This is a genomic window from Metabacillus indicus (assembly GCF_046603695.1).
Classification (GTDB): Bacteria; Bacillota; Bacilli; order Bacillales; family Bacillaceae; genus Bacillus_P; species Bacillus_P indicus.
Genome location: NZ_CP176757.1, coordinates 3,201,391 through 3,258,094 on the forward strand (window position 1 = coordinate 3,201,391; position 56,704 = coordinate 3,258,094).

58 protein-coding genes (2 of these 58 running past the window's edge) are annotated in these 56,704 nt (G+C 44.8%); 16 read left to right on the plus strand and 42 right to left on the minus strand.

Translation table 11 applies throughout. The features are described 5' to 3' along the window. On the minus strand, positions 1-173 hold the 5' end (the start) of the coding sequence (locus tag ACK1LH_RS16400; RefSeq protein ID WP_029278851.1) for an alpha/beta hydrolase family protein. The gene continues 610 nt to the left of window position 1, outside the view; only the first 173 of its 783 coding nucleotides appear in the window; its start codon is at positions 171-173; its stop codon lies beyond the left edge, outside the window. Between the two features lie 134 nt (positions 174-307). Between ACK1LH_RS16400 and ACK1LH_RS16405 the strand changes: the two genes are divergently transcribed. The 4 genes from ACK1LH_RS16405 to ACK1LH_RS16420 all read left to right on the plus strand — a co-directional run bounded on the left by ACK1LH_RS16405 (position 308) and on the right by ACK1LH_RS16420 (position 4,379). Beyond that, complete coding sequence (locus tag ACK1LH_RS16405; RefSeq protein WP_029278849.1) at positions 308-1,294, plus strand: ABC transporter substrate-binding protein; 987 nt, start codon at positions 308-310, stop codon at positions 1,292-1,294. Between the two features lie 12 nt (positions 1,295-1,306). Continuing rightward, entirely contained in the window at positions 1,307-2,080 is a 774-nt protein-coding gene (locus tag ACK1LH_RS16410) for an ABC transporter ATP-binding protein (RefSeq protein WP_029278847.1), read from the plus strand. Further along, positions 2,067-2,873 carry an ABC transporter permease gene (locus ACK1LH_RS16415; RefSeq protein ID WP_029278846.1) on the plus strand — a complete coding sequence of 269 codons (807 nt, stop codon included), beginning with the start codon at positions 2,067-2,069 and terminating at the stop codon, positions 2,871-2,873. The genes ACK1LH_RS16410 and ACK1LH_RS16415 overlap by 14 nt, the downstream gene beginning before the upstream one ends. 543 nt (positions 2,874-3,416) lie before the next feature. Further along, on the plus strand, positions 3,417-4,379 hold the full coding sequence (locus ACK1LH_RS16420; protein WP_029278844.1) for a S8 family peptidase: 963 nt from the start codon (positions 3,417-3,419) through the stop codon (positions 4,377-4,379). Between the two features lie 33 nt (positions 4,380-4,412). On the opposite strand, the gene ACK1LH_RS16425 is transcribed toward ACK1LH_RS16420, so the two are convergent. The 5 genes from ACK1LH_RS16425 to ACK1LH_RS16445 form a co-directional block, all read right to left on the minus strand. Then, positions 4,413-4,964, minus strand: a complete 552-nt coding sequence (locus ACK1LH_RS16425; protein WP_029278842.1) for a hypothetical protein — start codon at positions 4,962-4,964, stop codon at positions 4,413-4,415. Positions 4,965-5,067: 103 nt separating this feature from the next. Next, a complete protein-coding gene (gene ytkD / locus ACK1LH_RS16430) occupies positions 5,068-5,538 on the minus strand; it encodes an RNA deprotection pyrophosphohydrolase (protein ID WP_029278840.1) in 471 nt (156 codons plus the stop codon). Between the two features lie 65 nt (positions 5,539-5,603). Next, positions 5,604-5,936, minus strand: a complete 333-nt coding sequence (locus tag ACK1LH_RS16435) for a hydrolase (protein WP_282033153.1) — start codon at positions 5,934-5,936, stop codon at positions 5,604-5,606. A 68-nt stretch (positions 5,937-6,004) separates the two neighbouring features. Next, positions 6,005-6,409, minus strand: coding sequence for a phage holin family protein (locus tag ACK1LH_RS16440; RefSeq protein WP_282033155.1), 405 nt, complete (start codon positions 6,407-6,409; stop codon positions 6,005-6,007). 112 nt (positions 6,410-6,521) lie between these two features. Then, positions 6,522-6,962, minus strand: coding sequence for a Dps family protein (locus ACK1LH_RS16445; protein WP_029278834.1), 441 nt, complete (start codon positions 6,960-6,962; stop codon positions 6,522-6,524). 106 nt (positions 6,963-7,068) lie between these two features. Between ACK1LH_RS16445 and ytzI the strand changes: the two genes are divergently transcribed. Beyond that, positions 7,069-7,233 (plus strand): YtzI protein, encoded by a 165-nt coding sequence (gene ytzI / locus ACK1LH_RS16450; protein WP_282033156.1) that lies wholly within the window; start codon positions 7,069-7,071, stop codon positions 7,231-7,233. Positions 7,234-7,483: 250 nt separating this feature from the next. Beyond that, a complete protein-coding gene (locus tag ACK1LH_RS16455) occupies positions 7,484-8,836 on the plus strand; it encodes a S8 family serine peptidase (protein ID WP_282033157.1) in 1,353 nt (450 codons plus the stop codon). Between the two features lie 31 nt (positions 8,837-8,867). Here the strand turns inward: ACK1LH_RS16455 and ACK1LH_RS16460 are convergent, their stop codons facing one another. Both ACK1LH_RS16460 and ACK1LH_RS16465 read right to left on the minus strand, forming a co-directional pair. Further along, positions 8,868-9,845, minus strand: coding sequence for a TIGR03943 family putative permease subunit (locus ACK1LH_RS16460; protein WP_029566184.1), 978 nt, complete (start codon positions 9,843-9,845; stop codon positions 8,868-8,870). Positions 9,846-9,857: 12 nt separating this feature from the next. Further along, the gene (locus ACK1LH_RS16465) at positions 9,858-10,865 is read right to left on the minus strand and encodes a permease (protein WP_029278828.1); all 1,008 of its coding nucleotides are present in this window, start codon (positions 10,863-10,865) and stop codon (positions 9,858-9,860) included. Positions 10,866-11,020: 155 nt separating this feature from the next. On the opposite strand from ACK1LH_RS16465, the gene ACK1LH_RS16470 reads away from it, so the two are divergent. Both ACK1LH_RS16470 and folE2 read left to right on the plus strand, forming a co-directional pair. After that, positions 11,021-12,178 carry an FAD-dependent oxidoreductase gene (locus tag ACK1LH_RS16470; RefSeq protein WP_029566185.1) on the plus strand — a complete coding sequence of 386 codons (1,158 nt, stop codon included), beginning with the start codon at positions 11,021-11,023 and terminating at the stop codon, positions 12,176-12,178. Positions 12,179-12,262: 84 nt separating this feature from the next. After that, positions 12,263-13,165 carry a GTP cyclohydrolase FolE2 gene (gene folE2, locus ACK1LH_RS16475; protein ID WP_203288502.1) on the plus strand — a complete coding sequence of 301 codons (903 nt, stop codon included), beginning with the start codon at positions 12,263-12,265 and terminating at the stop codon, positions 13,163-13,165. A 92-nt stretch (positions 13,166-13,257) separates the two neighbouring features. Here folE2 and ACK1LH_RS16480 read toward each other — a convergent pair whose 3' ends face one another. The 17 genes from ACK1LH_RS16480 to ACK1LH_RS16560 all read right to left on the minus strand — a co-directional run bounded on the left by ACK1LH_RS16480 (position 13,258) and on the right by ACK1LH_RS16560 (position 29,210). Then, positions 13,258-15,039, minus strand: coding sequence for an acyltransferase family protein (locus ACK1LH_RS16480; protein WP_203288504.1), 1,782 nt, complete (start codon positions 15,037-15,039; stop codon positions 13,258-13,260). Between the two features lie 382 nt (positions 15,040-15,421). Beyond that, positions 15,422-16,267, minus strand: coding sequence for a DUF817 domain-containing protein (locus ACK1LH_RS16485; protein WP_174435444.1), 846 nt, complete (start codon positions 16,265-16,267; stop codon positions 15,422-15,424). After that, positions 16,257-16,475: a helix-turn-helix domain-containing protein gene (locus ACK1LH_RS16490; protein WP_029566189.1), complete on the minus strand. Its 219-nt coding sequence runs from the start codon at positions 16,473-16,475 to the stop codon at positions 16,257-16,259. The genes ACK1LH_RS16485 and ACK1LH_RS16490 overlap by 11 nt, the downstream gene beginning before the upstream one ends. 10 nt (positions 16,476-16,485) lie before the next feature. Next, positions 16,486-16,968, minus strand: coding sequence for a DUF2975 domain-containing protein (locus tag ACK1LH_RS16495; protein ID WP_029566190.1), 483 nt, complete (start codon positions 16,966-16,968; stop codon positions 16,486-16,488). Positions 16,969-17,155: 187 nt separating this feature from the next. Next, complete coding sequence (gene rpsN, locus ACK1LH_RS16500) at positions 17,156-17,425, minus strand: 30S ribosomal protein S14 (protein ID WP_029278812.1); 270 nt, start codon at positions 17,423-17,425, stop codon at positions 17,156-17,158. Between the two features lie 65 nt (positions 17,426-17,490). Continuing rightward, positions 17,491-17,838 carry a hypothetical protein gene (locus ACK1LH_RS16505; protein WP_029278810.1) on the minus strand — a complete coding sequence of 116 codons (348 nt, stop codon included), beginning with the start codon at positions 17,836-17,838 and terminating at the stop codon, positions 17,491-17,493. A gap of 143 nt (positions 17,839-17,981) precedes the next feature. Then, positions 17,982-19,283, minus strand: coding sequence for an aldehyde dehydrogenase (locus tag ACK1LH_RS16510; RefSeq protein ID WP_029566191.1), 1,302 nt, complete (start codon positions 19,281-19,283; stop codon positions 17,982-17,984). A gap of 217 nt (positions 19,284-19,500) precedes the next feature. Beyond that, complete coding sequence (gene purU / locus ACK1LH_RS16515) at positions 19,501-20,394, minus strand: formyltetrahydrofolate deformylase (RefSeq protein ID WP_029278806.1); 894 nt, start codon at positions 20,392-20,394, stop codon at positions 19,501-19,503. A 51-nt stretch (positions 20,395-20,445) separates the two neighbouring features. Further along, positions 20,446-21,204, minus strand: a complete 759-nt coding sequence (locus tag ACK1LH_RS16520) for an ABC transporter ATP-binding protein (protein ID WP_029566192.1) — start codon at positions 21,202-21,204, stop codon at positions 20,446-20,448. Further along, positions 21,161-22,186: an ABC transporter ATP-binding protein gene (locus ACK1LH_RS16525; RefSeq protein WP_051827342.1), complete on the minus strand. Its 1,026-nt coding sequence runs from the start codon at positions 22,184-22,186 to the stop codon at positions 21,161-21,163. Before ACK1LH_RS16525 ends, ACK1LH_RS16520 begins: the two co-directional genes overlap by 44 nt. Positions 22,187-22,206: 20 nt before the next feature. Beyond that, positions 22,207-22,998, minus strand: coding sequence for a nickel transporter permease (gene nikC, locus ACK1LH_RS16530; RefSeq protein ID WP_411335112.1), 792 nt, complete (start codon positions 22,996-22,998; stop codon positions 22,207-22,209). Positions 22,999-23,063: 65 nt separating this feature from the next. Further along, positions 23,064-24,008, minus strand: a complete 945-nt coding sequence (nikB, locus tag ACK1LH_RS16535; protein WP_029278801.1) for a nickel ABC transporter permease — start codon at positions 24,006-24,008, stop codon at positions 23,064-23,066. 1 nt (position 24,009) lies between these two features. After that, positions 24,010-25,569 carry a nickel ABC transporter substrate-binding protein gene (gene nikA / locus ACK1LH_RS16540; RefSeq protein WP_411333651.1) on the minus strand — a complete coding sequence of 520 codons (1,560 nt, stop codon included), beginning with the start codon at positions 25,567-25,569 and terminating at the stop codon, positions 24,010-24,012. An 81-nt stretch (positions 25,570-25,650) separates the two neighbouring features. After that, positions 25,651-26,538, minus strand: a complete 888-nt coding sequence (locus tag ACK1LH_RS16545) for a DMT family transporter (RefSeq protein ID WP_051865469.1) — start codon at positions 26,536-26,538, stop codon at positions 25,651-25,653. Continuing rightward, complete coding sequence (locus tag ACK1LH_RS16550; protein WP_051865471.1) at positions 26,532-27,794, minus strand: opine metallophore biosynthesis dehydrogenase; 1,263 nt, start codon at positions 27,792-27,794, stop codon at positions 26,532-26,534. Before ACK1LH_RS16550 ends, ACK1LH_RS16545 begins: the two co-directional genes overlap by 7 nt. Further along, a complete protein-coding gene (locus ACK1LH_RS16555) occupies positions 27,791-28,612 on the minus strand; it encodes a nicotianamine synthase family protein (RefSeq protein ID WP_411333653.1) in 822 nt (273 codons plus the stop codon). The genes ACK1LH_RS16550 and ACK1LH_RS16555 overlap by 4 nt, the downstream gene beginning before the upstream one ends. A 124-nt stretch (positions 28,613-28,736) precedes the next feature. Next, a complete protein-coding gene (locus ACK1LH_RS16560; protein WP_203288535.1) occupies positions 28,737-29,210 on the minus strand; it encodes an S-ribosylhomocysteine lyase in 474 nt (157 codons plus the stop codon). 140 nt (positions 29,211-29,350) lie between these two features. On the opposite strand from ACK1LH_RS16560, the gene yidD reads away from it, so the two are divergent. After that, positions 29,351-29,581, plus strand: coding sequence for a membrane protein insertion efficiency factor YidD (yidD, locus tag ACK1LH_RS16565; RefSeq protein ID WP_029278789.1), 231 nt, complete (start codon positions 29,351-29,353; stop codon positions 29,579-29,581). Here the strand turns inward: yidD and ACK1LH_RS16570 are convergent. Next, positions 29,569-30,132, minus strand: coding sequence for a beta-class carbonic anhydrase (locus ACK1LH_RS16570; protein ID WP_029278787.1), 564 nt, complete (start codon positions 30,130-30,132; stop codon positions 29,569-29,571). The genes yidD and ACK1LH_RS16570 overlap by 13 nt on opposite strands. A 148-nt stretch (positions 30,133-30,280) precedes the next feature. Here ACK1LH_RS16570 and ACK1LH_RS16575 point away from each other — a divergent pair, with 148 nt between their 5' ends. Both ACK1LH_RS16575 and ACK1LH_RS16580 read left to right on the plus strand, forming a co-directional pair. Further along, entirely contained in the window at positions 30,281-31,456 is a 1,176-nt protein-coding gene (locus ACK1LH_RS16575; protein WP_029278784.1) for a GTP-binding protein, read from the plus strand. A 121-nt stretch (positions 31,457-31,577) separates the two neighbouring features. Next, positions 31,578-32,645, plus strand: coding sequence for a metal ABC transporter solute-binding protein, Zn/Mn family (locus ACK1LH_RS16580; RefSeq protein ID WP_411333655.1), 1,068 nt, complete (start codon positions 31,578-31,580; stop codon positions 32,643-32,645). Between the two features lie 27 nt (positions 32,646-32,672). Here the strand turns inward: ACK1LH_RS16580 and ACK1LH_RS16585 are convergent, their stop codons facing one another. Then, the gene (locus ACK1LH_RS16585) at positions 32,673-33,593 is read right to left on the minus strand and encodes a CobW family GTP-binding protein (protein ID WP_203288549.1); all 921 of its coding nucleotides are present in this window, start codon (positions 33,591-33,593) and stop codon (positions 32,673-32,675) included. Between the two features lie 74 nt (positions 33,594-33,667). Further along, positions 33,668-33,910, minus strand: coding sequence for a type B 50S ribosomal protein L31 (locus tag ACK1LH_RS16590; protein ID WP_029566204.1), 243 nt, complete (start codon positions 33,908-33,910; stop codon positions 33,668-33,670). A gap of 170 nt (positions 33,911-34,080) precedes the next feature. On the opposite strand from ACK1LH_RS16590, the gene ACK1LH_RS16595 reads away from it, so the two are divergent. The 3 genes from ACK1LH_RS16595 to ACK1LH_RS16605 all read left to right on the plus strand — a co-directional run bounded on the left by ACK1LH_RS16595 (position 34,081) and on the right by ACK1LH_RS16605 (position 36,779). Then, a complete protein-coding gene (locus tag ACK1LH_RS16595) occupies positions 34,081-35,427 on the plus strand; it encodes a cytochrome ubiquinol oxidase subunit I (protein ID WP_282033167.1) in 1,347 nt (448 codons plus the stop codon). 27 nt (positions 35,428-35,454) lie between these two features. Further along, positions 35,455-36,498: a cytochrome d ubiquinol oxidase subunit II gene (locus tag ACK1LH_RS16600; protein ID WP_029278776.1), complete on the plus strand. Its 1,044-nt coding sequence runs from the start codon at positions 35,455-35,457 to the stop codon at positions 36,496-36,498. 122 nt (positions 36,499-36,620) lie between these two features. Beyond that, the gene (locus ACK1LH_RS16605) at positions 36,621-36,779 is read left to right on the plus strand and encodes a DUF1540 domain-containing protein (RefSeq protein ID WP_081414206.1); all 159 of its coding nucleotides are present in this window, start codon (positions 36,621-36,623) and stop codon (positions 36,777-36,779) included. 66 nt (positions 36,780-36,845) lie between these two features. Here ACK1LH_RS16605 and ACK1LH_RS16610 read toward each other — a convergent pair whose 3' ends face one another. The 10 genes from ACK1LH_RS16610 to ACK1LH_RS16655 form a co-directional block, all read right to left on the minus strand. Further along, positions 36,846-37,730, minus strand: a complete 885-nt coding sequence (locus ACK1LH_RS16610; protein ID WP_029278774.1) for a metal ABC transporter permease — start codon at positions 37,728-37,730, stop codon at positions 36,846-36,848. Beyond that, complete coding sequence (locus ACK1LH_RS16615) at positions 37,727-39,043, minus strand: metal ABC transporter permease (RefSeq protein WP_029278772.1); 1,317 nt, start codon at positions 39,041-39,043, stop codon at positions 37,727-37,729. The genes ACK1LH_RS16610 and ACK1LH_RS16615 overlap by 4 nt, the downstream gene beginning before the upstream one ends. A 6-nt stretch (positions 39,044-39,049) precedes the next feature. After that, complete coding sequence (locus ACK1LH_RS16620; protein WP_029278770.1) at positions 39,050-39,808, minus strand: metal ABC transporter ATP-binding protein; 759 nt, start codon at positions 39,806-39,808, stop codon at positions 39,050-39,052. Between the two features lie 14 nt (positions 39,809-39,822). Beyond that, complete coding sequence (locus ACK1LH_RS16625; RefSeq protein ID WP_029278768.1) at positions 39,823-40,749, minus strand: metal ABC transporter solute-binding protein, Zn/Mn family; 927 nt, start codon at positions 40,747-40,749, stop codon at positions 39,823-39,825. Positions 40,750-41,139: 390 nt separating this feature from the next. Further along, positions 41,140-42,249 (minus strand): o-succinylbenzoate synthase, encoded by a 1,110-nt coding sequence (menC, locus tag ACK1LH_RS16630; protein WP_411335113.1) that lies wholly within the window; start codon positions 42,247-42,249, stop codon positions 41,140-41,142. Next, complete coding sequence (locus ACK1LH_RS16635; RefSeq protein ID WP_411335114.1) at positions 42,242-43,684, minus strand: o-succinylbenzoate--CoA ligase; 1,443 nt, start codon at positions 43,682-43,684, stop codon at positions 42,242-42,244. Before ACK1LH_RS16635 ends, menC begins: the two co-directional genes overlap by 8 nt. A gap of 88 nt (positions 43,685-43,772) precedes the next feature. Further along, complete coding sequence (gene menB / locus ACK1LH_RS16640) at positions 43,773-44,591, minus strand: 1,4-dihydroxy-2-naphthoyl-CoA synthase (protein ID WP_029278762.1); 819 nt, start codon at positions 44,589-44,591, stop codon at positions 43,773-43,775. A gap of 26 nt (positions 44,592-44,617) precedes the next feature. Next, on the minus strand, positions 44,618-45,421 hold the full coding sequence (menH, locus tag ACK1LH_RS16645) for a 2-succinyl-6-hydroxy-2,4-cyclohexadiene-1-carboxylate synthase (RefSeq protein WP_411333659.1): 804 nt from the start codon (positions 45,419-45,421) through the stop codon (positions 44,618-44,620). Beyond that, positions 45,418-47,169 carry a 2-succinyl-5-enolpyruvyl-6-hydroxy-3-cyclohexene-1-carboxylic-acid synthase gene (gene menD, locus ACK1LH_RS16650; RefSeq protein ID WP_411333661.1) on the minus strand — a complete coding sequence of 584 codons (1,752 nt, stop codon included), beginning with the start codon at positions 47,167-47,169 and terminating at the stop codon, positions 45,418-45,420. The genes menH and menD overlap by 4 nt, the downstream gene beginning before the upstream one ends. Next, positions 47,156-48,577, minus strand: coding sequence for an isochorismate synthase MenF (locus ACK1LH_RS16655; RefSeq protein ID WP_411333662.1), 1,422 nt, complete (start codon positions 48,575-48,577; stop codon positions 47,156-47,158). The genes menD and ACK1LH_RS16655 overlap by 14 nt, the downstream gene beginning before the upstream one ends. A 298-nt stretch (positions 48,578-48,875) precedes the next feature. Between ACK1LH_RS16655 and ACK1LH_RS16660 the strand changes: the two genes are divergently transcribed. Together ACK1LH_RS16660 and ACK1LH_RS16665 are read left to right on the plus strand one after the other, a co-directional pair. Then, a complete protein-coding gene (locus ACK1LH_RS16660; RefSeq protein WP_282033176.1) occupies positions 48,876-49,811 on the plus strand; it encodes a 1,4-dihydroxy-2-naphthoate polyprenyltransferase in 936 nt (311 codons plus the stop codon). Positions 49,812-49,962: 151 nt separating this feature from the next. Next, positions 49,963-50,706, plus strand: a complete 744-nt coding sequence (locus tag ACK1LH_RS16665) for a TraR/DksA C4-type zinc finger protein (RefSeq protein ID WP_203290368.1) — start codon at positions 49,963-49,965, stop codon at positions 50,704-50,706. A 69-nt stretch (positions 50,707-50,775) separates the two neighbouring features. Here the strand turns inward: ACK1LH_RS16665 and ACK1LH_RS16670 are convergent, their stop codons facing one another. The 4 genes from ACK1LH_RS16670 to ACK1LH_RS16685 all read right to left on the minus strand — a co-directional run. Then, the gene (locus ACK1LH_RS16670; RefSeq protein WP_029278752.1) at positions 50,776-53,181 is read right to left on the minus strand and encodes a glycogen/starch/alpha-glucan phosphorylase; all 2,406 of its coding nucleotides are present in this window, start codon (positions 53,179-53,181) and stop codon (positions 50,776-50,778) included. Next, positions 53,171-54,622, minus strand: coding sequence for a glycogen synthase GlgA (glgA, locus tag ACK1LH_RS16675; protein ID WP_029278750.1), 1,452 nt, complete (start codon positions 54,620-54,622; stop codon positions 53,171-53,173). The genes ACK1LH_RS16670 and glgA overlap by 11 nt, the downstream gene beginning before the upstream one ends. Continuing rightward, positions 54,619-55,647 (minus strand): sugar phosphate nucleotidyltransferase, encoded by a 1,029-nt coding sequence (locus ACK1LH_RS16680; protein WP_282033178.1) that lies wholly within the window; start codon positions 55,645-55,647, stop codon positions 54,619-54,621. Before ACK1LH_RS16680 ends, glgA begins: the two co-directional genes overlap by 4 nt. 82 nt (positions 55,648-55,729) lie before the next feature. Continuing rightward, on the minus strand, positions 55,730-56,704 hold the 3' portion of the coding sequence (locus tag ACK1LH_RS16685) for a glucose-1-phosphate adenylyltransferase (RefSeq protein WP_087946352.1). Its footprint extends 171 nt past the window's final position; 975 of the gene's 1,146 nt are visible here — the last part of the coding sequence; its start codon lies beyond the right edge, outside the window; the stop codon is at positions 55,730-55,732.

A 56,704-nucleotide genomic window follows, 5' to 3' on the forward strand; every position in this document is an offset into this window, starting at 1 on the left:
TTCTTAATGCCGCCGCGCAAATACAGAAAACCGTCATATACTCCCTCTTGCACAGGTTCTGCGAGCAGTCCCTTCACCTTCAGGCCTTCAGACAAATAGGTGACGATTTCCAGTCTGACAGCGGGATTGGGAGACGGCATCACCTGGCGTTCAACAATAGATCCGTTTTCCATCTTCCCTTCACCTCACAAAACGATAATAGGCATTCACACATTTTCGCTGAATTCATACACTATTTCAGGCGTTACAATACTGAAAACTTATTTTACCTATTTTTAATGGTGTCTGTCACCAAGGAGGATTATGTATGAAAAAAAAGCTGATTGGCTTTTGTCTGCTTGCTCTGCTCGTCTTTACAATGAGCGCGTGCAATCAAAGCAAGCCGGAAAAAATCAGACTCGCTGAAGTCACCCATTCCATTTTCTATGCTCCTCTTTATGCAGCGATGTCTGAAGGGTTTTTTGAAGAAGAAGGTCTTGATGTCGAACTGACAACTACGTGGGGCGGTGACAAGACGATGACGGCCCTGCTCTCAGATGGAGCTGATATCGCGCTAGTCGGCTCTGAAACATCCATTTATGTTTCAGCACAGGGCTCAAAGGATCCTGTGATCAACTTCGCACAGCTCACTCAGACAGACGGAACCTTCCTTGTTTCACGCGAGAAAATAGACAATTTCAGCTGGGACCAGCTGAAAGGCACAACATTCCTCGGCCAGCGTAAAGGCGGCATGCCGCAGATGGTTGGCGAATTTGTCCTGAAGCAGCAGGGAATTGATCCTAAGGCGGATCTGGAACTGATTCAGAATATTGATTTTGCTAATATTCCGAGCGCATTTGCATCAGGCACAGGCGATTTCGTCCAGCTCTTTGAACCGACTGCAAGTATTTTTGAAAAAGAAGGTACAGGGCATATTGTGGCATCCTTCGGCGAGGAATCCGGCAAAGTCCCATATACGACCTTTATGGCAAAGCAAAGCTTCCTGAAAGACGATAAAGAAGCGGCTGAAAAATTCACAAAAGCGATTTATAAAGCGCAGCAATGGGTGGAAGAAAATAACGCGGAAACAATCGCAAAATCCATTGCCCCTCAATTTAAAGATACAGAACTCGACCTGATCACGACGGTGGTCGAACGCTATAAAGCTCAAGGATCATTTGCCACAGACCCGATCCTTGATGAAGCAGAGTGGACGAATCTTCAGGACATCATGGAAGAAGCCGGCGAACTCCCTGCGCGGATTAATCACGCCGAGCTTGTTAATACAAAGTTTGCTGAAGATGCCGCAAAGTAAGGAGGTTTCAGCATGTCTTTCTTAACGGTCCAGCATATCCATCACATCTACTTCACTAAAGAATCCGCAACTCTTGCATTAGAGAACATTGACCTTGAAATTAAAGAAGGAGAATTCATTTCTTTCCTAGGCCCGAGCGGCTGCGGCAAAACCACGCTGCTGTCCATCATAGCAGGACTGATTTCTCCGACAAAAGGCAAGGTGCTGATGGAAGGAAAACCTGTTGACCGGTTCTCCTCATCCATCGGCTATATGCTTCAGCAGGATTATCTTTTTCCCTGGAAGACCATTGAAGAGAATATTCTTCTCGGATTAAAAATTGGAGGAAAGCTCACACCGGAGGCAAGGATGAGAGGGCTTTCCCTCCTTGCTGAAATGGGACTCGAAAATGTGGAGAAAAGCTACCCTCGTCAGCTTTCAGGCGGGATGAGGCAGAGGGCGGCACTTGTCAGAACGCTTACAACCGATCCCAAGCTTCTGATGCTCGACGAACCATTCTCGGCTCTCGATTATCAGACAAAGCTTAAATTAGAAGACCTTGTATGGAGCACACTGAAAGATTACGGGAAGACTGCCCTGCTTGTTACCCATGATATCGGGGAAGCCATCGCCATGAGCGACCGCATCTTTCTTCTCTCGTCAAAGCCCGGAAGAGTGGCCAAAACATTTATCATACCCGAAGAACTGAAGAAGCTTGAGCCATTTCAGGCAAGGCAGCACCCTTCCTTCAATGATCTCTTTCAGCACATATGGAAGGAGCTGGACCTTCTCGATGAAAAAGGATGAACTGCAGCAGCTGCATCTCTCGTATTTAAAAGGGCTGAAAAAAGAGAAGAACTGGATAAGATTTTACCAGCTTCTAATATTCGTTTCTTTCTTTTCACTATGGGAGCTTGCGGGAAAAAGAGAATGGATTGATCCTCTTCTCTTCAGCTACCCGTCGAAGATCTGGAGCTTGTTTTTAGAAAAAACAGCAGATGGCTCGCTTGCCGCGAACTTGAGCGTCACTTTGTTTGAAACCGTGCTCGGCTTTATCCTCGGCACACTTGCGGGCACCGTACTTGCCGCCATTCTCTGGTGGTCAAAACGATTGTCGAATATCCTTGATCCCTACCTTGTCATCTTAAACGCAATGCCTAAAGTTGCACTTGGACCCATCCTGATCGTAGCACTCGGTCCCGGCTACTTTTCCATCATTGCTATGGGGGCCATCATCTCCATCATTATTACAACCATCGTTGTCTACACCGCATTCAGGGAAATTGATGCCAACTACCTGAAGGTCCTGCAGACATTCGGCGCGAAAAAATGGCAGATGTTCAAGGAAGCCGTTCTTCCCTCTTCCTTCCCAACCATTATCTCGACGTTAAAAGTCAACGTCGGCTTATCCTGGGTAGGTGTCATCGTCGGAGAATTTCTCGTATCCGCAAAAGGACTCGGCTACATGATCATTTACGGCTTTCAGGTCTTTAACTTTACCCTCGTTCTCCTCTCTCTCATCATCATCGCGTGCTTTGCCACGATCATGTATCAGGCGGTGGAGCTGCTTGAGAGAAGGCTTGTGAAAGACAGAGAATAAATGCAGCTGCGCGGGCAGCTGTATTTTTTGTATTTGCGCTGGTGAGATAGTGTTTTTTTCCGGGTTTGATTTTTTTGGTGCCCTCTATTTTGTGCTGGTTGATTTATAGGGCATCATTTTACCTTTTTGGTGCCCTCTATTTTGCGCCGGCTGATTTATAGGGTTCCATTTTACCTTTTTGGTGCCCTCTATTTTGTGCCGGCTGATTTATAAGGTTCCATTTTACCTTTTTAGTACCCACTATTTTGCGCCGGCTGATTTATAGGGCACTATTTTACCTTTTTGGTGCCCTCTACTTTGCGCCGGCTAAATTATAGTGCACCATTTTCGCTTTTGAATTCCCTCTATTCTGCGCCAGCCGATTTATAGGGTACCATCCTCGCTTTACCCCCCGCAGCCCCAATCCTGACTCCTATTTTCCTTCTAGTCTATTTGGCATTTGCAAGTGTTATTGGAAAATGATAGAATTTAACAGAAAGTTCTGATTACTCTCTGCTCTTTTGCCGGTTACTAGTTTGCGAGAAACAATTAGGAGGGGTTCTTATGGAAAAATCTGTTCGATTAATCCCGTACCAAGTTGAAGACCAGCTCGTAGATATTCAGCAGATTCCGGAAGGCGTAAATCTGATTCAGGCCCCGTCGATTTGGAGCAAGGGGTTTAAAGGAAAAGACGTAGTCGTTGCAGTGATTGATACCGGATGCGATGCCCAGCATCCCGATCTTGAGGGCAGAGTGATCGGCGGACGCAATTTTACCGATGATGACAACGGCGATCCCGAAAACTTCACTGACTACAACGGACATGGAACTCATGTTGCCGGAACAATTGCGGCGGTTAACCCTGATTCGGGCGTTGTCGGCGTTGCACCTGAGGCTAAATTGCTTATTCTGAAAGCTTTGGGCGGCGAGGAAGGGTCAGGCGCTTATGAATGGATAATCAGCGCAATCGAATATGCCATTTCAGAAAAAGCTGACATCATCTCCATGTCTCTTGGAGGGCCATCTGATGTACCTGAGCTCCATGAAGTGGTTCAAAAAGCTGTACAAAATCAGATTTTAGTTGTCTGTGCAGCAGGCAATGAGGGAGACGGCAACAGCAAAACGTCCGAATTCTCCTATCCCGGCTGCTACAATGAAGTCATCTCAGTAGGAGCTGTAAGCCTGCAGAGAAAGTCATCCTACTTTACAAATTCCAACAATGAAATAGATGCCGTTGCACCCGGTGAAAAAATTGTCTCGACAGTCCCCGGCGGCAAATATGCCATTTTCAGCGGCACATCCATGGCGGCACCTCATGTGTCAGGAGCTCTGGCACTGCTGAAGCCTCTCTCTGAAAGCGAGTTTGAACGAAAAATGTCAGAGCCGGAAATTTATGCCCAGCTCATGAAACGGACTATCCCTCTTGGGTTCCCAAAAAGCCTGGAAGGCAACGGGCTCATATATCTGAGCGCACCAGACCTTCTTGCTGATTACTTAAAAAAAGAAGATCTTGCAATCGGCGTATAAAGCTAAAACAAGGCTCCCTCTAATGGGGAAGCCTTATTTGTCATTTATTCCTTTGTAAGGCACTCCATGCATTTTCGCAGCCGCATAAAAATTCGAATGATCGCTGTTGAACCGTTTGTCTCTTAAAAACACAAGTTCATTTCCATCCTTAAAAAACAGCTTCACTTGCCAATTGACAGCTTGATCTTCCGAATCTTCCGTAATAATTTCCTTTACGTCCGACCATTTGTAGCTTGTTTCTGCAAATGTCCATGCATCGCTGTATATGATTTCGTCATAGGTTACGACTTTATAATGATCCGTTCCAAGACCCAGTCCGATCAGTCCGAGTACAGCAATAGGCAGCGCCGCTTTCCAGAGCTTCTTCTGGTTCAGGTACATTAAAAAACAGGCAAGGGCCAGCACCGCGATTGAGATGCCATACATATAAAGCACAAGTCTCGGTGTTTGGATAATGGCTGTATTCGGGGTATGAAAAAGAACATTATGCACCGTCTGGGGAACGATTAATATCACAAAAAAGCTTGAAACGGCAAGCAGCAAAGCAATGGCAATCCATATGTATCTTGGTTCACTGTGGGTCATATCCATTCTCCTTTCGTGACACACTCCCTTTATATTACTATATTTTCCAAGAGCAAAAGGGTTTTTTTTCAAAAAAATTCCCGGCTCCTTCTGAACCGGGATGTTACATAAAGCGCTCTAATATTCGTTCCATGCTTTTCAGCAGGACGTCGTCTTTCATGATAAAACTGAATCTGCGGTTTCTTCCAATGTCTGTCGGCAGTGTTTCAAAAAGAATGGGGCCTTCTGTTTCAAGGTAGTCAGCTTGCGGGATGATTTCGTCGATTTCTGCATAATAAATGTTTTTAATGATTGTCTTTTCTTTTCCGAGCACTTTATATTGCCCGACGTAATGCAGCTTTGAGACACTTGCTCCCGTTTCTTCTTTTACCTCTCTTAGAGCGGCATCTGAGGGGTTTTCGCCCTTTTCAACTTTACCTCCGGGAAATTCATAGCCGCGGTCCCTGTGGATTGTGAGCAGCCAGCGGTTTCCATATCGGCAAATCACCCAGACGTGTTTCGGTTTTTCTGAAAATGGATGTTCTTCAAACGATAAATGCACTTCATTGTGATAATAATCTTTAAATCGAAACATTTCCAATCCCTCAATTTCTATGTGTCCATAAAAATCTTATCACAATGAATGAAATTGTATAAGACCTATTGTTGTTCTTCAATCTTTTTTAATATCCCCTGAGACTTGATATGTTCCTTTGCCTCTTCGTCTCCGAGTTCATAAATCATTTCAAAAATCTTAATGTTGGTCTGGTCAATTGCATCGTTCTGCCTGTCATAATGATATTCAAGATACGGCACATGCGCCCTGAAAAAACCCTGCCAGTCAGAAGAATACACCTGGTCAAAATATTCTCTGAGCGACGTAATTTCTTCTTCTGTCGCTTCTATTTTATAGTCCCACGGCGCTTGCGTGCTGAGTCTTGATATTTCACCGTTTGCTACCGTTACATAATAAGTTTGTTTTGTATCAGGCATTTGTTAAAGCCACCCCTTTACTTGTCCATTTTTTATTTTTTTCCCAACAGCGGACAATTTATTCGGGGCTACCTTTTAAGCAGCTGTTCAATAAACTCAAGAATCCGTATAAGAAACTGCGGTACAGGAAGCTTAACGTAATGGGCATTGCGAAGAATTCTGAGAGCTTCAAATACGATATAGAAGCAGATCGTGCCGTCCCGGAGGAGATAGCTTGTGTTAAGAATCAGATCAACGAGGTTGGCGACAGCAACGACTGCTATAATAATGACTTTTGCCCCAAATCTGGATGCTGCGTTCTTCAGAAGGTTTCCATTGCTGTTCATGACATCTGCAAGCATGAAGGTGATCAGTTCCAAGGCCATCAGCGCAAGCAGAATCAGAAAAATTTCATGCAGTTCTCCAATAATAAAAGTCAAAACCGAAAAGTAGACAGAAGTCAGCATAAGCAGGCCCATTTCTGGACGAGACATCTTCTATGCCATCCTTTCATGAAAAGTAAAATCGTTATATCATATGCTGCGCTCGCATTCTTGCTCTAGCAGATATCCTATCAAACAAAAAAAAGACTGCCATCCGGCAGCCTTATTTTCCCAAGAATGATTTCAGCATCCAGTTATGCTTTTCAAGACTCTGATGAATTGCAAGGAGCATATCTCCTGTCGTTTCATCTCCTACCTCATCGGCAAGTTCCATGCCTTCTTTCAGCTCTTCCGCCACTTTTGTGAAATCATTGAAAGTGGACTGAACCATCTGTTCTGCGGTCTCCTTGCCTTCTGCTTCGCTGATTGTCGACAGCTCCAGACATTCTCTGAGCGTTGCAACCGGCGCTCCCTCAAGTGCAAGCAGACGCTCTGCAAGTTCGTCGATGTGGACGTGTGCTTCATTGTAGAGCTCTTCAAATTTTTCATGAAGGGTGAAGAAGTTCTGGCCCTTTACATACCAGTGATAGTTATGTAATTTTTCATAAAGGACAGTCCAGTTTGCCACTTGTTTGTTGACGGTTTGAATTAGTTTTTCAGACATATGAATCTCCTCCTTAAATCTATTCTTACGTTACCCAGAATCACAAAAAATAAAACAAAAAAGACATGAAAATCTGATACAATGTGGAGATACAGGGGGGACCAGCATGTATGTAATCTTTGCGATATGCATTCTTATTATTCTAATTGTTCTTCTTTTGAGTGTACTCACAACATCTAAGGCATATAAATATGAGCACACGATTGATCCTCTTCAAAAAGAGGAAAAACCACCAGAAAAAAAGCATATTACTGACGGTAAAGACGCCTGATATACAAAGGCGTCTTTTTGTGTACTTAGAACTATACTTTCGACACTTTTTTTAATCCGCTTGTATTATCACTCTTTTGAAGGAGGGAAAAATACAATCTTACTATCTAATTATTGTAAGATATTATCATTTCTCCTACCAAAAGATAGATAGCGCACCAAAAATCTGTCGAAACCACTCGAACAATAAAGAAAAACGATCTAGTTTTTATACTATAATGAAAATTAAGAAAATAAAGGGGGATACATACATGACATTGAAAAAAGGATTTATGGCAGGAGTGTTAAGTACTGCACTTTGTGCTTCTGCAGTATTTGGAGGGGCTGCTGCGACAGGTTCTGCACAGGCTCCGGAAAAAAGCTATCTGGTCGTTTTCAAAAATGAAAACACACTTCCATCCGGCTATCAGGAGCTGATTGAAAAAGCAGGTGGGAAAGTAAGCGACAAGCTTGAAAAGGTAGGTGCCGTAGAGGTTTCTTCTGCGAATCCGGACTTTTTGACAGCCATTAAAAAATCCTCCAGCGTGCAGGATGCAGGTGTCCAAAAGAAGCTTTACCCGGAATCACCGGCTGTTGAAGCAGCGTTTACACCTGAAGCAAATGCACAAGTAGCAGATTTATATCAATCCCTGCAATGGGACATTAAACAAGTAACCAACAATGGCGAATCATGGACACTTCCAGGCGGAACGGGAAAATCCGTCGACGGCAATGATATTGTAGTTGGGGTCATCGACACAGGCATTGATTACAACCACCCGGATTTAAAAGATAACTATGCGTACGGGAAATCGTTCGTGCCGGGCATTAGTGATGCAATGGACGAAAACAGCCACGGTACACATGTTGCCGGATCAATTGCAGCAAAAGGACGTACGATGGGTGTCGGTCCTGACTTGAAAGTAGCCGCTTACCGTGTATTCGGTCCAACAGGAGGAGCTGAAACAGCCCATATCGCAGAAGCACTTATGACGGCTGCAGATGACAATGTGGATGTAGTTAATATGTCTCTTGGCGGTTATGACTGGTTCCAAAATCCAGAATATGCAACAAAAGATACGGTAGCAGACGTAAGACTTTTCAACAGAGCGATTCAATACGCAATCAAAAAGGGTGTAACGGTTGTTGGCTCTGCAGGTAACAATGCTGTCGACATCAGCAGTCCTGGAAAGCTTTCCGGCGATGACAACGGCGCAACTCACAGAAGTCCGAGCAGCCAGAGCATGATTCGCGTTTCTGCAGGCGGTCAGCTTAAAAACCTTGCTTTTTACTCGAATTACGGCGTTGGCAAAATTGATGTGATCGCTCCCGGCGGTGATTTAGGACCGAATTATGATCCAGCTACAGGCGCAGGAAGAGACAATACGTATCTGTGCTTAGCTACTATTCCGGGCGGAGGATATGGATACAAAGCAGGCACATCCATGGCTGCGCCAAAAGCCGCAGCACTTGCTGGAGTCATTATCGCGCAGCATGGAAAGGACAAGCTTTCTCCTTCCCAAGTAAAACACATCGTTCAATCTTCTTCTGTAGATCTTTTCAAAAATGGATATGACGGCGCGGCAGGGCACGGTTTAATCAATGCCGTTAATGCTTTAAAATAAGCACAAAAAAGCGGGGCAGCTGCCCCGCTTTTTAATATTCTTCATAGACATATGGTTCTTTCGGCTGCTCGATCTTCTTGATTGACTGAATTTCGACACTAGGCAGCGTCCAGTCTTTAAACTTCACACTCTTTATTTTGCCGCTTACTTTTACCCATTCATCCTGTTCGTATGTGTCCCCGTCTTCGATCGAAGCGAGAGTCCCATACACAGAAGCATCCGCCACACAGCATGACAAGCCAAATCTCGCGACAACAAACTGGTCTTCTTCAAATCCCTCTTCTCTGTAGACAAATCCGAGCATTTCCACTTCTTTGCCTTCAAACTTCTGAGGGTTTTTATCTAATATATTGGTCATGGCGATATAGTTTTTTTCTGTCAGGACGATTTTGTCCATTTTAAGCATGTCTGCTTCCAGTTCTTCGTAATACCCTTCAGGCGGCGCCTGGATCTGGAATCCGTCCGGATGCTCAAGAGGTGCGTCCGGACTTGATGCAGGAGACTGCGTTTTTTCCTCTACGCGTTCCTCAAGCTGCTTCATATACTCATCCGGATCCTGCAAGTACAGATCAGCAAGGTCTTTATCCATCTGAGCGTCTTCTTCTGATCCGGCCTGCTGCTCCTGAGACTGGGCCAGACCGTTTTTAAAGCCGCGCTTTGCAGCAATTGAGCTGTCAAGAACGGTGTCAGGAAAAACAAACCCTGTTACAACCGGAAAAATAAAAAATGAATAGATAACAAGCGACTGAATCGGCGAACTTTTTCCTGAATGATCAAAACCGCAGTTGCAGTAAAGCTCTTCTGTTTTTTTGCTGCCGCTTCTCCAGATTTGAACAACACCGAGAACTAAAAACGTGACAACAGCAAAATAGATAAACGGAAGCATCCGGGGGGCAATGAAATTCCGGATGTCACCAGTGACGATGAGTTTAAAAAGAAGCATCGTAAAGCCCATCAGGATAATGCCGCGCAAATATAAGTGAAAACGGTAATCTCTTTCCTTTTCCATTGGTTTTCCTCCTTACAGGATTACCTGCTGGTAAACCAGCACGGATAGATAAACAGCTGCTGTTACAATGGCAATAAAGGCAAAAACAAATTTTGCTCTGAAGAAAGCGAACAGCATGATTGTATTTTTCAAATCGATCATTGGTCCATAAACCAGAAATGCAAGCAGGGAGCCTGCAGTAAATGTTCCGCCGAAAGAGGCAGCCACAAACGCATCTGCTTCCGAACAGAGCGAAAGAATGTAGGCAAATGCCATCATAATTGCTGGAGACAGGAATTCACTTGAACCAAGATCCGTCAGCAGGGAGCGGTCAAGGAACGTCTGGAAGACACTTGCGATGAACGCACCCAGAATGAGGTATTTCCCCATTTCAAAAAACTCATCGCTTGCATGGAACAGTGTTTCTTTCCATTTGCTGACCCCTTTGACTGGTTCAGAAGATACAGTTCTTCCAACAAGCTCCTCTCTCGTCCATTTCAGCTGATCTCGGTTTTTAAAAATCAAATAGACCGCGAGTCCGACTAAGATGGCGACGATAAAAGCAAGTCCCATGCGTCCGTACACAATTTCTTTTGATGACTGAAAGGCATAGTATGTAGACGCGAAGACGACAGGATTTAGTATCGGAGCAGAAACCAGGAATACAATTCCGATATGAAGCGGCATGCCTTTTTTTATTAACCGTCTCACAATCGGAACGATGGCACACTCGCAGACAGGAAAAATAATGCCCAGCAGTGCTGCAGGAAACAGGGCAATGACAGCATTTTTAGGAAGGTATTTTTGAATCATCTCTTCCGATACAAATGACTGAATTAAAGCAGAAACGAAAACCCCAAGCAGGATAAAGGGAATGGCTTCAAGCACTATGCTCAGGAAAATCGTGTTTAAGTTTAAGAACGATTTAGGTGCATCAATCTGGAAGCTTCCGAAATCTATGAATATAAAAAGATAAATAAACAACCCTATTAATGCAAGAGCAAGAGACTCCTTCACAATAGAAAACGCCGGTTTTTTCATCTCTAATCTCCAATCCTATTATTTCTCCTAGCATTATAGCATACGGGGCCAGTCCATAAATTATGCAATTTCATGACAAATCCCCCCTATTGTAAAATTCGTTGGAATTAGGTAAACTAATTAAATCGTAACAATTACGTTTTAGGAGTGGAATTATGTACGAATGGATCATTATCGGAGGCGGAGTCCAGGGAATGACAATGGCTTCTTTTCTTCTGCAAAGCAAGAAAACGGAGGCGGAAAAATTGAAGGTGATTGATCCCCACTCCAAGCCTCTTGAAAACTGGAGAAACTGTACTGAAGCGATATCTATGCCATTTTTGCGGTCTCCTTCTGTTCACCATATTGAGATGAATCCCTTTGGACTTGAGCGCTTTTCCAAACAGCAGGGACATCACGGTTTCTACGGCAGGTTTAAAAGACCTTCGCTGGAATTATTTAAAACACACTGCGATCACATATACCGGGAATTGAATCTTGAAAACTGCTGGATTCAGGGCCGTACAAAAACACTTAATAAAACAGGTGAACATTGGAAGGTTACCCTTGCAGACGGGAAAACGCTGATTTCTGAAAATGTGGTCCTGGCCATTGGAATTGGAGAACAGCCCCATTGGCCTGAATGGGCTGAAGCAGCGAAGAAGAATTTTGACCATATCTATCATGTTTTCGATAAGAATCTGAATCTTGGTAATCTGCCCGGTCCTGTTGTAGTCATCGGCGGCGGCATGACGGCAGCCCACTTATCTAATAAGCTTGCAGGGCTTTACCCGGGAGAAGTGACGATGCTGAAGCGCCATCCATTCAGAGTTAAACTCTTCGATAGTGATCCCGGATGGCTCGGACCGAAAAAGCAGCGTACATTCAGAATGAACGCTGACTACACAAGCAGACGCAATCACATAAAGTCAGCAAGGCACCGCGGCTCCATTACCAGGGATCTGCAAATAAAGCTCCATCATTTAAAAAAACGCGGCATGCTGGAATGGAAGGACTTTGAAGTTGAACAGGCGGAAGCAGAGGGGAAGACTCTAACCCTCAACGGAAAAGACGGCAGTCTCATTCAGGCGGGATCAGTCATTCTGGCAACCGGATTTATGCCTTCATTACCCGGAAAAGAGTGGATAAACCCCTTAATAGAACGTGAGAAATTAACATGCGCCGACTGCGGATATCCAATTGTAAATGAGCATCTGCAGTGGGACCGGGGACTGTATGTAACAGGTGCCCTCGCAGAACTGCAGGTAGGTCCAATTGCACGTAACATATCAGGTGCCCGGCAGGCTGCAGAACTGATTTTATCCGGCCTTTAACCACTATTGAGCATTTTTCATTGCCGTAATCTTTCATTGTACAGTATACTCTCTAGTATTGAGGCACTCGAGAGGAGATCATCTATGAAAAGAGAATTACAGTTACCGCCCAAAAAAGAGAGACACAGACTATTTGGGTCAGTAGAACCCGGCTTGAAAACAAAACCTGTTGAAAAGGACAAAATGCCGGATCTGCAAAATTCAAAAAAAGACTTTTTATTTCATATAAATGCTGTCGGCATCAGCAATGTAAAATATCCCGTTGTGATCCAATCTTCGCTGTCACCTGAACAGCAAACAACAGTGGCTGCATTTAAAATGACGTCATCCATCTCATATGAAGCAAAAGGAACCAACATGAGTCGTTTCACAGAACAGCTTGAGAAATACCGCTTAAACGGCGGTTTCACCATGTCCATCAATGAACTCTATGACTTTACGAAAGAGCTGGCTGAACGATTGAAACAAAAGGATGCTGAAATTGACGTGACCTTCCCATGGTTTTACGAGCGTAAAGGACCAAGCTCGGAACTTGCCGGCTTAAACCATGCCACTGCCGGCATGAAAATCCGCTATGAAGAAGGCAAAGGCTTCACAGCCAGTGCAAAGCTTACATGTGCAGTGACAACACTCTGCCCGTGCTCGAAGGAAATCAGTGAGTACAGCGCCCATAATCAGCGCGGATTTATCACAATGGAAGTAGAATTTGCAGAAGGCTATAACGAAGAGCGTGACTGGAAAGAGGCGCTTCTCGCTGCAGCTGAAACAAACGCAAGTGCCATGATCCACCCGGTCCTTAAACGTCCGGATGAAAAAATGGTCACAGAAACAGCGTATGAAAATCCCCGCTTCGTGGAAGACATGGTCCGCCTCGTTGCAGCAGACCTTTACGAGTTTGACTTTGTTTCAGCATTCCGCGTCGAATGCCGGAACGAAGAATCCATTCATCTGCATGATGCCATTGCAGAATTGTCGTACCGGAAATAAATATGCAGCTTGAGATGCCTGATAATGGGCATCTCTTTTTTATGCACATAAAAAAGGCTGTTCATCCGCAGTCGAATGAACAGCCTTCTCTTCTATTTTTCTTTATTGATTGATTCAGAGATCAGATCTGTCAAAGCCTCCGCACCTGTTTTCCCGAGATGCACTCCGTCATCTCCAAAATATTCAGGATGATCAATGGATTCTGAATACCAGTCAATCAGTGTAACATTTTCGTTTTGCTCCGCTTTTTCCTCAAGTAAACGGTTGACACTGCTTTCCCATTCTTTCGGCACCCGGGTGTTCACCAGATAGACGTCGGCTTCTGAGAATGAATCGAGCAGTTCCTGCAGCTGGTTCTCCGGGAAGTATCCGTTGGTTCCGAGATGAATGACAACCGCTTTATTCTGCTCATTGTATTCATCATATTCAGGAGCAAGGCTGACCGCCTGGCGCATCTGCCTGCCAATCTCAGCATCTATCGTAATGCCAGGATACTCTTCTTGAAGATTTGAAGCTATATCAATCATAACAGAATCACCTATGGCGAGGACTTCCTTATCAGATGGGTCCTCTGCCTTCGGCTCCTCTTTTTCTGAAGAATCGTCATTCTGTGATTTCTCCTGCTTATCACTGATTTTGACCTGCTTAGGAGAAGAGTGCATTTCTTTTTTCTCCCCTTCAACAATCCCAAGTGCTCCAGCGGCAAAGAAAACAAATAGAACAGAAACGACAAGTGACGCGGCTTTCCTTGATAGAGAAAAGTCTGTCCAGGTCAGCTTGATAAATCCCCTGAAGCCCTCTCTTCTTACAGGTACTTCTATCAGCCGGTATGAAAGCTCTGCGATGACCAGGATCAGCAGAAGCTGCAGCCCGACTCTCCAGTAAACCGGATTTCCGATTTCATGGACGGGCGTGCCAAGCACAATGACAGGGTAATGCCACAGGTAAATGCCGTATGACCGCGTCCCGATCCAGCGCAGGGGTTTAAAAGAGAGAATCTTCCCCAAATAGCTGACAGGATGACTGACGGCTCCAATCAGAACGGCTGCGTTAAGACAGATTAAAAACATTCCGCCTCTGTACAAAAACGGCTGATATTCAGTGACAAAATGAAAGCAGGCAAGGAGAATTCCAAAAGCGGCGAAACTGATGACATTCAGAGACACCTTATGTCCAATTGGCACCCTGCCTGAAGACAAACGCTTCATTGGCCATACAAGAGCCAGGACACAGCCTGCAAGAAGCTCAAATGCCCTCGTATCGGTTCCATAATAGACGCGGCTCGGATCTGTTCCGTCCTGAAAGAGAACAGCCATCAGAACCGCTGAGCAAACAGCTAAACCCGCTATGGCAGCCGCCAGTTTCAGCCGCTTTTTAAAGACAAACAGACCGGCTGCAAGCAAGATTGGCCAAATGATATAAAACTGTTCTTCTATGGCAAGCGACCACAGGTTTTTAAAAGGTGACGGCGATCCAAATTGATCAAAGTAAGAAAGATCATTAAAAATGTACCACCAGTTGCTGACGTAGAACAGGGACGAAACGGCATCACCGCGAAGCGTGCCCATAAGCTCTCTGTCAAAAAACATCACCCATACAAACGTTGCCGTAATCATAACGAAAGCGGCAGGAAGCAGCCGTCTTAACCTTCCTGTCCAAAATGCAGCAAAGTTCAGCTGCAGCGTCTCTCCTTTTTCCGGGAGGATCATAGATGTAATTAAATAACCTGATAAAACAAAGAAAACATCAACCCCCAAAAATCCTCCCTTTGCAAAACCAAGATGAAAATGATAGGCAATGACCGTCATGACGGCAATTGCCCGAAGTCCATCCAGTGCAGGGATGTAGCGGCGGTTATCCGTTTGGCGAAACATGATTAACTCCTCCAATATTCTGCTGAAACCTCTAGTTGTTTCTTATTCTATGTATCATTTATTTTCATTCAGATGCTCTCTGATTGTTCGCTTCTGTGAATCTGACTTCTATCCTCCCTTTTCCACTGCAAGAAGTTATTTCATATTTTAATTGTTCCATTTTAACAGAAGGAAATTTAAACAATCAATGATCTTTACGCAACGAATAACGTTTTTTAATCATACTGACACAAATCGGGTGAAAGGATCTATGAAATGACGTTTTTTTACAGGAAAACAGCACCTGTCCTTTAAGGATAAGTGCTGTTTTAAGCATTTGGTTTAATTTAATCGCAACAAAAAGGATGCCTGCTTCATCTGAGCAGACACCCCTCTCTTCTCATTATGATGCATGACTCTTTACTTTTCCGCTGGAATCTCCCTTGATCTGCTTCAGCACGGCCACAATCAGAAAGCTGACGATCACAAGCAGCAGCCATGAACTGACCTTTCCTAAATGAACAAGGCTCCATGCTTCCGTTTGATTGGGATACTTCCAGGCTCCAAAATAGGTGGCAATATTCTCGGCAATCCAAATGAAAAAGCCGATCAGCACAAAGGATAGAGCAAGCGGCATGCGGTACCGGGATCCGTTCACCTCATAAGAAACCCAGGACTGCCAGAAAACTAGAATGACCAGTCCGGAGAGCCACCACCTAACGTCAATCCAGAAGTGGTGAGTGAAAAAATTCAAATAGATGGCAGCTGCAAGCGGCACGACTGCCCAAAGCGAGGGCCATTTTATCAGCTCCACTTCAAGGCGCCTCCAAGCCTGGCATAAGTAGCTCGCTACACTTGCGTACATAAATCCGCTGTACAGCGGAACGCCAAAAACCTTGGAATACCCTTCCTCAGGGTATGACCAGGAGCCCATATGCACCTTGAAAAGTTCAAGGGCAAGCCCGATGATATGAAACAGGGTAATGACTTTCAGTTCATCCTTTGTTTCAAGCCCTGACCTCAGCATCAGCCACTGCATGAGAAGACAAATCAAAAGCAGCCAGTCGTACCTTGGAAGAAACGGAAGAGGGATAACCTGTGTCAATGCAAGGGAAGCAAAGATGACAACAGGAAACAAACAGGACAGAGCCTGCTGCCATCCAAAATGAAAGAGCTGTACGATTGCTCTTGAGATGAAGGCTCCAAGCGGATTTTCCCGCGGTTGAACTGCCTCCTGCTTACTCGCCATCTTCATCACTCCGGTATTCCAGGATATCTCCCGGCTGACAGTCGAGCGCCTTGCAGATTCCCTCCAAAGTGGAGAGCCTTACAGCTTTTGCCTTGCCATTTTTTAAAATCGAAAGGTTTGCCATTGTAATGCCTACTCTTTCCGAAAGTTCAGTTACGCTCATTTTTCTTCTGGCCAGCATGACATCAATATTTATAATTATCGCCATATTATTCACCTCAGACCGTTAAATCATTTTCTGATTTGATATCAATCGCTTCTTTTAACAGCTTCTGCAGGACAGCAGCAAAGACCGCAACTACAAAGGATGCAAAGATCATGACCATTCCGATTAGAATGATGCCCGGTGCATCGTCCCGTTCCGCCATGAGGTAAAAGATCGGCATACCAAACACATACAAGGCACTGAAACTAAAAGCGCAGTATTTGATTTTCTTTAAAGCTTCGACGGCATAATCCGAAAAAGCCTGGTTTCTATCGATTAAATTTAAAAGATGAAACGATTGATAAAGGGCAAAGTAAAACGGAATAGCCGTCGCATACAAGTCGATGAAAACGAGATATTTGAGAAAAGTCTGTTCAGGATACAATTCTGCTGCAAAATTTCCGATTTCAGGTATGACAAATATGCACAAAGCAATAACAGGAAGACCAATCAGGATGATCGCTGTCTTTAAAAAGAGCGTTGTTCCCCGTTTCATAAAAAGCACCTCTCATATATATTTTCAATTAAACTGTACCACGCTATTTATTGTTTTACAATAAAATTTTATTTATTTAAGATGTTCATTTATTGAAAATAGATACTTATAGACATAAAAAAAGCATACCAGGGCAAATGGCATGCTTCAGTCACATCTTGGCAGAGTATGTTTTCCTTCTTTTGTCTTACCAGCTTGATTTTTTCACACCGGGAAGCTGGCCTTTGTGAGCAAGCTCACGGAATGCAATTCTTGACAGCTTAAATTTACGAAGATACCCTCTAGGTCTGCCTGTTACCTCGCAGCGGTTTTTCAGGCGTGTAGGGGAAGAATCACGCGGCAGCCTGCGCAGTGCCTCAATGTCGCCGCTTTCCTTCAATTCTGCACGTAATTCCCTGTATTTTTCAACAAGCTCCTGACGCTTTTTTTCTTTTGCCACTTTTGATTTTTTGGCCATGAACGTTCATCCTTTCTTTTTCTTCGTAATGATTACGATTTAAAAATCATACTGTTTCCGCACATTTATGCTAGAAAGAGAAAATGCTTTTTGTTGTTTTCTGATCCATTGCCCATTCGCTCTGTACAGTCGATCCATTTATAAGTGTTCAGTTTTTGTTCTAGCTTTTTGTTGATTTCAGCTTCTGTTTCCTTCATCAGCCGGTAAATTTCTTCAGCACTTATATTGAACCTGCCGGCTGCTTCATGATAGGGCGACACTTTTACGAGCATGGTCAAAAATTGTTCTTTTGTTTCGCATTGAGACGCAAGTTCATCCTCTCTGCTCTCTATATATTGATAAACTGATCTTTTCGTCTCGGATAGACCTGCAATGATTCCCTTTGCAAGGACGTTCATTCCTTTTTCATTCAATCTCAGCACCCCGATTTCGATGAGAGTTAATACAAATCGTAATAAATACGATTTATAATCATTATACATTTTCTGTACCTAAATGAAAAGCCTGCAGCGGAAAATATTTTCTCACTGCAGGCTTGAGGCATCATCTATTAACCTTACTTAAAGGAGCGTTTAAGAATACTCTTAGAATGTGTAAACGTATCAAAGCTCGCTTTGCCGTGGTAAGCGCCCATGCCGCTGTCTCCAACACCGCCGAACGGGAGGTAATGAGACGTCATGTGGCTGATGGTATCGTTGATTGCACCGCCGCCGAATGACAGGTTATGCAGCACTTCGTTTTGGATGTTCTCGTTCTCAGAGAAAAGGTACAAGGCAAGCGGCTTAGGACGTTCGGTGATGACATCGATGGCTTGCTGCAAGTCATCGTATTCTAGCACAGGCAGGATTGGCCCAAAGATCTCATCCTGCATCACAGGGTCATCCCATGAAACATTGTCAAGGATTGTCGGTTCAATGAATAAACGTGATTTGTCGGATTTTCCTCCTGCAACTGCGTTTCCGCTTTCCAGGAATGCATGCAGCCGGTCAAAGTGTCTTTCACTCACCACATGCGGGTACTCATCTCCCGCCACATTTTCACCGTATGTCTTTGTAATGGCTTCTTTCAGCTTGGCTATCAGCTGATTTTTCACTTCTCTCTTTACCAAAATATAATCGGGTGCCACGCACGTTTGGCCGGCATTCATGAATTTCCCCCCGGCAATTCGTGCAGCCGCCTGATCCAAATCAGCATCGTCGTGAACAATCGCCGGACTTTTCCCGCCCAGTTCAAGCGTAACAGGTGTCAAATGCTCAGCAGCAGCTTTTGCGACAATCTTCCCTACTGGTGTACTGCCGGTAAAGAAAATATAGTCAAATTTCTCTTTCAGCAGAGCTGTACTGGTTTCGACTTCCCCTTCAACAACACGCAAATATTCCTCCGGGAAGTTGTCATTAATCAGCTTTGCCAAAAGCCCTGATGTGCGTGGTGTGAGCTCAGAAGGTTTCAGCACCGCACAGTTCCCGGCTGCTATCGCGCCAGCAAGCGGATTAACGGCAAGCTGGAACGGGTAGTTCCAAGGGGCAATGATAAGGGCTGAACCATACGGCTCTGATAAGATAAAGCTTTCTGCCCCTTCATGTGTAGTCGGCGTATCTGTTTTCTTCGGTGCAGACCAAGAGATTAAATTCTCGGCCATAAAATCTATTTCACTCAAAACAAGGCTTATCTCTGCGCGCTTCGCTTCAACTTCAGGTTTATTCAAATCAGCTTTCAGGGCGTCAAGAATCTCCTGTTCATTGCTTATGATAAGCTCTTTCAGTTTAGTCAGCGTCTGGATCCGGAACTGAACATCCTTCGTTTTCCCGCTTCGGAAAAATGACTTTTGTTTTGCTGCAAGTTCTTGATAGTTTTCCATATCGCATTCTCCTTCATGGGTCTATTTTTTGAACCATTCTTTCTTTAATAGCTCTGCAAAACAGAGATATAAGCTGTATAGAAGTTAACGCAGACAACGATACTCCTCTTGGAGAATGGGGTCAATTACTTTGCTCAGGACCTGGTACCTATAAATCAATGCGAAAACAGCAAAAAAAAGAGACCAGTCTGCATTCGACTGATCTTTTTTTGGGTTTTTAAGGAAATACCACCGTTTTATTTTCATAAACGAGTACCTTATCATCCAGATGCCACCCGACGGCGCGTGACAGAACAAGCTTTTCAACGTCTCTTCCAACCCGTTTCAGATCCTTAATCTGATATCTGTGGCTTACACGCTCGACATCCTGCTCAATGATTGGACCCTGGTCAAGCTCTTCAGTTACATAATGGGCGGTTGCCCCGATAATTTTCACGCCGCGGTCATAGGCTTGATTATAAGGCTTGCCCCCAACAAAGGCAGGCAGGAATGAATGATGAATGTTAATAATCCGGTTCTTAAAACGTTCAATCATAACAGGCGGAATAATCTGCATGTATCTCGCAAGAACAACGGTATCCACACCTGCTTCTTCCAAAAGTTCAAGATGTGTTATTGCCGCTTCTTCTCTTGTTTCCTTCGTTGCCTGCACATGGTGATACGGAATGCCGAACGGCTCAACAATTTCCCTCATATCATTATGATTGCTGACAATCATAGCTATTTCTGCAGAAAGTTCGCCGAGGCGGTAACGCTGCAGCAGATCCTGGAGACAGTGATCTTCTTTTGAAACAAAGATGGCTATCTTCTTTTTATCACTCGCACAGGACATGCGCCATTTCATTTGAAACGCAGCTGCCGTCTGCTCAAACCGGTTTCTGAGTTCATTTATCATATCTTCAATTCCATGAAGCTGAAATTCGATTCTCATAAAAAAAAGACCGCCGACCGGATCGGTAGAATGCTGATCTGAGTGAATAATGTTTGCTCCTTCATCAGCTAAAAAACGTGATACTGCTGCAACAATTCCCGGGCGGTCCTCACATGAAATCAATAATCTTCCTATCACACTGAATCCTCCTCGGCCCGCATGTATTCTCTGTACGGACATATGTATAATCAATGTGAACAGTATAACGAATCGACCGATTTTAAGCAACGCCTAGTAACCAGTATCCGCAAGCTGCTTCGTATATGGATGGCGTTTGTCCTCAAAGAGCTCTGCTGAAGAAAAGACATCAAGCAGATTTCCATCCTTCAGCACGCAGATTTGATCGCACATAAACCGGACGGCAGCGATGTCGTGTGATATGAACAAAAAGGACATGCCAAGCTCCTCTTTAAGCTCCTTGAGCAGGTTCAATATTTGCGCCTGGACGGATACATCAAGGCTTGATGTTGGCTCATCCAAAATGAGGAGTTTCGGTTCAATGCTGATTGCCCGGGCGATGGCTGCGCGCTGTCTCTGTCCGCCGCTGAGCTGATGAGGGTAACAATCCAAGTGCCTGTCGCTTAAGCCAACTTTTTTAAAAAGGTGAAGTGCCATTTTTTTTCTGTCCGCTTTTTCTTCCAATAAATAAGCAGGAATAGCTTCCGGATAGTTTTCAAGCGGCTCTGCGACCGTTTTCCAGATAGGCAGTTTGGGGTTTAGTGAAGCATGAGAATCCTGAAACACAACCCCAATGTGGCGCCTTATTTTCTTTAGAGCTTTTCCCTTTTGTTCCCTCAGCACAATTCCGTTTATCGTGATTTCTCCGCTGTCAGCAGAATCAAGTCCGACTATCAGCTTTGCAAGCGTACTTTTGCCGCTTCCGCTTTCGCCAATCAGCCCGAGGCACTCCCCTTCCTTTACAGTGAGGGAAACGTCTGAAAGAATGTTATGATCTTTGTAAGACTTTGAGATTTGGCTGACTGTCAGCATCTGTCTTCTCTCCTCTCATGTCCGCATGGCAAGCGGACCAATGATGAACATTCTTTTCCTGAAATGCAGGAAATGTCCTGCACTCTGGCATTACGAGCGGGCAGCGAAGGGCAAACGGACAACCCGTTTCAGCTGTGAGACCCGGCTCGCCATCAATACTCGGCAATCTTCTGGGTACACTTCCCTCAAGTTTAGGCTGTGTGCTTAATAAAAGTTTCGTATAAGGATGTGCGGGATCTGTAGCGATCATCTCAGTTGGACCATGCTCAACGATACTCCCGCCGTACATGATCATCATCTTGTCTGTCCGTTTCAGCAAATGATTCAGATTATGCGAGATAAGGAGCACCGCACAGTCTATTTCTCTTTGAAGGTCAGCAAGCAACTGAAGAATCGATTCACCAGTCAAAACATCAAGAGCAGTTGTCGGCTCGTCTGCAATGATCAGTGAAGGCTTCATCATGAGGGATGCTGCAAGTGCGGCTCTCTGCAGCTGTCCTCCGCTGAGCTGATGCGGATAGCTATTAAACGTCCTTTCTGCAGGAAGCTTCACCCGCTCCAGCCAGTAAAGAACCTCCTGTTCAGCGTTCGCTTTCCTTACTTGACGGTGAGATTTAATCGCTTCGACAAGCTGCCTGCCAATTTTAAGAAAAGGCGTAAAACTTCCTTGATAGTTTTGGAAAATGTATGTTACATCTTTTCCTCTTATCTTCTGCATTTCTTTTTCTTTCATGGCTGTTAATTCATTTCCGGAAAAAAGGATGCTCCCTTTTGATATACGGGCAGACGGCGGCAGCAGACCCAGTATAGCTGCTGCTGTCATACTTTTCCCGCTGCCGCTTTCTCCTGCAAGTCCAATCATTTCTCCTGCCTTGATCTTGAGATTAAGATTTTTTACAAGGATTCTGCTCTCGTGTTTATTCGTTAGTGTAATGGAAACGTTGCTTACGGTTAAGACTGTCTTATCATTCTTTGCATTCAATGCTCTTTTCACCTCCGGACCTACCTGCTTTTTACATCGAGCCGGTCTCTCAGGCCTTCCCCTATTAAGTTGCATGATAAAACAACCAGAAAGATGGCAAGACCGGGATAAATCATCAATTCCGGGTACGTTTGAAAATAAGGCCTGCCGTCATTCAACATGGCTCCCCATTCAGGATTAGGGGGCTGTGCACCGAGGCCTATATAAGATAAAGATGAGATAATCAAAATCACTTTCCCGATATCCAGTGCTGCGAGTATGAGAACCGGCGACAGAATGTGAGGCAGTATATGCCTTCTAAGAATCTTCCAATCAGAGCATCCTCCAACCTTTGCGGCAAGAATGTACTCTTTTTCCTTTTCCGAAATCACAATGCCTCTTACTAAACGGGTGTAGGTGATCCATTTCACTGCGACAACAGCAATCATTAAATTTGTAAGACTTGGACCCATAAAACCTGCAATGGCAATCGCCAGAATAAATTCCGGCAAAGCAAGAAGCCCGTCTGCCGTTCTCATGAGAAAAGCATCAAACCTCCCCCCTGCATACCCCGACAGAAGGCCGAGAGGAAGACCTATACAAAGAACACTTGCCACAACAAGCGCTGTGATGCCGAGAGTTGCTTTTGCCCCTACCATCAATCTTGTAAAAATGCACCTGCCAAGATTATCTGTTCCAAGAGGGTATTGCAGACTTGGAGAAGCAAACCGTTCACCCATATTTGCCGTATAAGGATCATTTGAAACAAGAAGCGGGCCCGCAATTGAAAGAACGGCAATAAAGACAAGCAAAGCTGCTCCTGTCACTATCATTAATCTGCCTGAAAAAATGGTCCGTTTCAGATGGCGGACGTTCTTTTTCACCTGTGGAAAAGGATTCATTTCGCTGCCTCCTTTCCTCTTCTGATTCGGGGATCAATGAGAAAATACGAAAGATCTGTCATCAGATTCATCGCTACAACAAAAACGCCTGTCAGTAATACATATCCCTGTATGACAGGGTAATCACGGGCAAAAATAGCGTCGACCGCCATACTTCCAAGCCCTGGCCAGGAAAATAAGATCTCAATAACGACCGCTCCCCCAAGAAGACTTCCCATACTCAGACCAAGCACCGTCATGACAGGCAAAAGAGCAGCCCGGATAGCATGAATCCACAGAATGCGCCATTCTTTCACCCCTCTTGCTCTTGCTGCCCGGACGTAATCTTCGGAATAGCTTTCCATTAAACCCGAGCGCAATAATCTTGCATAAACAGCTGCCAGTGAAAACCCTAATGCAAATGAGGGCAAAATGGATTGAGACCACTCTCCAAATCCATTCGAAGGCAGCAGCTGAAGCTTAAAAGCGAAAACGTAAATAAGCATCAGTCCCAGCCAGAAGCTTGGAATTGATGCCCCAATCAGTGCAAGCACTCTGCTGAGGTGATCCGGCCATTTCCCTGGAAACCTCCCTGCTGCAATACCAAGCGGAAGAGCGATGGCAGCCATGACGAGCAATGCTCCCCCTGCAAGCTCCAACGTGATTGGCAAGCGCTTCATCAGTTCGTCCCAGACTGGATTACCGCTCATGTAGGACTTTCCAAGATCAAGCTGAAGCAGCCCAAACATCCATTTTCCGTACTGAACATATAGAGGCTGATCAAAGCCAAGCTCTTTTCTGAGCTCAGCCTGGTCAGCATCTGTTACCATCATTTCATCAGCGTTTAATATCAGCATTACCGGATCGCCAGGAGCAAGCTTCATCAGTCCGAATGTAAAAACAGACAAAATGAAGATGACGAGAACCAGCTGAATCACACGCTGTTTTATAAGAGGAAGCATGTTACTTCACATCCATTGTATGAGTTAGGATATAATACTCCTCAGCTGTAGGATTAAAGTTTTGAACCCGCTTGTTCACCCCTACAAGAATGTTTGGATAAACGGCATAGCTGTGTGCGAATTCTTTGTTGATGATTCCTGCTGCATCCCTTGTCAGCTGTGTTCTTTTATCTAAATCGGTGGTTGTATTCAGTTCTTTGATCAGTTCATTCAGTTCCGGGATTGAAATTTTGCCTACGTTTAAAGCACCTGTTTTCGTAAAGGCTGTATTCAGGAAGTAGCTCCCATCTCCCCGGGGAGACGTATTGTTGCTGTATGTAGCAAGATCCCAGTCTTTATTTTCAACAAGGTGTGTATCTGCATTTTCAACATTTTTAATTTCGATATCAATTCCTGCTTTTGCTGCATCTGACTGCAGAAGCTGTGCGATAAGCGGAAGTTCCGGACGTGCTTTATACGTAATGAGTTCAAGCTTGAGGGGCTGTCCGTCTTTTTCCATTTTCCCCTGGCCATTCTCTTTGTAGCCTGCTTCAGCAAGCAGTTCTTTGGCTTTATCAACATTCACTGCTTTCACTTCATCCTTTATACCAAATGGAAGGGTGCTGTTGAACGGGCCATTTGCAGGAATCCCGTGTCCAAGCATAATGTCTTCTGCTGCGCTCTTGCGGTCAAGGAGCAAGTCAAGGGCTTCTCTCACCTTAACATCTGACACTTTAGGGCTTTGCTGATTGTATAAAATAAAATGGGCTCTAAGGCCAGGTACAGATTCAACCTTCAGTTCTTTATCTTTTTCGATTGGCTCAATGCCTTCTGCCGGAATGTTGTAAACGACATCTGCTTCTTTAGATTGAAAAGCAAGTGATCTTACGTTGGCATCTTCATTAAATTTAATGACTGCTTCACTGACCTTAGGCTCTCCTGCCCAATAGCCGCTGAATTTTTCAACCTGTACTTCTTGATTTGAAATGAATGTTTTGACTTTAAACGGACCTGTACCAACTGGGGCATTGTTAAACTCTTCTTCGCCCATCTCTTTTTCAGCTTCTGTGTTTACAATCGATGTATACGGGTTAACAAGCTCGGAAGGAAGAGCAGGATATGGTTCTGTGGTTGTAATAGAAAGCGTTTGTCCGTCTGCTTCCATTGATTGTATTTTCAGCGAATCTCCAAGTGATTCGTTAACAGCAGCACTTCTCTCCAGAGAAGCCTTGACTGCCGCAGCATCAAGTTTTTTTCCGTCCTGAAATTTAACCTCATCACGGATTGTGAATGTCCAGTTCACATTATCTTCTGTCTCCCATTTTTCAGCGAGCCAGCCTTCGATCTTAGAATTTTCGTCAAGCTTTAGAAGCGTCTCTGTCACTCCTGCACGGATTGGGGTAAATCCAGTGTGAGGATCCATGTTCGGCGACTTAAAGCTGAAGATCATTGATACCTTCTTATCCTTTTCTTCTTTTTCAGGATCAGCTTGGCTATTTTCAGCAGAACATCCTGCAGCTGCAAGAATAAATAAGCCTATTAAAATAGCAATCAAGCTTTTTGAACCACTAAACGATTTCATCACATCTACCACCCTTGAATATTTTAATTCGTAATAATTACGATTTACATTAGTAAATATTACTAGCTTCTTGAACAACGGTCAATGCCCATTTTTTAAAACAGAAGACGCGCGCCCCTGCACCCCAGCCGTTCTTCTTTTCATCATAGACAGCAGAACACATGAAGCAACAATCAAGATACCGCCTGAAATGGTGAGTGCATCCGGTATCTCTGACCAGAATAAAAAGCCCCACAATGCATTGAAGACAATTCCTATATACCTGGTCATTTCCACAACAACAATATTTTCATGGGTGAAAGCTTTCGTCAGGAAAATTTGGCCAAGAAGGGACACAACACCAATGCAAATTAAGTAAAAGCCTTCAATCAGTGACGGCACGACAAATTCGTTCCACATGAGCGGAATGGAAAGAACCGTTCCTGTTGCGAGAAAATAAAAAACAATTTCATAAGACGGATGTGTTTTGCTCAGATACCGAATAGATGTTGCTGCTCCTGCAGCAAACAGAGCACTTAATACTCCGACAAGAGCATACACCGAGAAAGACGAGAATTGGAACGGCTTAATCAAGAGTATTCCTCCAAGAAAAACAAGGGGAAGAACATAAAAGGTTGATTTTGAGACCTTTTCCTTTAAAAAGACCGCTGAGAGGAAAAAGACGAAAATAGTTGATAAGTGTGCAAGAATACTTGCATCAGCAAGCGGTATTTTTGAAATGGTAAAAAAGTAAGCATATAGATACAATGCACCGAGCATTCCTCTTAAAAAGAGCATGGGCACGCCCTTTTTTGAAAAGGCGGTTTTGCTTTGCCTCATCATTACAAAAATGATGACAGTGCCGATCAAGCTTCTGAAAAACATGATTTCTGAAGCAGGAATATTCAGGCTGACCGCTTTAACAAGGGCATTCATCACACTGAAAACGAGTGAGGATAAAACGGCAAGCAAGACCCCATTCTTCAGCATGTTTCTTCCCTCCCTTCAGGAATATAATTTTCAAACGAAGCGTGATGTGTTTGGCTGAACCGTGCCGCTTCCTCTTCAAACGCCCTTAGCAATGAATGAGCCACAGGCATAGAAATGCCTGCCTTAACAGCAAGTTCAGTCACCAGTTTCAGCTTATGGTAATCTTCAAGCGGAACTCTTGGAAGCACCCATTTTCCTGACCTCGCCCGCTTTACCTGGGCAAACGGCACCTTTGAAAAATCAAAGTACGTTCCATTCTCATCTGGAGCGGAAAAAGGGTCAATTAAAATAGACGTGTATCTGATGTACAGCAAATATTCCTGCTTCTCCGGACTAAACGTCGGGAACTGGCAGATATCATTTCTTGAGAGCGTGTATTCGTGTACTGGATAGTTATCATCATTTAAAAATTCCAAAAGGTTAATAGGCTTTGCTCCCAAACAGGAAGCAACTTCGGAAAGCTCTTTCCAAAGACCGTTCATAGCCTTTATCGCGTGCTGGCTAATTGGCCCTTCCGGATATAGCTTGTACATGGATTTAACAGACTTGTCTTCTCTCAAAATCTCTCTCAACGCAACAGGGTTCATGAATAATGGCGGATGAACATAGGTTGTTATGCTTCTTGCCTCGGCTTCAACTGCTGATGAAAGAATTTCCGCTTCAGGACCGATACTTCTTATAAAGTCAGCCAGGACATGAGCAAAGCTGCTGTTTTTGTATCGGGACCCCACATAGACTTTTTTCTTCACAGCTTTTGTGTAAGCTGTGAACGGGTCTTCTGCTGGAAGCTTTGTCGCTGCATAATATGCAGACAGGCTGATAACCTCTATATCTAATGCCAGCTTCTCGATGATCGTTGAAGCAGAGCCGATTCCCGGAGAAAGAAGAACCACTCGTTTTGCCCTTTTCAGATTCTTTAGGTTCAACTCTTTTAAAACTTCAATGTATGTATGGCTTGGCGTGCATAGGATAATCGTCTCCCATAAATCGTTCACTTCACCTAAAGATGGGTAAAAATAATGAATGCGGGTTTTTCCATTCAAATTTTGATCTAAGTGGGGAGCAAATAAGGAGGACACTTCAAATCCATTTCGTTCAAAGTATTCCTGAAGCTGTTCAGAATGTTCCCCGGCCCGGTTGGCTAAGCCCAATTTATTTGAGTACTCTCCTTTTCCAGCTTGGACCGCAGCGGCAAAGGCTGCCGGTCCAGCCCCCGCAATCAGCGTGTTCCCAAAAGAATTCGATTTAAAGGTCATGAATATTCGACTTCCTTTCCTGTCAATGCCTCCACTTTTTTTGTCAGAATCAGCGTATCGTAGAAACGTTTATCCTGGTAAACCGTTTCAGTTTTCCAAACAGACTCCGGCGAATCATAATAGGGATAGTTAAAAATAGATTTCAGGCCATTTCCATACCGCAGAACAACTTTGGCTCCACACGGAAGAAGGGATGCAAGCTGCTCAATAATCGCCTTTTTCTCTTCCACAAGGGAAGCAATTATGACATGCGTGGCTCTTTTGATGGCAGGCAGTTTTGAAACCGGCTCGCTTGTAAACCGAACATTCTCTTTTAGTCCAGACAGACAGGCGATATCCCTGCCCATTGCCACAGCTTCTTCATCAATATCCAGGCATGTCAGACGAGCTCCTGTTTCTTTGGCAATGGTTAGCGCAGAAAGAGGAAACGCACCTGACCCTATAAAGAAAACCTCTGATGTCCCTGAGATTCCGCACTTGACAGCATCCTCTTTTACAGCAGAGGAAAGAGCTGAAAAATAGCCTGACATATCGGCATTGCTCCTCGACGTGCAGACAGATTGATGTTTTTCCAGGGCAGCTACCGCAGCGGAAGATGTTTCTCTCAGAAGGCTGGCATATTTTCTGATCTCCTTATCACTTTCCCATAAACGCCATTGTTTTTCGTTTTTATCATCCATGACAAATGCAGAAAGTTCGTCCAGTTTTTCTGTCAGCATTTCACAGCACGGGCTGCTTTTTTTAATAAAGGCCGATAGCTCTGCTATTTCGTGCAAAAGCATTTTTATGGACACTAAAAACGTATACTTGTCTTCCAAACTACCTCTCCTCAAAACGTAATAATTACGATTTGAAGTGTATCATTCCCTTCTTTCCACCGTCAATCAGGTAAAAAGGCTCAAAAAAACAGCGCCCCGCATCGCAAGGCACTGTTCTCTGTTCTTATCCAAAAACTTTAGCAAGGTCTTCTTTATCCTGATCAAGCCAGAAACGCATGAGGCGCTTGGCTCCTTCTAAATCATGAAGTTTAGCCTGGCCGCACTGCTTTTCGTTGGCTGCAGGAATTTCAGTAATTTCGACGGCATCTTTTAATGTATCTTCTAAAAGATCGATAATTTCTTCAACCTTCGGCTCGCCGCTTACTACCAGGTAGTAGCCGGTCTGACAGCCCATTGGCGAGATGTCGATAATATCAAAGTGATCGTACTTTTCTGCATGCGTGCGGATATTGAATGCAAGCAAATGCTCAAGTGTGTGGATCACATCCGGCTTCATCGCCTGCTTATTCGGCTGGCAGAAGCGGATATCAAATTTATTAACAAGTCCGTCTGTTCCTACTTTATGAACGCCGCAATGTCTGACATACGGTGCAACCACTGCATTATGATCAAGGTCAAAGCTTTCAACTGATGGCATAGTACCACTCCTTTATTACGTCTCTTTTCATCATACAATTAATTCCGATAAAATTCATCACTTTTGTCTGAATAAGTGTTTCCAATTTTAACTTTTTCTCTCTTGCAGTATACTTAAGGCATACAGAGAGGTGATCAAAAATGAAACAGCTGTTTATCGCACTGATCCGCTTTTATCAGAAATTCCTGTCGCCGCTGAAACCCCCGTCCTGCCGTTTCTATCCGACCTGCTCCCATTACGGGCTAGAATCCGTCAAACGGTTTGGGGCTTTAAAAGGCGGTTATCTGACCGTAAAGAGAATCCTTAAGTGCCATCCTTTTCATCCCGGGGGCTTTGATCCGGTTCCGGAAAAAAAGGATCAGACTCCGTAGCCGTCCACTACTAAATCAAGCTTTCCTGTAGACGGATCTATCACAAGACCGTGTACAGGAACATCACCCGGAAGCAATGGGTGATTGCGGATAACGTCTACACTGTGTTTTACACTGTCTTCGACTTTATTAAACCCTTTCAGCCAATCATCAAGCTGAATTCCTGAATAACGGAGCGTATCAATTTTATCCTGGGTAATTCCCCGGTTTTTTGCTTTTTCAAGAAATGACTCCGGATTCAGGGCACTCATGCCGCAGTCATGGTGTCCGACAACGCATACTTCGTCTGCGCCAAGCTCCATAACAGCTACAAGAATACTTCTCATGATGCTTCCAAACGGATGGGCAACAATTGCTCCGGCACTTTTTACAATTTTAACATCGCCGTTCTTGACGTTCATTGCCTGCGGAAGAAGCTCGACAAGTCTTGTATCCATACAAGTTAAAATGACCATTTTTTTGTCAGGAAATTTTGTCGTCTGATATTTTTCGTAGTCTTTCTTCTCTACAAACTGGGAATTGTGTTCAATAATTTCTTCTAACAATCTCATCTGCTATTCTCCTTATAAAGTGGTATAGTTTGGCTGCATGTAATAGGCAGCTTTTTATTTACTATATCATAACACTTGTTTTTTAGGCGCGTTTTACTATATGATGTAAATCGTAATAATTACTATTTAAAAAAGCTGGAGGATTATGATGAGCAAACAAATTCCCGTTACGGTTTTAAGCGGATACCTTGGAGCCGGAAAAACGACCCTTTTAAAGCACATTCTTGAGAACAAAGAAAACAGGCGGATTGCAGTGATTGTCAATGATATGAGCGAAATCAACATTGACGGCAGCCTGATTAAAAATAGCGTCAGCCGTACAGAAGAAAAACTGGTGGAAATGCAAAACGGCTGCATATGCTGTACGCTGCGCGAGGATTTGATGATTGAAGTCGAGCGTCTGGTGAAGGAAGGAAACATCGACTATATCGTTATCGAATCATCCGGCATCAGCGAACCTGTGCCTGTTGCCCAGACATTTACCTATATTGATGAAGAGATAGGCATTGATCTTTCTGCCTTCTGCCGCTTAGATACAATGGTAACGGTTGTGGACGGGAACCGCTTCTGGGAGGATTTCTCTTCTGGTGAAAATCTTCTGGACCGGAAACAGGGAACAGATGAAAACGATACAAGAGAAGTCATTGACCTGCTGATCGACCAGATTGAATTCGCAGACGTTCTACTCCTGAACAAAACTGATTTACTGGAAGAAGAGGATGTAAATGAATTATATGGTGTACTGAGAAAATTAAATCCGGATGCAAAGATTATAAAAACCGCCTTCAGCCATGTATCTCTGGCTGAAATTATGGACACAAACAGCTTTGATTTTGAAAAAGCAAGCCAGTCCGCCGGCTGGATCAAGGAACTCAATGAAGAGCATGTGCCGGAGACAGAGGAATACGGCATTTCTTCCTTTGTTTACAGAAGACGGAAGCCGTTTCATCCTGAGCGGTTTATGGCATGGCTTGAGAATTGGCCGCAGGATGTCGTAAGAGCGAAAGGCTTTTTCTGGCTTGCATCAAGAAATGATACATCCGGCCTTCTGTCCCAGGCAGGTACATCCATCATGATTCAGGGCGCAGGAGAATGGGTTGCCGCCTATACGGAGGAAGAGCGGATTCAAACCCTTCAGGAAGAGCCTGAGCTGCTTGAGCGCTGGGACGCGGAATTTGGAGACCGCATGACAGAACTTGTTTTCATCGGTATTGATCTTAATCGTTCAGATGTGGAAGCCTCACTTGACGAATGTCTTCTGATAGAAGAAGAAATGAAATCAGACTGGTCCTCCATGCGTGACCCGCTTCCTGCTTTTTCATAATTGTGAGAATGGTTTTTCTTTTTCCATCAGAGTATTTACGGTTCTCAAATCGTAAGTATTACGATATAATGTGATAGGAAATGATGAAACCAACGAAATATTTATATATAAGGAGCTTACAATGAGAAAAAAAGGATTATCAATGGCACTGGCACTGCTGCTTGGAACAGCTCTTGCAGGGTGTGCAGACAGCGGAAATGAAACACCCGGAGACGATAAGGACAAGCTGAAGGTTTATACTACGATCTTCCCTGTTCAGGATTTTGCTGAAAAAATCGGAGGAGACGCAGTAGAGGTTGAAAGTGTCTATCCTGCGAATGCAGACGCCCATACATTTGAACCTTCTACAAAAGATATGGTTGCCATGGCTGAAGCGGATGCCTTTATCTACTCAGGCGTCGGTCTTGAAGGATTTGCAGAAAAGGCAACTGAAACCCTGCAGTCAGAAGATGTGAAAATCATTAAAGCCGGTGAAGGAATTGAGCTTGCTGATTCCTCTCATAACGAAGAAGCGCATGATGATCATGCTCATGAGAAAGAACATGCTTCTGAAGAGGGACATGACGACCATGCTCATGAGGAAGAACATGCTTCTGAAGAGGGACATGACGACCATGCTAAAGAAGAGGAGCATGCAGCTGAAGAAGAACACGCTCATGACCATGGAGACAAAGATCCTCATATCTGGCTTGATCCAGCTCTTGCCATCCAAATGGCTGAGAACATCAAAAACGGCCTGACAGAGCTTCATCCGGAATCAAAAGAAGAATTCGAGAAGAATTTTAATTCACTTAAAGCAGACTTAGAAAAACTGGATGCTGATTACAAAGAAACAATTGACGCTGCTGAAAAGAAAAAAATCTTGGTTTCTCATGCTGCGTACGGCTACTGGGAAAGTCGCTACGGCATTGAACAGATAAGCGTTTTAGGACTTTCTCCAACACAGGAGCCATCCCAAAAGCAGCTTCAGACCATCGTTGAAACAGCTAAAGAAAACAAGATCAATTATGTGATTTTTGAAAATAACGTCAACAGCAAAATCGCAGACATTGTGAAAAATGAAATTGGCGCAGAAAGCCTGACACTATCCAATCTTGAGTCCATTTCAGAAGAAGATGCTAAAAATAAAGAAGATTATTTCAGCATCATGAAGCGCAATCTTGAAACGTTAAAGACTGCTCTTCAATAAAAATCCCGGCCAGCTTGGCCGGGATTTTTATGTATGTCTTTTTACAAATAGTTTCTTTATTCTTTCTGCAGGAAGATTCTGCCCAATCAGGATCAAAACAGGCTTGTCGCTCTCAACCTTTTCTTTTGATATTACTGCTTTCCCTGCAGCATACTGCATCTCCCTCATTGTGCCTTCCACTATGAGATGCCCTTTTGCACGGATGAGGCCATCAATATCTCTCAGGATGGATTCAAGATCAGAAAGTTCCATGACCCGCGGATCCTCAATCTTAATTGTGCCAATCGTGTGATGATGGTGATGGTGCCCTCCTCCTTCACTGAGTGTAAGGGAAGAATGGCGCTGTTCAATCAGTTTTTCAAATGGTACGTTTCCATACGCTGCATCAAAGATCTCCACATCTTCCTGAACGGTTTTCCGAATTTTCTTCTTTACCTTTTCCAGTTCTTTATCCCCTGCCAGGTCTATTTTGTTCAGAATCAGAAAATCAGAAGAAATAATTTGTTCTTTCAGCAGAGAGCGGATTTCCTTCGAGCTTGAGAACATGCTCTGGTAGTCGAGGTAGTGGCTGGCATCGACAATTCCAATCATCGAACGAAGCTCATAGTCATCAAACAGTGCCGGAGAAAGAAGCACGTCTTTAATTTCAAGCGGATTCGCCACTCCTGTTCCTTCTATTAGAAGGACGTCAACAGATTGCTCCGCTTTAAACGCTTTGAGCGTCGTCACAAGGTCATCCTGAATGGTGCAGCAAATACAGCCATTTAAAAGCTCATGGACATGCTGATCTTTAAATAAATGCTTCTCTACGTTCTCATCGCCAAGTTCATTTAAAATAATGCCTACTTTTTGTCCTCTGTTTTTCAGCTCATCCGCCATCTTTACAAGAAGCGTTGTTTTGCCGCTTCCTAAAAAACCGCTTATGGTGTAAACGGGTATTTTTTTCATGTAAAAAACCTCCCTGCCACTAGATTATCATACAAAAAAGATGCCCTGGAACATGATGCTCCAGGGCTCCCTTTTTACATGTTGTATTTTTTCTTGAAGCGCTCTGCGCGTCCGTCGCGGTCTGCGAATTTCTGGCGCCCTGTGTAGAAAGGATGTGTATCAGAGCTGATTTCAATTTTGATCAGCGGATACGTATTGCCGTCTTCCCACTCTGTTGTTTCGTTTGATTTTTGAGTAGAACCGCTCAAAAATTTAAACCCGCTGTTTGTGTCCATATATACGACTTTATGATAATCCGGATGGATACCCTGTTTCATTTACAGCACTCCTTTAATCGTAATTATTACGTTTTATATATTACCCTCTTTACGTCTTTTTGTCAACGGGTCTGCCTGCAAAGAAAGAAACATTGAAAGCATATTTTATGGAAAAATGCGGACAATAAGGAAAGATTGTTACAACCATGGGAAAGAAAGGCGGAAAACAGATGGATGATCTCGTACTTGCCAGATCCTTGTTCGGGACGACAATGGGCTTTCATATTATTTTTGCATCGCTTGGTGTAGGCCTCCCTTTAATGATTTTAATAGCAGAGTTGCTTTTTCAAAAAACGAAGGATCCTGATTATGCCGTGATGGCAAAACGCTGGACGAAAGGGCAGGCCGTGCTGCTCGGGGTTGCAATACCTACGGGAACGATTGCAGGTGTGCAGCTTGCCTTGCTGTGGCCGGGATTCATGGAAGTCATCGGGCGGGTTATGGCCCTTCCTTTTCAGATTGAAATTTATGCCTTTTTTGTGGAAGCGCTGTTTATGTCCATTTATGTGTATGCTGCTGACCGCATCTCCCCGAGAATGAGAATTGTCAGTGTATCACTTGTTTTACTCGGGGCCGCAGCATCCGCGATTCTCATTACAAATGTCCATGCGTTTGAAGGGACTCCTGCGGGCTTCCGGATAGAAAACGGAGAGATTGTTGATGTTGATCCTTGGGCTGCGTTCTTTAACCCAAGCTTCATCGTAACGGCTGGACATGTCGTTGTTTCCGCATTTATGACGGGAGCATTTGTCATCGCTTCAATTGCTGCGTATAAAATGCTCAGAAACATGAAAAATGAAAGGCTTTATAAGTTTCACCGAAAAGCGCTCATGATGGGGCTGATTGTCGGTGGCATTTTCTCATTTTTGACCGCTTTGAACGGACACGAATCTGCTCAGATGCTGCATGAATATCAGCCTGAAAAGCTCGCTGCAGCCGAGGGGCTTTTTGAAACGCAGCGCTATGCTCCGCTTGCTGTCGGCGGATTTACAGACAGAGAAACACAGGAAGTGAAATGGGGAATTGAAATCCCGTGGGCACTCAGCTTTTTGGCAGATAACAGCTTTAAAACCGAGGTTATCGGCTTAAATGATTTTCCGGAAGAATATTGGCCTCCGCTGTTTGTCCATACCTTGTTTAATGCCATGGTAGGAATCGGAAGTCTACTGATCCTCCTTTCCATGATCGGGTTTTTCTGGTACAAAATTCTGAAGCGGCCCCATTTTCCGAAATGGCTGCTTGTACTGTTTGTTCCATCAGGCATCCTGTCCATGCTTGCGATTGAGTTTGGCTGGATTTTCGCTTGTACAGGGAGACAGCCTTGGGTAATCTACCGCTTGCTGAAAACCGAGGATGTCGTGACAGCTTCAGGTCAGATTGGCACACTCTTTATATTGTTCACCCTTGTCTATGTCATTTTGGGACTCGCCGTAATTCTTGTCCTTGTCTATTACTTTAAACGCAATCCGGTTGAAAAAGAACTCGATAAGCCGGGAGATGGCGTCAGTGTTTATTAAAATGATTACGAAGGAGGCGCTGCAAAGATGACAACAGATGCTCTGCTTGCCATTACGGTTGTCTGGGGATTTGTCTTTATCTATGCTGTTATGGCGACGATGGATTTTGGAGCGGGATTCTGGTCCATGGTTTACATCAACAAAGAACGGACGAATGCAACAAACATTGCCAATCGCTATTTATCGCCAACCTGGGAGGTAACGAATGTTTTTATCGTTGCGATAGTTGTCGCCCTGTTCAGTTTTTTCCCGGGGGCAACGTTCATCCTGGGCACTGTGCTTTTGATTCCGGGCAGCATTATTCTGCTGCTGCTCGCAATCCGAAGCGGCTTTCTCGTTTTTTCCCACTATTCAAAATCAGGATACGGCAAACTGCTGACGTATGTTTCCGGAATTTCAGGGTTTATTATACCGGCCATCCTCCTTCTCGTGCTCCCGATAACACACGGCGGCTTCATTGAGGTTATCGACGGTGCGCACCAGCTTCAACTTGATAAACTGTTCACAAGTCCGAATGCCTATGCATTCAGCGGGTTTGCCGTTACGAGCACGCTATTTCTTTCTTCACTCCTGCTGTCGGATTATTCAAATGTGGCGAATGAGCCTGAAGCTTATAAAGTTTACAGACGGGATGCCCTGATTGTCGGACCGCTTTCGCTTGTGATGGGCTTTCTGATCATGCTTACGCTAAGGAATGAAGCTAATTGGATCTACACAAACATGATGGAATATCTCCCATTTTTAATTGGCTCGGTAGCCATGTTTCTCATTGCCGGCGGAGCACTCTTTCTTCCTTCCCAAAAGGATAAAAGAAAGCTCGGGCGCCCAAGGCTCGCTGTAGTAGCTGTAGTCGCTCAGTATTTACTTGCAAGCTACGCATACGGACGTGCACATCTGCCTTACATGCTCTATCCGGATGTGACCATACAGGACGGCTTTACACACCCGAATACGTTTCATGCCGTCTTTATCACGTACATCGTCGGATTTCTCATCCTTTTCCCTGGCTTCTTCTATTTCTGGAGGCTGTTCATGAAAGACAAACGCTATTTGGATCAAAAGGAAAGCTGAGGGTCAGTCCCGCTCCTTGTTAACGGATTAACGCAGAGCGGGACTGACCCCTTTTCACGTATGAAAGACAGGAAAGTAAGCAAAACTAACAGATGAACCTTAATTAAAAGGAGGGTATTTTTATGCCAAGAGAGGTAAAGTGCGAAGTAAATAACTGTGAGTACTGGGGCAATGGCAACCAGTGTACGGCTGATGCCATTTATGTTGTGAGCCATAGAGGCGACACGGCTTCACGCAGTGAAGAGACCGACTGTAAAACATTTAAACCTCATGATTTGTAAAATGTTCTAGTAAAAAGGACAGCTTGCGGCTGTCCTTTTCTTTATTATTGATAATGAGAATCATTTTTATTCACTAGTGGAAGCAAAATTTCTTTTTGCAAGCCATTTTGAAAGCATACCGTGTGTTGGCGATAACAGAAAGGCCAAAAAGAAGAGTGCACCTGCTGCTGTAGCCATCGCACCGGCTATGGAAACATTCAGCCATGTTGCCGACCAATAGCCGAGGACTGCGGACAAAACACCAATACCAGAGCTGATCACGAGCATATGCGACAGTTTATCTGTCAGCAGATAGGCGGCTGAAGCAGGAACAATCAGCATCGCAACCACTAATATCGCTCCGACACTGTCAAAGGAAGCAACCGTTGTAATCGAAAGCATCCCCATTTGCAGATAATGCATAACAAGGACAGGGATGCCGATGGCGGCTGCCATTTGAGGATCAAAAGATGTTATTTTGAACTCCTTATAAAACAGCGCAATAAGTACGAGATTAATCACAAGAACCGAACCAAGCATCCATACCGCTTTTGGCCCAACATCCATTCCTGCAAGTGTAAGGGTATTCCACGGAATAAAGGTGATCTCCCCCATTAATGCATGATCCACATCAAGATGAATATTCCCTCCAAATAGCGACAGCAGAATAACTCCGACTGCAAACAGGAATGTGAACACGACTCCAATTGCTGCATCGGACTGAACCCCTTTTGCATTCAGCACCTGAACTAAAAAAGCTGTCAGCAGGCCGACTACAGCTGCCCCTATAAACATCGAAACACCGTCAAGACTCTTGCTCACGAAATAGGCACCGACTATTCCGAGCAGAACAGAGTGGCTGATCGCATCAGCGAGCATCGCCATTCGCCTGAGAATCAGGAAACAGCCAATGATCGCACATGTAATGCCGACAAGGGATCCGGTCAAAAGAATCCATGCATCGTAGCTCATTGAACCTGCCACTCCTTTCTGTTTAAGCCATTTGCTGTTCCCGGCAGAAGTTTTGGCTCTCTGCTGTGATCTTTCAGAAGACTCATCAGCCTCTTCTTCATATCAAACGGCATTTTCTCCACATCAACATCATCCCTGCTTTTAAGCTGAAGCTGGGCAAGCTCCATTTCATGCATCAAATACATCTCATACAGCCTCTGATTCAAGGTCAGCTCGTAGGCATGCATTAAACCCGTTTCTGTCAATCTCCATTGATCGCTCCCGGCCTGCATAACGAGGTTCTTCTTTTCAAGTTCCTTGACCGATTTATTGATCAGACTTTGGGAAACCTTTCTCTTACTGAGAACATCTTGAAGGGAAAATGCCCCACTCACCCCGGCATTCTCCGTTATATCGTAAAAAGAGAGAAGAAGCTGTTCAACCGACGTTTTCCTTTTCAATTTCAACTGTTTCACCGCTTTTGACACAAGGCCTCTTTTCGGTGCAAATACAAGGGATATCAAAAACAGGGTCGTCGCTGCAACAATAATAAGCGGCCCTGTTGCCATTCCGTCAGTTGTCGTGCTGAGAAGAGTCCCTGCAACACCTGAGATCCCGCCTATAAGCCCTGCAATAAGCACCATATGTCCAAGCTTATCCGTCCAGTATCTTGCAGCAATCGCCGGAGTGATCAGCATGGCTGCCATTAAAATAACACCAACCGTCTGGAGGCCGATTACAACTGCACAGACAATCAGGACCATCAGCAGGCCATTCAGAAATGTTGTCGGCAGGCCAATTCCTTTTGCAAATTGAGGATCAAACGTCAGTAGTTTAAACTCTTTAAAGAAAATGGCGGTAAGAAGGAGCAGGGCAGCTGCAATCCATGTAATAATCTGAACATCCTGACCGACCATCGATGCCGCTTTTCCAAAAATAAAATCACTCAGTCCGCTCTGATTTCCGCCCCGGTTATGCTGAATATAAGTCAGCAGCACAATTCCAAACCCGAAGAAAACGGACAGAACAAGGCCAAGGGCTGAATCCTCTTTTATTCTGGAGTGCTTGATAATGATCCCGATAAGCCAAGCAGCAAGCATTCCCGAAACCGCAGCTCCCACAAGAAACCACAGCAATGATTTAGAACCGTAGAGAAGATAGGCCATACAAACTCCAGGCAGAGCGGCATGGGCCATCGCATCGCCGATCAGGCTCTGTTTTCTAAGAAGAGCGAAGCTGCCAAGGACTCCGCTTGCAAGACCTAGAAGCATTGTTCCGACAAGCACCCACTGCGTATTTTGATTTTGCAGCTGATAGATTAATTCCTCCATCATATTTCTTCACTCCTGTTTGGTTTCGTCTACTAGCACCTGCTGATCCTGCAAGAATGTGAGTCTGCCCCCGTAGGTTTTCTGAAGGTTCTCCATGTTAAAGACCTCACCCGTCGGACCAAAAGCGATTTTCCTAAGGTTCAAAAGCAATACCCAGTCAAAGTATTCTTCTACAGTCTGCAGATCATGGTGCACGACCAGCACCGTCTTTTTTCTTGCTTTCAGTTCGTTAAGCAGCGAGATAATTGCTTTTTCCGTTGCGGCATCCACACCGACAAATGGTTCATCCATAAAATATACGTCTGCATCCTGTGCAAGGGCTCTTGCAAGAAAAACACGCTGCTGCTGGCCGCCGGAAAGCTGGCTGATTTGCCTGTCGGCAAAATCCAGCATGCCCACTTTGTTCAGGCATTCTTTTGCAAAGGCAATATCCTTTTTGCCCGGCCTTTTCATCCAGCCCACATGTCCGTAGCGCCCCATCAGCACAACATCAAGGGCATTTGTCGGAAAGTCCCAGTCAACTGAACCTCTTTGAGGGACATAGCCGACCCGCTTACGCTGCTTTTTATATGAATCCCCGTAAATTTCAACTTCTCCTGAGGCTGAAGGGATCAGCCCGAGTACCGCCTTAATCAGCGTTGATTTTCCTGCCCCGTTCGGTCCGATAATTCCAATTAATTTCCCCTCCGGAACCTCAAAACCAACCTCTTGAAGGACAGGTTTCCGGTGATAGGCAACCGTCAAATTGTTAACTGCTACTGGTATCATGATCAGCACCTGCCTTATTTCAATGATGAAACGATTGTATCGATATTGTGTTTGAACATTCCAAGATACGTTCCTTCTTCAGACCCTTCTTCGCCCATAGCATCTGAATAAAGCTGTCCGCCGATCTTCACGTCATGACCGTTTTTCTTAGAACCTTCGACAACCGCTTTAATGGATTTTTCTGAGATGCTGCTCTCAACAAAAACAGCCTTAATCTCTTTCTCTGTCAGCACTTCCACCAAATTTTGAACATCCTTCAAACCATATTCAGAATCTGTGCTCAGTCCCTGAAGGCCCATTACTTCAAAGCCGTATGCCTTCCCAAAGTATGCGAATGCATCGTGGGCGGTAACTAGAACTCTGCTCTCTTCAGGAATGGATTGAACCTGCTCTTTTGCATATTGGTCCATTTCTGCAAGCTTTTCTTTATAGGCAGCTGCATTGGCAGCAAACTCCTCTTTGTTTTCAGGAGAAAGCTTGCTCAGCTCCTCTTCCACTTTATCAACGGTGTACATCCATAATGAAATATCAAACCAGACATGGGGATCATGTGCTTTTTTATTGGCCGGATCACTTATCAATTTTGTTTTGGGTATCGCCTCTGCTACAGGTACAGTCGGCTTTTCATTTGACATCTTTTCAAAAATCTCGCCCATCTTGCCTTCCAGGTGGAGACCATTGTAAAGAATAATATCAGCCTTATTCAGCTTCTGAATGTCTCCCTGTGACGCCTGATACAAATGGGGATCAATTCCCGGTCCCATCAAAGAAGTGACTTCTACATGGCTTCCTCCGACATTCGCTGCAACATCCGCAATCTGAGCAATTGTCGTCGTTACCTGAACCTTGTCATTTTCCCCTCCGCCTGTGCTCTTGCTGCAGGCAGACATGATTGCCGTAAACATAAAAACTGCGATCAGCATACTAAATCGTTTTTTCATATAAATCCTCCTTTTCATCAATCAACAAATGTTTCCCATATGCAAATTTTAAGGTAAAAAAAGTCTTCCTTTCGCTGAAGCATCATATGAAAGAAAGATAGGTTGGGTGCCAATAAGTTAGCTTGTTTCATAATTTGTTGACAAGTATAAGTTTTTTGCCCTTATGCAAAATTTAAAGCATTTCCCTCTGTCTGTCAATCATAGATTCTCGACAAAAAAAACCAGCTATCCGAAGACAGCTGGCTTAAAAAGGGCAGAGAGGGTATTTGTTAGAATGATGCCGAATCACTCTACACTCTCTTTTTATCATATAACGCAAAACTGAGCAAAGCGGGAAAATCACGTTTTTGATTTGAAAAACTTCATTTTCCCCTAGGGTAAAATACCTTTTTACAGGGTGAATTCCTCTTTGAAGGTGCGGTACTTTTCTAATTTCGTCCTGTCGATTTCAAACCCGATTCCCGCTGCTGCCGGAACATCAATCAATCCTTTGTCCACTTTCACTTCAGGTGTAATGATATCCTCCTCCCAATACCGTGAAGATGCAGAGATATCACCTGGAATGGAAAAACCGGATAGAGAGGCGAGAGCAATGTTATGTGCCCGTGAAACGCCAGTCTCAAGCATGCCGCCTACCCAGACAGGTATGCCTTTTTCCGCACAGAGATCGTGAATCTTCTTTGACTCCGCAAGCCCTCCAACTCGGCCTGGTTTAATATTAATGATTCCGCAGCTTCCAAGCTGGATCGCATTTTTCGCATCATTGAAGGTGATGATGCTCTCATCCAGGCAGATGGGCGTTTTGATTTCAGCCTGCAGGACCGCATGCTCGATGATATCATCATGGCCAAGCGGCTGCTCAATCATCATCAGATTATAGGAATCAAGCTTTTTCAAATGTCCGAGATCACTGAGTGTATAAGCTGAATTGGCGTCTGCCATAAGAGGAATATCCGGAAAACGGGTTCTGATTTCTTCAAGCAGTTCAACATCCATCCCCGGTTCGATTTTCACTTTTATTCTCTTATATCCCTCATCGATATGCTGCTCTATCTTCTGAAGCATCATTGCTGCAGGTGCCATTCCCACAACAACTCCGGAATCAATCTGACTTCTGGTCCCGCCAAGTACGTCTGCAAGCGGCCTGCCAAGAAGCTTCGCATACAAATCCCATACAGCAGATTCAATTGATGCCTTTGCCATTTGGTTCCGCCTGATCCACTGAAGGGAACTTGCATAGGCCTCCGGATGCTGGAACGTCTGACCGAGAAGATCCGGAATCAGGAAAGATGTCAGCATATGATGGCATGTCTTGATGGTTTCTTCGGTATACCAGGGGGATGAAAAGGCAACAACCTCTCCCCAGCCTGTGGATCCTGAGGAATCTTCCAATTCAACCAGAATACTCTCCCGCCGGTGAACCGTCTCTCTGCTGTTTTTGAAGGGAGAGACGAGATTCATCTCCAGATGGTGAAGGGTCACTTTCCGGACGTCAATCATGCCTGCCTCCATCCGCAAGCATCCTCCGCATCAGCTTGCTCGAAGCGTTTCTCGGCAGGCTGTCTCTAAAATAAATGCGGGAAGGTAGTTTATATTTTGCAAGCCTTTCCCTGCAATACGAGAGCAGTTCAACTTCGCTCACATGCTCCTTTAAAACCACATATGCTACTGGCACCTGTCCCCACTTTGAATCATCTGCTCCCGCTGCTCCCGCTTCAAGTACAGACGGGTGCGACAGTAGCACCGCCTCTATTTCGGCCGGATATACATTTTCACCGCCTGAAACAATTAGATCTGAACGCCTGTCTAAAACAAATAAAAACCCATCTTCGTCAAGATAGCCGATATCCCCTGTAGGAAGAAAGCCGTCGTGAAACGTGCTTTCCCGCTTCCAGTAGCCCTTTGTGACATTTGGACCCTGGACGTAAATCTCTCCTTCAGCCATAGGAGGACACTCTGCTCCGCTGTTCATGATTTTAATCCGGCACGGAAACAAAGGCTTGCCGGCAGATCCAAGCTTTGAAAAGCTGTATTCTGGAGAAAGGGTGACAATTTGAGAGGAAGTCTCTGTCATTCCGTAAGTCTGATAGACCGGAATGGATTTTTCTTTACACTCTTTTAAAAGAGGCATGGGCGCCGGGCCTCCGCCAAGCAGCATGACCCGCAAACTGTCTGGAAACTTTGCATCACCAAGGTCTTCAAGCATCCGTGTCAGCATTGCCTGCACAACCGATGCAATGGTTACTCCTTCTTCCATGATCGCCTTATTTGCTTTTTCAGGCTGAAATGTTTCATGAAGCACAACGGTCATTCCATAAATAATTCCTCTCATTAAAATGGAAAGACCGCTGATATGAAAAAGAGGAACCGCACAAAGCCAGCGGTCATCATGATGAAGCCCAAGATTTAAAGAGGATCCGGAAGCGCTCCAGTAATGGTTCCCGAAGGTCTGCATCACGCCTTTCGGTTTCCCTGTCGTGCCGGATGTATACATAATGGTCGCCGTCTCATCCAGATGAAATGTTTTTTCAAACATTTCAGTTTCTGTAAGACTTTCAAGGTTCCTGCTGTCTATAGAAATCCAGCTTGGCTTCTCCCAATGATGTTCCAGCGCATGATGGTACAGGAGATACTCTGCTTCTGAATCACGCAGCTGATAGTCAAGCTCTGCTGCTGTCAAGCGTGTATTCAGCAATATGGCCTGTGCCCCAATATAGGCAAGAGCATGAATGGTGACGGCCATATCAAGACTGTTCTTCATAAGAACCGCACAGCGGCTCCCTTTTCCCATGCCTTCTCCTTGAATGGCGGCTGCTTTTCGGAGTGTCCGGATGTGCAGTTCATGAAAAGTTACCGTTTCTTCCTCTGCTGCAACCGCGATCCGTTCGGGCGTCAAAAAAGCCCTCTGCATCAGCCAGTTTGGCATCATTGTCATGTTTTCACCAACTTTCATTTGCTAGTAGCTTCGGTAAATTTGCATAAAAGAAAACAGCTTGATGAACTCATCAAGCTGCTGCATGTCCTTAAGGAAATCTTGGGAACTGTTTGAAGTCAGGGTTGCGCTTTTCTTTGAAAGCGTCTCTTCCTTCTTTTGCTTCATCTGTCGTGTAATAAAGAAGCGTTGCGTCACCTGCAAATTGCTGGATGCCGGCAAGTCCGTCTGTATCCGCATTAAATGCAGCTTTTAAGAAGCGGATGGCAGTCGGACTCTTCTCAAGAATTTCTTCACACCACTGAACGGTTTCTTCTTCAAGTTTTTCAAGAGGCACTACTGTGTTGACAAGACCCATGTCCAGCGCTTCCTGTGCATTGTACTGGCGGCATAGGAACCAGATCTCTCTCGCTTTTTTATGTCCCACAATACGGGCAAGGTATCCTGAACCGTATCCTGCATCAAAGCTTCCAACCTTTGGTCCAGTCTGTCCGAATACAGCATTGTCAGCTGCAATTGTCAGATCACATACGATGTGAAGAACATGTCCGCCTCCGATTGCGTATCCTGCAACCATCGCGATAACCGGTTTCGGAATAACACGGATCAGGCGCTGAAGGTCAAGAACATTCAGCCTTGGAATCTGATCTTCTCCAACATATCCGCCATGTCCGCGGACTTTCTGGTCTCCTCCTGAACAGAATGCCTTTTCGCCTGTGCCTGTTAAAATGATGACTCCCACATTTGCATCGTCTCTTGCATAGGCAAAAGCGTCAATCAGCTCCATCACTGTCTTTGGACGGAATGCATTATGTACTTCCGGGCGGTTTATTGAGATTTTGGCAATCCCATTATACGTTTCATATAAAATATCTTCGTACTTGCGTTCAGCTACCCATTCTACTGTCATCGCGTACAGCCTCCTTTTGAATACGTTTACTTATTAGTAAACTCATTTACTATTTTACCAAAGATTTGCGGCTGTTCTACATGAACCGCATGACCTGCATCTCTTATTTTAATATATGTCGAAAGAGGGAGCAAACCTTTCATCTCTTCTGCAAGCCTGCAGAACTTCTCATCCCGCTCTCCGCAGATGAGAAGGACAGGGATATGAAGGGAAGAAAGGCCGGTCCAGACAGGAGTCTGTGAGCCCGTCCCCATCCCGAGAAGACTGTTTGACAGGCCGGCTGCATTGTTTTTAAGCCGCTTGCTGCGCTCTCTGTTCTGAATGGCCTCAGGCAGTTCTTTTTGGGAGGCAAACAGCGGAATCTCCTCCCAATGCTGCACGAAATGCGGAACTCCTTTTTCTGAAATCATTTCGGCAAGTTCCTTGTCACTTTGCTGTCTCTTCTTTCTTTCCTCACTCGAGAGGAGCCCGGGTGTGCAGCTTTCAAGAATCAGTTTGCTGACTGTTTCGGGATAGCGCACAGCATAGGACAAGGCTGCCCTGCCTCCCATTGAATAGCCTGCAAGCACAGGTTTATCCAGCTCTAGCTCCTTGAAAAGTGCATGAAGATCAAGCACCGTCTCCTCCATCGAATACCGGCGGCAATCTGCCGGAGAATCGGTCCTGCCGTGACCAATCAGGTCAATTAATATCACCTGGCAGGATTGAAACATTTCAAGAAACGGATGCCATGTTTCTGCCGATCCTGTAAAACCATGCAGAAGCACAAGGGGCCGGCCCTCTCCATACGTTTCGACCGAGTAGGAAATCCCTCTTATCTTCACCATCATTTCCGAAGCATCTCTCTTATTTCCTGGGAAACACGATTCATCAAGTTTCGATGAATCGTGACACGGGAATGGCGGTTCGTACGGACTTCGATGATATTCAGCCCCTTGCGGCGAGCGGCGTTTTCAACGTCATCTCTAAATGCCTCCCAGGTCTCAGGCTGGGTATATGCCGCATCATAGAGCGAAGCAGCATGCTGAAAATGCAAACCGGTCGGGGTCCCGAAAAGCGTTTCAAAATGCTTTTCTTCTTTTGACTGGGGCAGGAAGGAAAAAATGCCTCCGCCGTCGTTGTTCAATAGAATCACCGTCATGTCAAGCTTGTGCATTTTTGCAGCCAGCAGCCCATTCATGTCATGGTAAAAGGAAAGGTCTCCAATGACCAGGAAAAGCGGATCTTCTGCAGCCGCACTCATTCCAAGGGCTGTTGAGACGATTCCGTCTATCCCGTTTGCCCCCCGGTTGGCGTGTACAGAAATACGCTTATTTGAATTTAAAAAGTAGTTGTCAGCATCACGGATCGGCATGCTGTTTCCGACAAACATATGGCTTTTTTCAGGCATGGCCTTTTGCAGCTCGGAAAAGACTTTTCCTTCAAACATGGCATCCGGTCCGTCTTCCGGAGAGGAAAGGATCTTACGTGCTGTGCTGTTTGTCTCCTGCCAAGTCTTTAGCCATTGTTCATTTTCTGTAGGAGAAACCCTGCCCGACAGACTTTCACAGAACCAGCTTTCATCGCATTCAATCATTTCAGAAGCCATGAGAGTAGGTTCCCGGTACCCTCCCTGTCCATCGACCACCAGCTGCAGAATCTCAGGAGATCGTTTCAGAAACAGGAACAGCGGCTTTGAAACCGGCATCGCTCCAAAACGGATTATGACGTCCGGTTTCAGCTCATTTAGAAGTTCATCATCTTTCATAAAAGCATCGTATCCATCAATGACTGCAGATTTATCATGAGATCCTGTTCTTAAGTTAGAAAGGGGATCTGCAAGTATTGGATATTTTAAAGTTGCTGAAAGTTTAAGGACAGCGTCAGTAAAGAGCGGATCACGTATTTCCCCGCACACAATCAGTCCTTTTTCTCTTCCGGAAAGCAGCTCGGCAATCCTTTCTATTTCAAGGTCCTGAAGAACTGCCTGTCCCGGTTTAATGTTGACATGCTGTGTTCTGCCGCTTCCATTCTTCCAAATGTCCTCTAAGTCAAAATCAGGAATCAGCGGTTCTCTGAATGGAAGGTTCAGGTGCACAGGACCAGCTGGAGATGACAATGCTTTGCCTGCTGCCCTGGCAGCCATCATTCTGCTGTAGGCAAGCATTCCCTCCGTTTGTTCAGGAATTGCCATGTCTGCAAACCACTTCGCATACCGTCCGAAAAAATGAATCTGATCAATCGCCTGGGGAGCTCCAACATCCCGCAGTTCGTGAGGACGGTCAGCCGTCAAAATAAGCAGAGGCACTCTTGAATAGAATGCCTCCACGACAGCAGGGTAATAATTTGCAGCTGCAGTACCGGATGTGCACAGCAGCGCTACCGGTTTATTCAGCATTTTGGAAAGCCCCAGTGCAAAAAAGCCTGCGGACCTTTCATCGATCATAAGATGAATGTTGATATCAGGGTGTTCTGCCATCAGCATCGCCATCGGTGTTGACCTTGATCCTGGACTGATGACGGCTTCTGTAACCCCCGCTTTTGCCAGCTCATCCGCAAAGTTTGCTGCATAAAGGGTAAGTGATTTAGATTTGCTCATGCTGCATACCTCCCAGAGCAGAAAGCATCGGCTTTAGTTTAATGAGTGTTTCCTGATATTCCGACTGCGGATCCGATTCTGCTACAATTCCGCATCCTGCAAAAAGGGATGCCTGTTCCCCGTCAATGAGCCCTGACCGGATGGCCACTGCAAATTCCCCGTTGTTGTCTGAATCCAGCCATCCAACCGGACCTGCATACCATCCTCTGTCCATCGGCTCAATGTCTCTGATCATCTCAAGTGCACCTGCTTTCGGATACCCTCCGAGTGCAGGCGTTGGATGCAGCTTTTCAACTAAGCTGAGCAGCGACCTGCCCCCGTGCATCGTGCCTTCAATCGGCGTATACAGATGCTGGATATTTTTTGTTTTTAAAAGCTGCGGACCGTCCGGCACCCTGATTTCACTGCAGCACTCCTCAAAAGAATCCTTGATCATTTTGACGACAATGTCATGCTCAATCAGGTTTTTTTCATCATTTAAGAGAGCAGTGCCAAGTTCTGTATCCTCGTGCTTTGTATCCCCTCTTTTGATCGACCCTGCAAGACATGTTGAAAGCAGTCTGCTGCCTTCTTTTTTAATAAGCCGCTCAGGTGTAGCCCCGATGAAAGACTTGCTGCCGATTTCAATCGAGAAAATAAAGCTTCCAGGCTGTTCTGTCTGAAGCTTATTTAAAGCTGCATAGACATTTATATCACGCTCATAAGATACACTGACCTCCCGTGCAAGCACCACTTTATCAAGCTTGCCTCCTTTAATGGAAGCTGTAGCTTTTTCGACAGCGGACATCCATTCTTGTGTATCTGCTTCTTCGAGCGAATAGTTGCCGGCGGGTTCCATGCTCACCGGCTGCTGTGCCGCCAGTACTTTATTTTCAAGATCCGTAAAGTGCAGCGCGCAGTCCTCAAGCTCGTCATCCGGCCTGATTATCCGGTTGATGGTTAAATAGGATGCATTTTCCTTCACCGTAAGCATTACAGAAGGCAGAAAAAACTTAGATTCCGGAAAGTGGCTCCACTGCTCATTGCTCCGATTATGCGGATCAAACGAAAAGCCGCCAAAAAGCAGGGCGCCTGTACCTATGTGAAAACTTTCACTATCTTCATGGTGAACAATCTTTTTGAAGCGCTTCCATTCCGTTTCAATGCGCCCAAAACGGTCGCTTACAGCATCATTTTCCACTGTGCATTCGCTGCCCAGACCACAGATCGTAAACCGTGCACCCGGAGTGGCCCAGTAAAACCGGCTTCCTGAAAAATGCTGTTCGCCAGCCGCATAAAATTGGAGGGGATTCTTGATCTCATGCAATGTTTTAACCTGACTCAGGATCACCGGCTCTTCTAACTGTCCCGCTTCATCCAAAGCACCCTTCAATTTCTCTGTAAATGTATGTTCTAACGCCGTAATCATTGGAAATCCCTCCAAAACCGAAAAATCGCTTATATTAAGATACACCCCAGAGGAAAGAGGTGTCAATAGTACTTTCCCAAAGAAATGGTATAATAGAATGAACGACTATTATCCTTATTATATTACTACCCGCATCACTTTAAAATGAAAAGCTCTCAAGGAAGAATTTTCAGGTGCTGGAATAGACCCCGATGTTCAAACATCTGTAAAAGGATTGACACAATATTGTAAATTTCCTACACTTAATTTTGGGAAGCTGTCAGCTTTAGTCAGCTTCAACTAGGGGAGGAAGAAAAAGATGCACACACAATCTCACACAACTCAGAACATGCCTTCCATCAAACCGGATAAAAGCTGGAAAGTATGGTGGATGCTGCTCAGGCCGCATACCCTTTCAGCAGCCTTTATACCCGTTACGATCGGCACAGTTCTTGCCTTAAATGAAGGCAGTATACATGCGGCCCTGTTTCTTGCCATGCTCATTGCATCCATTCTGATTCAGGCTGCAACCAACATGTTTAATGAATACTTTGACTTTAAGCGCGGTCTCGACAATGAAAACTCTGTCGGAATCGGCGGAGCAATCGTCCGAAACGGCGTAAAGCCAAAAACAGTACTGAACCTTGCTTTCGGCTTCTTCGGAATCGCCATCTTGCTTGGCATCTACATTTGTATGGAGTCCACTTGGTGGATTGCTGTCATCGGCCTGATCTGCATGGCGACAGGATACTTCTATACAGGAGGCCCTGTTCCGATTGCATACACTCCTTTTGGAGAGCTTGTAGCGGGATTCTTTATGGGAATGGTCATCATTCTGCTCGCTTATTATATCCAGACAGGCACAATTTCTGCTATCAGTGTAATCATTTCCATACCAATTGCCTTTTTAGTCGGAAACATCATGCTGTCCAACAACATCCGTGACCTTGACGGCGACAAAGAAAATGGACGGAAGACACTGGCCATTCTAATTGGCCGCAAAAAAGCCATCATCTTCCTTGCTGCCACATTTGCCGCTTCTTACGCTGTCATTCTTGCCATGATTGCATTTGGCTATCTGTCAGCATGGGCATTGCTTGTTTTGATCAGCACGCCTAAAGCATACAGTGCGGTCAAAAAGTTTATCGGAAAATCACTTCCGCTTGAAATGATGCCTGCTATGAAAGCTACCGCTCAAACAAACATCCAGTTCGGCTTTTTGCTTGCGATCGGATTATTTATCAGCACGATCTAAAAGGTCCTCTTACGGGGCCTTTTTATTTTGGCTTTTTTCACATGCAGAACCAGGAAACTTTCATTTTCAAACATGAAAAAACGCCTTTTGACCATACTAAGAAAAGCGATTAACTTAAAAGCTGCTAGACAGGGAAAGGAATGTGATGGATATGCTGAGCAGTGAACAAATGGCTTCCTATCGCTCTGTTCTTGAAGAGATAAAAGCGGAGCTGGAACGGCATCTTAAAGAAAACAGCCACTACGGCCTTGAACAGAGCTTCGGGCATGATTCAACAGGAGAGCTTTCAAGCTATGATAATCATCCGGGAGATGAAGGTACGGAACTTTATGAACGCGAGAAGGATATTGCCCTTAACGAGCATGCAGAAGAGGAATTAAGTGATGTGAACCGGGCTCTTTCAGCCATCAAAAATGGCACTTACGGCAAATGCGAGGTTTGCGGCCGGGACATTCCCGAAGAACGGCTTGAAGTGCTCCCGACAGCCGTCACCTGCAAGGAGCACTCGCCTGAACAGGCTGTTTCCTATGAGCGCCCAATTGAAGAAGATGTCCTGGAGCCTGCCTTTGGTAAGTTTGAGTACGATGAGAGCGATTCTGAAGCTTATGATGCAGAAGATACGTATCAGGACGTCGAGCGGTACGGAAACTCCGAAACACCTTCAGACCTTGAATATCCCGTCGACTCATATAATGACGTTTACATGGAAAATGATGATCCGACAGGCTATGTCGAAGATTACGAAAACTTCGCTGCCACAGATATTGAAGGAAAGAATGTAATCGTATATCCGACCATTCAGCACAGGCAATATGAACACACACTTGATGAAGAAGGTCTGATGACGCCGTTCGGTGATTTGCCTGCATACGAAAAAGATCCTTATACAGAGTAAAACAGAGCGTTTTGTGCGCTTGTTTTTACCGCCGCAGAAAAAAACCCGCTAATAGCGGGTTTTTCAATTTCAATGTAAGACAGGAATCGGCTGGATGTCCCAAATGCCGTCTGCATATTCATGAATGGTGCGGTCACTGGAAAAATAACCGGAATGCGCAATGTTCAACAGGGCTTTTTCAAGCCACTTATCCTGATTTAGATAGGCTTTTTCAAGCTGATCCTGTGCATCCACATATGATGCGAAATCCCGAAGAACGAAATACTGATCGTTTTCATACAGCAAGGAGTCTTTTATCGCCTCAAATTCATCTTCCGTATCAGGGAAAAATCCATTTGTGAGCTGGTCTACCACCTGCCTGATCCTCAGATCATGGTGATAATATTCGCTTGAGCGATATCCGCCATTTTCATAATAGTTCAAGACTTCCTCAGCCTTTAATCCGAATGTGAAAATGTTTTCCTTCCCGACTTCTTCAAGAATCTCAATGTTTGCACCGTCCAGAGTTCCTATAGTCAGGGCGCCGTTCATCATGAACTTCATATTCCCTGTGCCCGATGCTTCCTTACTGGCTGTTGAGATTTGCTCACTGACGTCTGCAGCAGGGAAAATATGCTCCGCCAATGACACTCTGTAGTTTTCCATAAAAATGACTTTCATCATTTTTGAAACTTTCGGGTCATTGTTTACTTTGTCGGCAAGTGCATTAATCAGCTTAATGATTTTCTTGGCGTAATAATAGCCTGGTGATGCCTTTGCCCCAAAGATAAAGGTTCTCGGATGAATCGAGAAATTAGAATCCTCTTTCAGCCTGTTGTACAGGTACATAATGTGCAGCACGTTCAGCAGCTGACGTTTATAGGCATGAAGGCGCTTAACCTGAACGTCAAAAATGGAATTTTCATCTACCTTGATGCCAGTATTTTTTTCAATAATGTCCGCTAAAATTTTCTTTCGCTTTCGTTTTACAGCTGCAAACTGTTCTTTCAGCAGCGGATCGTAAATGTGCCGCTTCAGTTCAATCATCAGATGGGGCTTTTTAATCCAGTCTGTGCCGATCGTATCCGTTATCAGACTTGTCAGCTCCGGATTGGCTTTCAGCAGCCATCTGCGATGAGTGATGCCGTTCGTTTTATTGTTGAATTTTTGAGGATAGATTTGATGAAACAGCTTCATTTCCCTGTTTTTCAGGATATCAGAGTGGATTTTGGCTACTCCGTTGACGCTGTGGCTGCCAGCTATGGCTAAGTGAGCCATCTTGACGACACCGTGCGCAATAATCGCCATATTTTCAATCCGCTTCCAGTCTCCCGGGAAACGATTCCACAATTCTCTGCAAAATCTTTCATTTATTTCTTCAACAATCATATAAATTCGCGGCAGCAGCGGTTTAAAGATATGCAACGGCCATTTTTCAAGTGCTTCAGACAGTGTCGTATGATTTGTATAGGAGATCGTGCCAACGGTGATGTTCCAGGCTTCTTCCCATTCCATGTGCTCTTCATCAAGAAGGATGCGCATCAGTTCAGGAATGGCCAGAACCGGATGTGTATCATTGACATGAATGGCTACATGCTTGTGAAATTCATGCAGTGTGTCATTCTTTTTCAGGTAGGATCTAATGATGGACTGAAGGCTTGCAGAGACCAGAAAATACTGCTGTTTCAGACGAAGAATTTTCCCTTCATCATGTGTATCGTCCGGATACAGAAATTCAGAAACAGCTTCTGTCTCTCGTTTATACGCAAGCACGTCGCGGTTTGGCGGGTTTGGAGACGGTTCAGCGTTCCACAGTCTCAGAGTATTGACCGTGCTTGTTTCATAGCCGATGACGGGCATATCATAAGGCACAGCCATTATGTTTTCTGCATGAACGTGACGGAATTCAAGCTTCCCATCCTCCATGACATGTTCGATTTTTCCCCAGAAAGGAATTTCAATGGCCTGATCCGGCTTTCGCACTTCCCAGACGTTGCCGTGTCTAAGCCACTGCTCAGGCAGCTCCACCTGATAGCCATCGACGATTTTCTGGTCAAATAGGCCGTGTTTATAGCGTATTCCAAGGCCATGGCCCGGAAGGTTGAGAGATGCCAGCGAATCAAGGAAACAGGCAGCAAGGCGGCCTAAACCGCCATTGCCGAGGCCTGCATCTGCTTCGCTTTCCTCGATCTCCTCAAGATCAATGCCAAGCTCAGCAAACCCTTCAAGCACAACTTCCCGGATCCCCAGGTTTAACAGATTTTGTCCAAGCAGCCTGCCAAGCAGAAACTCGATTGACAGGTAATAGACCTGTTTGTTATTGCTTGCGCGGTTCCATTCATTTGTCTGGATCCAATGGCTGCTGATATGTTCTCTTACCATGTTTCCAAGCGTTTGGTACTGGTCGCGTTTTGTCGACTCAGCAAACGTTTTTCCGTACATCATCTCCAGACGCTTCAGAAAACTGTTCTTAAACTCGTTTTTGTCAGAGAACATGACTCCCACTCCTAGTCATTAAATCAGCGTAAAGCTGGTTGTATTTAAACGCAGACTGCGCCCAACTGTAATCTTCCTTCATAGCTGTTTTGACAAGGCTGTTCCAAATGGTTTTGTTTTTATAAACAGAAAATGCACGGTCGACTGTGTGCTTCATATCATGCGCATTGAAATTTGTGAAGGTGAATCCGTTCCCTTCACCTGTATCATCCCGGTAGGATGTGACAGTGTCATTCAGTCCGCCTGTTTCCCTTACAATCGGAATGGATCCATAGCGGAGGGCAATCAGCTGTCCAAGTCCGCACGGTTCAAACTGCGACGGCATCAGGAAGAAGTCCGACCCCGCATAAATGCGGTGTGCAAGAGGCTCATCAAAGCCGATATATGCTTTGCATTTATCCGGAAAGAGCCATTCCATGTGGCGGAAAAAATCTTCGAATTTCTTTTCTCCGGTTCCAAGGATAATCATCTGCATATCAGACTGCAGCATTTCATGCAGCACGCGCTCAACGAGATCAAGTCCTTTTTGCTGAGTAAGCCGCGTAACCATTGTCATGAGTGGCGTATCCTCTTTTTCAGGCAGGCCAAACATCTTTTGAAGCTCTTTTTTATTTTTCGCTTTATTCTGAGCTCTGTGCTCGTCATAAGGGAATGCTATGTACGGATCATCCCCGGGGTTGTAGATCGTGTCATCGATGCCGTTTAGAATCCCGACAAGAGACGCTTCCTTAACCCGCAGCAGACCGTCAAGACGTTCTCCGAAATATGGCGTCTGAATCTCATTTTTATACGTCGGGCTTACCGTCGTGATTAAATCAGATGCTACAAGAGCAGCTTTCATGAAATTGACCATGCCGTGGAACTCAAGCTGATCATTGTTAAAATAACGGTCATCAAGGCCCAGCAGGTCATACAGAATTTCTCTCGGGAAAATCCCCTGAAACTGCAGATTGTGAATCGTGAAGACTGCTTTCATATTTTCATAAAAAGACTGCGAGGCATATTCCTCTTTCAGAAGGAATGGAACCATACCTGTATGCCAGTCATGACAGTGGATCACATCAGGCTGGAAGTCAACCGCCTTAATGGAATCAAGAACGGCTCTGCAGAAAAAAGAGAACCGTTCCCCGTCATCATAATGGCCATATAAAGAATCACGCTTAAAATAATATTCATGATCGATGAAATAATACGTGACACCCTCAAATTCAAGCTGCTCGATACCGCAATATTGCCGTCTCCATCCGACAGGAACGACAATCTCCTTCACTTTCTTCATTTTGGAGCGGAAGCGCTCTGGGATTTGCCCGTATTTAGGCAGGACTACTCTTATGTCAGTCCCGAGGCGCTTAAGCTCCTTCGGCAGTGCTCCCGCAACGTCGGCCAGGCCTCCGGACTTTACGAAGGGAACACATTCCGATACGACAAATAATACTTTCACGATTTCATCAGCGCTCCTTGTACCGTTCCTTTTCTGAGGACAACCGGAAGATCAGATGTTCCTTTCAGTTCAATGCCGCTTCCAACTTTGACATCTTTATCAAGCACGACATTTTCAAGAACACAGTCATCACCGATTTGTGATTTCTGCATGATGATGCCGTTTTTCACAACGGTTCCTTTTCCAATATGAACGGCTCTGAAAATAATGCTGTTTTCAACATGCCCTTCAATGACGCTGCCGTTTGCAATCATGGAATTTTTCACAACAGCGTTCTGGCCATGGCGTGCAGGCGGCTCATCCTTTACCTTCGTCAAGATAGGACGATTTGTAAGGAACAGCTGCTGCCAGACTTCCGGCTTCAGCATTTCAAGGCTGTGGCGGTAATAGCTTTCAGTCGAATCAATAATGGCGACATATCCGTCAAATTCATAATCACAGATCATAAGCTTGTGGGTATTATCCATGATTACCTGGGCTATCGTTTTATATCCTGTCTGGTTATTGTCATGAATCAGATTCAGCAATAGTTTTGTTGACATGACATACATCTGCAGGGACTCGCCGTCTTTGCGGATTTCCGTTATGTCGCAGCCCATTTTCACGTGCTTGGCAAGAACATCTTTAAAATCGATATTGCAGACGGTATAGCTGTTGGCAATAACCGCATATTCCTGCTTGCTTCTGAGGAAATAATCAATATGATCTGACAGCTGGCGGATCGATCCAAACTCGCTGTATTGATCATTTAAATGCGGTGACGGGAAAAAGAACAGTCCGTCACGCTTTCTGTTTAAGTCCCATTGCTTTCCTGAACCAAGATGGTCCATTAGAGAACGGTACTGGTATTTCGGGAAGATTGCTACACTGTCAATATCCGAGTTCACCATATTCGATAAGATAAAATCTATTAATCTGTAGCGTCCTGCAAACGGGACCGCTGCCATTGAACGATTTACCGTCAAGTCTTCGATGGCATTTGTATACGTTGTTGCATCAATAATTCCCAGCATCCTTTGATTCATAGCTGTTCCACCTCTCGCATTCGTTTTTTTTCATCGGAAATAAATAGGATTTCACTGCTGACACGCACATCGTACTTAGCGGTTACGCTCCTGCCGTTTGCTCGACTAATTCTTCCGTTACTAAAATGACTTCATCAATATCTTTATCCGAACGAATGACCATGCCATCCGGCACAACAAGCCCCGACGGAACAATCGCATTCTCAATATAAACATTATTGCCAATGACAGCATCCGGCATGACGACCGTATTTTTCAGGAAAGAGTGCTGCCCTACTGTTACACCCTGGAAAAGGACCGATTTATGAATGGTGCCGTATACGACACAGCCTTCATTCACTAATGATTCCGTCACTTCTGCGCCTTCTGACAGATACTGCGGCGGCTGATTCGGGTTTACTGAATAAATTCTCCAGTTATTGTCGAAAAGATCAAGCTCAGGATCGGCTTTTAAAAGGTCCATGTTTGCTTCCCACAGACTTTTCACTGTGCCGACATCCTTCCAGTAGCCTTTGAATGGATACGCAACAAGCTTTTTCTTTTCATCAAGAAGCAGCGGCAGAACATCTTTTCCAAAGTCGTGGCTTGAATATGGATTGCGCTCATCCATCTCCAAAAACTCCTTAAGAATGGACCATTTGAAGATATAGATTCCCATTGAAGCAAGATTGTTTTTAGGATTTTGAGGTTTTTCATCAAACTCTATAACTTCAAGATTAGCGTCAGTATTTAAGATTCCGAACCGGCTCGCTTCATCCCATGGAACTTCTTTTACCGAAATAGAAACGTCGGCGTCCTTTTCGATATGATAGTCAAGCATGTCGGAATAATCCATTTTGTAAATATGATCGCCTGACAAAATGAGCACGTATTCAGGATCATACTGTCTTAAATAATTCAGATTCTGATAGATGGCACTTGCTGTTCCTTTGTACCATTTCACCTCTGAAGATTCAGCGTATGGAGGAAGAACCGTTACTCCCCCGTTTTTCCGGTCAAGATCCCATGCACTTCCGATTCCGATGTAGGAATTCAGGACAAGCGGCTGATACTGCGT

What these genes read in the sequence shown, in the direction of transcription:
- ACK1LH_RS16405 (WP_029278849.1), top strand. Translation starts at nt 308, where the DNA reads ATGAAAAAAAAGCTGATTGGCTTTTGTCTGCTTGCTCTGCTCGTCTTT.
- ACK1LH_RS16410 (WP_029278847.1), top strand. Translation starts at nt 1,307, where the DNA reads ATGTCTTTCTTAACGGTCCAGCATATCCATCACATCTACTTCACTAAA.
- ACK1LH_RS16415 (WP_029278846.1), top strand. Translation starts at nt 2,067, where the DNA reads ATGAAAAAGGATGAACTGCAGCAGCTGCATCTCTCGTATTTAAAAGGG.
- ACK1LH_RS16420 (WP_029278844.1), top strand. Translation starts at nt 3,417, where the DNA reads ATGGAAAAATCTGTTCGATTAATCCCGTACCAAGTTGAAGACCAGCTC.
- ACK1LH_RS16425 (WP_029278842.1), bottom strand. Translation starts at nt 4,964, where the DNA reads ATGACCCACAGTGAACCAAGATACATATGGATTGCCATTGCTTTGCTG.
- ytkD (WP_029278840.1), bottom strand. Translation starts at nt 5,538, where the DNA reads ATGTTTCGATTTAAAGATTATTATCACAATGAAGTGCATTTATCGTTT.
- ACK1LH_RS16435 (WP_282033153.1), bottom strand. Translation starts at nt 5,936, where the DNA reads ATGCCTGATACAAAACAAACTTATTATGTAACGGTAGCAAACGGTGAA.
- ACK1LH_RS16440 (WP_282033155.1), bottom strand. Translation starts at nt 6,409, where the DNA reads ATGTCTCGTCCAGAAATGGGCCTGCTTATGCTGACTTCTGTCTACTTT.
- ACK1LH_RS16445 (WP_029278834.1), bottom strand. Translation starts at nt 6,962, where the DNA reads ATGTCTGAAAAACTAATTCAAACCGTCAACAAACAAGTGGCAAACTGG.
- ytzI (WP_282033156.1), top strand. Translation starts at nt 7,069, where the DNA reads ATGTATGTAATCTTTGCGATATGCATTCTTATTATTCTAATTGTTCTT.
- ACK1LH_RS16455 (WP_282033157.1), top strand. Translation starts at nt 7,484, where the DNA reads ATGACATTGAAAAAAGGATTTATGGCAGGAGTGTTAAGTACTGCACTT.
- ACK1LH_RS16460 (WP_029566184.1), bottom strand. Translation starts at nt 9,845, where the DNA reads ATGGAAAAGGAAAGAGATTACCGTTTTCACTTATATTTGCGCGGCATT.
- ACK1LH_RS16465 (WP_029278828.1), bottom strand. Translation starts at nt 10,865, where the DNA reads ATGAAAAAACCGGCGTTTTCTATTGTGAAGGAGTCTCTTGCTCTTGCA.
- ACK1LH_RS16470 (WP_029566185.1), top strand. Translation starts at nt 11,021, where the DNA reads ATGTACGAATGGATCATTATCGGAGGCGGAGTCCAGGGAATGACAATG.
- folE2 (WP_203288502.1), top strand. Translation starts at nt 12,263, where the DNA reads ATGAAAAGAGAATTACAGTTACCGCCCAAAAAAGAGAGACACAGACTA.
- ACK1LH_RS16480 (WP_203288504.1), bottom strand. Translation starts at nt 15,039, where the DNA reads ATGTTTCGCCAAACGGATAACCGCCGCTACATCCCTGCACTGGATGGA.
- ACK1LH_RS16485 (WP_174435444.1), bottom strand. Translation starts at nt 16,267, where the DNA reads ATGGCGAGTAAGCAGGAGGCAGTTCAACCGCGGGAAAATCCGCTTGGA.
- ACK1LH_RS16490 (WP_029566189.1), bottom strand. Translation starts at nt 16,475, where the DNA reads ATGGCGATAATTATAAATATTGATGTCATGCTGGCCAGAAGAAAAATG.
- ACK1LH_RS16495 (WP_029566190.1), bottom strand. Translation starts at nt 16,968, where the DNA reads ATGAAACGGGGAACAACGCTCTTTTTAAAGACAGCGATCATCCTGATT.
- rpsN (WP_029278812.1), bottom strand. Translation starts at nt 17,425, where the DNA reads ATGGCCAAAAAATCAAAAGTGGCAAAAGAAAAAAAGCGTCAGGAGCTT.
- ACK1LH_RS16510 (WP_029566191.1), bottom strand. Translation starts at nt 19,283, where the DNA reads ATGGAAAACTATCAAGAACTTGCAGCAAAACAAAAGTCATTTTTCCGA.
- purU (WP_029278806.1), bottom strand. Translation starts at nt 20,394, where the DNA reads ATGTCCGTACAGAGAATACATGCGGGCCGAGGAGGATTCAGTGTGATA.
- ACK1LH_RS16520 (WP_029566192.1), bottom strand. Translation starts at nt 21,204, where the DNA reads ATGCTGACAGTCAGCCAAATCTCAAAGTCTTACAAAGATCATAACATT.
- nikC (WP_411335112.1), bottom strand. Translation starts at nt 22,998, where the DNA reads ATGATAGTGACAGGAGCAGCTTTGCTTGTCTTTATTGCCGTTCTTTCA.
- nikB (WP_029278801.1), bottom strand. Translation starts at nt 24,008, where the DNA reads ATGCTTCCTCTTATAAAACAGCGTGTGATTCAGCTGGTTCTCGTCATC.
- nikA (WP_411333651.1), bottom strand. Translation starts at nt 25,569, where the DNA reads ATGAAATCGTTTAGTGGTTCAAAAAGCTTGATTGCTATTTTAATAGGC.
- ACK1LH_RS16545 (WP_051865469.1), bottom strand. Translation starts at nt 26,538, where the DNA reads ATGCTGAAGAATGGGGTCTTGCTTGCCGTTTTATCCTCACTCGTTTTC.
- ACK1LH_RS16550 (WP_051865471.1), bottom strand. Translation starts at nt 27,794, where the DNA reads ATGACCTTTAAATCGAATTCTTTTGGGAACACGCTGATTGCGGGGGCT.
- ACK1LH_RS16560 (WP_203288535.1), bottom strand. Translation starts at nt 29,210, where the DNA reads ATGCCATCAGTTGAAAGCTTTGACCTTGATCATAATGCAGTGGTTGCA.
- yidD (WP_029278789.1), top strand. Translation starts at nt 29,351, where the DNA reads ATGAAACAGCTGTTTATCGCACTGATCCGCTTTTATCAGAAATTCCTG.
- ACK1LH_RS16570 (WP_029278787.1), bottom strand. Translation starts at nt 30,132, where the DNA reads ATGAGATTGTTAGAAGAAATTATTGAACACAATTCCCAGTTTGTAGAG.
- ACK1LH_RS16575 (WP_029278784.1), top strand. Translation starts at nt 30,281, where the DNA reads ATGAGCAAACAAATTCCCGTTACGGTTTTAAGCGGATACCTTGGAGCC.
- ACK1LH_RS16580 (WP_411333655.1), top strand. Translation starts at nt 31,578, where the DNA reads ATGAGAAAAAAAGGATTATCAATGGCACTGGCACTGCTGCTTGGAACA.
- ACK1LH_RS16585 (WP_203288549.1), bottom strand. Translation starts at nt 33,593, where the DNA reads ATGAAAAAAATACCCGTTTACACCATAAGCGGTTTTTTAGGAAGCGGC.
- ACK1LH_RS16590 (WP_029566204.1), bottom strand. Translation starts at nt 33,910, where the DNA reads ATGAAACAGGGTATCCATCCGGATTATCATAAAGTCGTATATATGGAC.
- ACK1LH_RS16595 (WP_282033167.1), top strand. Translation starts at nt 34,081, where the DNA reads ATGGATGATCTCGTACTTGCCAGATCCTTGTTCGGGACGACAATGGGC.
- ACK1LH_RS16600 (WP_029278776.1), top strand. Translation starts at nt 35,455, where the DNA reads ATGACAACAGATGCTCTGCTTGCCATTACGGTTGTCTGGGGATTTGTC.
- ACK1LH_RS16605 (WP_081414206.1), top strand. Translation starts at nt 36,621, where the DNA reads ATGCCAAGAGAGGTAAAGTGCGAAGTAAATAACTGTGAGTACTGGGGC.
- ACK1LH_RS16610 (WP_029278774.1), bottom strand. Translation starts at nt 37,730, where the DNA reads ATGAGCTACGATGCATGGATTCTTTTGACCGGATCCCTTGTCGGCATT.
- ACK1LH_RS16615 (WP_029278772.1), bottom strand. Translation starts at nt 39,043, where the DNA reads ATGATGGAGGAATTAATCTATCAGCTGCAAAATCAAAATACGCAGTGG.
- ACK1LH_RS16620 (WP_029278770.1), bottom strand. Translation starts at nt 39,808, where the DNA reads ATGATACCAGTAGCAGTTAACAATTTGACGGTTGCCTATCACCGGAAA.
- ACK1LH_RS16625 (WP_029278768.1), bottom strand. Translation starts at nt 40,749, where the DNA reads ATGAAAAAACGATTTAGTATGCTGATCGCAGTTTTTATGTTTACGGCA.
- menC (WP_411335113.1), bottom strand. Translation starts at nt 42,249, where the DNA reads ATGATTGACGTCCGGAAAGTGACCCTTCACCATCTGGAGATGAATCTC.
- ACK1LH_RS16635 (WP_411335114.1), bottom strand. Translation starts at nt 43,684, where the DNA reads ATGACAATGATGCCAAACTGGCTGATGCAGAGGGCTTTTTTGACGCCC.
- menB (WP_029278762.1), bottom strand. Translation starts at nt 44,591, where the DNA reads ATGACAGTAGAATGGGTAGCTGAACGCAAGTACGAAGATATTTTATAT.
- menH (WP_411333659.1), bottom strand. Translation starts at nt 45,421, where the DNA reads ATGATGGTGAAGATAAGAGGGATTTCCTACTCGGTCGAAACGTATGGA.
- menD (WP_411333661.1), bottom strand. Translation starts at nt 47,169, where the DNA reads ATGAGCAAATCTAAATCACTTACCCTTTATGCAGCAAACTTTGCGGAT.
- ACK1LH_RS16655 (WP_411333662.1), bottom strand. Translation starts at nt 48,577, where the DNA reads ATGATTACGGCGTTAGAACATACATTTACAGAGAAATTGAAGGGTGCT.
- ACK1LH_RS16660 (WP_282033176.1), top strand. Translation starts at nt 48,876, where the DNA reads ATGCACACACAATCTCACACAACTCAGAACATGCCTTCCATCAAACCG.
- ACK1LH_RS16665 (WP_203290368.1), top strand. Translation starts at nt 49,963, where the DNA reads ATGCTGAGCAGTGAACAAATGGCTTCCTATCGCTCTGTTCTTGAAGAG.
- ACK1LH_RS16670 (WP_029278752.1), bottom strand. Translation starts at nt 53,181, where the DNA reads ATGTTCTCTGACAAAAACGAGTTTAAGAACAGTTTTCTGAAGCGTCTG.
- ACK1LH_RS16680 (WP_282033178.1), bottom strand. Translation starts at nt 55,647, where the DNA reads ATGAATCAAAGGATGCTGGGAATTATTGATGCAACAACGTATACAAAT.